The organism is uncultured Agrobacterium sp., from assembly GCA_913777615.1.
GTDB lineage: Bacteria > Pseudomonadota > Alphaproteobacteria > Rhizobiales > Rhizobiaceae > Agrobacterium.
Genome location: CAJYTK010000019.1, coordinates 1 through 57,215, shown reverse-complemented (window position 1 = coordinate 57,215; position 57,215 = coordinate 1). Strand labels below are relative to the sequence as shown.

General features: G+C 57.4%; 49 protein-coding genes and 2 pseudogenes (1 of these 51 running past the window's edge). 30 read left to right on the top strand and 21 right to left on the bottom strand.

Annotated elements, in window-relative coordinates:
• From QZ862_RS17350 to QZ862_RS17300, 11 genes and pseudogenes are all read left to right on the top strand, one after another.
• Positions 1-415 (top strand): annotated as a pseudogene (locus QZ862_RS17350) (potassium transporter Kup) (its annotated part extends 1,421 nt beyond the left edge of the window); the annotation flags it as partial.
• Positions 416-855: 440 nt separating this feature from the next.
• Positions 856-1,680, top strand: coding sequence for a hypothetical protein (locus QZ862_RS17345; RefSeq protein WP_296101149.1), 825 nt, complete (start codon positions 856-858; stop codon positions 1,678-1,680).
• On the top strand, positions 1,677-2,273 hold the full coding sequence (locus tag QZ862_RS17340) for a TadE/TadG family type IV pilus assembly protein (protein ID WP_296101173.1): 597 nt from the start codon (positions 1,677-1,679) through the stop codon (positions 2,271-2,273). Before QZ862_RS17345 ends, QZ862_RS17340 begins: the two co-directional genes overlap by 4 nt.
• On the top strand, positions 2,270-2,707 hold the full coding sequence (locus tag QZ862_RS17335; protein WP_296101148.1) for a TadE/TadG family type IV pilus assembly protein: 438 nt from the start codon (positions 2,270-2,272) through the stop codon (positions 2,705-2,707). The genes QZ862_RS17340 and QZ862_RS17335 overlap by 4 nt, the downstream gene beginning before the upstream one ends.
• 168 nt (positions 2,708-2,875) lie before the next feature.
• Complete coding sequence (locus QZ862_RS17330; protein ID WP_296016798.1) at positions 2,876-4,051, top strand: cell wall hydrolase; 1,176 nt, start codon at positions 2,876-2,878, stop codon at positions 4,049-4,051.
• A 301-nt stretch (positions 4,052-4,352) separates the two neighbouring features.
• Complete coding sequence (locus tag QZ862_RS17325; RefSeq protein WP_296041431.1) at positions 4,353-4,718, top strand: AtpZ/AtpI family protein; 366 nt, start codon at positions 4,353-4,355, stop codon at positions 4,716-4,718.
• Between the two features lie 70 nt (positions 4,719-4,788).
• On the top strand, positions 4,789-5,538 hold the full coding sequence (locus QZ862_RS17320) for a F0F1 ATP synthase subunit A (protein ID WP_296016793.1): 750 nt from the start codon (positions 4,789-4,791) through the stop codon (positions 5,536-5,538).
• Between the two features lie 70 nt (positions 5,539-5,608).
• Complete coding sequence (locus QZ862_RS17315; RefSeq protein WP_027673924.1) at positions 5,609-5,836, top strand: F0F1 ATP synthase subunit C; 228 nt, start codon at positions 5,609-5,611, stop codon at positions 5,834-5,836.
• 79 nt (positions 5,837-5,915) lie between these two features.
• Positions 5,916-6,554 (top strand): F0F1 ATP synthase subunit B, encoded by a 639-nt coding sequence (locus QZ862_RS17310; RefSeq protein ID WP_296101147.1) that lies wholly within the window; start codon positions 5,916-5,918, stop codon positions 6,552-6,554.
• A 1-nt stretch (position 6,555) separates the two neighbouring features.
• Entirely contained in the window at positions 6,556-7,041 is a 486-nt protein-coding gene (locus QZ862_RS17305) for a F0F1 ATP synthase subunit B (RefSeq protein ID WP_296016773.1), read from the top strand.
• 401 nt (positions 7,042-7,442) lie between these two features.
• On the top strand, positions 7,443-9,272 hold the full coding sequence (locus tag QZ862_RS17300) for a methyl-accepting chemotaxis protein (protein ID WP_296101146.1): 1,830 nt from the start codon (positions 7,443-7,445) through the stop codon (positions 9,270-9,272).
• Positions 9,273-9,318: 46 nt separating this feature from the next.
• On the opposite strand, the gene QZ862_RS17295 is transcribed toward QZ862_RS17300, so the two are convergent.
• Together QZ862_RS17295 and QZ862_RS17290 are read right to left on the bottom strand one after the other, a co-directional pair.
• Positions 9,319-9,993: a ribonuclease HII gene (locus QZ862_RS17295; RefSeq protein ID WP_296041421.1), complete on the bottom strand. Its 675-nt coding sequence runs from the start codon at positions 9,991-9,993 to the stop codon at positions 9,319-9,321.
• A 300-nt stretch (positions 9,994-10,293) separates the two neighbouring features.
• Entirely contained in the window at positions 10,294-11,451 is a 1,158-nt protein-coding gene (locus QZ862_RS17290) for a PA0069 family radical SAM protein (protein ID WP_296101145.1), read from the bottom strand.
• A gap of 341 nt (positions 11,452-11,792) precedes the next feature.
• On the opposite strand from QZ862_RS17290, the gene QZ862_RS17285 reads away from it, so the two are divergent.
• Entirely contained in the window at positions 11,793-12,311 is a 519-nt protein-coding gene (locus tag QZ862_RS17285) for a glycosyltransferase family A protein (RefSeq protein WP_296101144.1), read from the top strand.
• Between the two features lie 120 nt (positions 12,312-12,431).
• Here QZ862_RS17285 and moaB read toward each other — a convergent pair whose 3' ends face one another.
• From moaB to QZ862_RS17265, 4 genes are all read right to left on the bottom strand, one after another.
• Positions 12,432-12,986, bottom strand: a complete 555-nt coding sequence (gene moaB, locus QZ862_RS17280) for a molybdenum cofactor biosynthesis protein B (RefSeq protein ID WP_296016761.1) — start codon at positions 12,984-12,986, stop codon at positions 12,432-12,434.
• Positions 12,983-13,891: a 4-(cytidine 5'-diphospho)-2-C-methyl-D-erythritol kinase gene (locus QZ862_RS17275; protein ID WP_296101143.1), complete on the bottom strand. Its 909-nt coding sequence runs from the start codon at positions 13,889-13,891 to the stop codon at positions 12,983-12,985. The genes moaB and QZ862_RS17275 overlap by 4 nt, the downstream gene beginning before the upstream one ends.
• Positions 13,892-13,898: 7 nt before the next feature.
• Positions 13,899-15,737 carry a tetratricopeptide repeat protein gene (locus tag QZ862_RS17270; protein ID WP_296041406.1) on the bottom strand — a complete coding sequence of 613 codons (1,839 nt, stop codon included), beginning with the start codon at positions 15,735-15,737 and terminating at the stop codon, positions 13,899-13,901.
• Between the two features lie 241 nt (positions 15,738-15,978).
• Positions 15,979-16,995 carry a polyprenyl synthetase family protein gene (locus QZ862_RS17265; protein ID WP_296016754.1) on the bottom strand — a complete coding sequence of 339 codons (1,017 nt, stop codon included), beginning with the start codon at positions 16,993-16,995 and terminating at the stop codon, positions 15,979-15,981.
• A gap of 111 nt (positions 16,996-17,106) precedes the next feature.
• Between QZ862_RS17265 and QZ862_RS17260 the strand changes: the two genes are divergently transcribed.
• From QZ862_RS17260 to QZ862_RS17245, 4 genes are all read left to right on the top strand, one after another.
• Positions 17,107-17,334, top strand: a complete 228-nt coding sequence (locus tag QZ862_RS17260; protein ID WP_112358867.1) for a DUF2007 domain-containing protein — start codon at positions 17,107-17,109, stop codon at positions 17,332-17,334.
• Between the two features lie 6 nt (positions 17,335-17,340).
• Positions 17,341-18,132: a tRNA1(Val) (adenine(37)-N6)-methyltransferase gene (locus QZ862_RS17255; RefSeq protein WP_296101141.1), complete on the top strand. Its 792-nt coding sequence runs from the start codon at positions 17,341-17,343 to the stop codon at positions 18,130-18,132.
• Between the two features lie 106 nt (positions 18,133-18,238).
• On the top strand, positions 18,239-19,096 hold the full coding sequence (locus QZ862_RS17250; RefSeq protein WP_296101172.1) for a S49 family peptidase: 858 nt from the start codon (positions 18,239-18,241) through the stop codon (positions 19,094-19,096).
• A 14-nt stretch (positions 19,097-19,110) separates the two neighbouring features.
• Positions 19,111-19,305 (top strand): hypothetical protein, encoded by a 195-nt coding sequence (locus tag QZ862_RS17245; protein WP_062425942.1) that lies wholly within the window; start codon positions 19,111-19,113, stop codon positions 19,303-19,305.
• A 111-nt stretch (positions 19,306-19,416) separates the two neighbouring features.
• Here QZ862_RS17245 and QZ862_RS17240 read toward each other — a convergent pair whose 3' ends face one another.
• The 5 genes from QZ862_RS17240 to QZ862_RS17220 form a co-directional block, all read right to left on the bottom strand.
• Positions 19,417-21,282, bottom strand: coding sequence for a DUF2207 domain-containing protein (locus QZ862_RS17240; RefSeq protein WP_296101140.1), 1,866 nt, complete (start codon positions 21,280-21,282; stop codon positions 19,417-19,419).
• Between the two features lie 185 nt (positions 21,283-21,467).
• Positions 21,468-23,390, bottom strand: coding sequence for a DUF2207 domain-containing protein (locus tag QZ862_RS17235; RefSeq protein WP_296101139.1), 1,923 nt, complete (start codon positions 23,388-23,390; stop codon positions 21,468-21,470).
• 58 nt (positions 23,391-23,448) lie between these two features.
• Entirely contained in the window at positions 23,449-24,714 is a 1,266-nt protein-coding gene (locus tag QZ862_RS17230; RefSeq protein ID WP_296101138.1) for a 3-phosphoshikimate 1-carboxyvinyltransferase, read from the bottom strand.
• 40 nt (positions 24,715-24,754) lie between these two features.
• A complete protein-coding gene (locus QZ862_RS17225) occupies positions 24,755-25,306 on the bottom strand; it encodes a LemA family protein (RefSeq protein WP_296101137.1) in 552 nt (183 codons plus the stop codon).
• 126 nt (positions 25,307-25,432) lie between these two features.
• Positions 25,433-26,395, bottom strand: a complete 963-nt coding sequence (locus tag QZ862_RS17220) for a glycine--tRNA ligase subunit alpha (RefSeq protein WP_162686424.1) — start codon at positions 26,393-26,395, stop codon at positions 25,433-25,435.
• Positions 26,396-26,615: 220 nt separating this feature from the next.
• Between QZ862_RS17220 and glyS the strand changes: the two genes are divergently transcribed.
• Both glyS and QZ862_RS17210 read left to right on the top strand, forming a co-directional pair.
• Positions 26,616-28,769, top strand: coding sequence for a glycine--tRNA ligase subunit beta (gene glyS / locus QZ862_RS17215; protein ID WP_296101136.1), 2,154 nt, complete (start codon positions 26,616-26,618; stop codon positions 28,767-28,769).
• Between the two features lie 15 nt (positions 28,770-28,784).
• Positions 28,785-29,270: a DUF523 domain-containing protein gene (locus QZ862_RS17210; protein ID WP_296101135.1), complete on the top strand. Its 486-nt coding sequence runs from the start codon at positions 28,785-28,787 to the stop codon at positions 29,268-29,270.
• Positions 29,271-29,324: 54 nt separating this feature from the next.
• On the opposite strand, the gene QZ862_RS17205 is transcribed toward QZ862_RS17210, so the two are convergent.
• The 3 genes from QZ862_RS17205 to purD all read right to left on the bottom strand — a co-directional run bounded on the left by QZ862_RS17205 (position 29,325) and on the right by purD (position 33,235).
• A complete protein-coding gene (locus tag QZ862_RS17205) occupies positions 29,325-31,154 on the bottom strand; it encodes a methyl-accepting chemotaxis protein (protein ID WP_296101134.1) in 1,830 nt (609 codons plus the stop codon).
• 234 nt (positions 31,155-31,388) lie between these two features.
• Positions 31,389-31,850, bottom strand: coding sequence for a plant virulence effector HPE1-like domain-containing protein (locus QZ862_RS17200; RefSeq protein WP_296101133.1), 462 nt, complete (start codon positions 31,848-31,850; stop codon positions 31,389-31,391).
• A gap of 113 nt (positions 31,851-31,963) precedes the next feature.
• Positions 31,964-33,235, bottom strand: a complete 1,272-nt coding sequence (purD, locus tag QZ862_RS17195; RefSeq protein WP_296101132.1) for a phosphoribosylamine--glycine ligase — start codon at positions 33,233-33,235, stop codon at positions 31,964-31,966.
• 174 nt (positions 33,236-33,409) lie between these two features.
• Here purD and QZ862_RS17190 point away from each other — a divergent pair, with 174 nt between their 5' ends.
• The 3 genes from QZ862_RS17190 to ubiA all read left to right on the top strand — a co-directional run bounded on the left by QZ862_RS17190 (position 33,410) and on the right by ubiA (position 38,178).
• Positions 33,410-35,722: a Tex family protein gene (locus QZ862_RS17190; RefSeq protein WP_296101131.1), complete on the top strand. Its 2,313-nt coding sequence runs from the start codon at positions 33,410-33,412 to the stop codon at positions 35,720-35,722.
• 152 nt (positions 35,723-35,874) lie between these two features.
• Positions 35,875-37,131 (top strand): cyclopropane-fatty-acyl-phospholipid synthase family protein, encoded by a 1,257-nt coding sequence (locus QZ862_RS17185; protein ID WP_296101129.1) that lies wholly within the window; start codon positions 35,875-35,877, stop codon positions 37,129-37,131.
• 93 nt (positions 37,132-37,224) lie between these two features.
• Positions 37,225-38,178, top strand: a complete 954-nt coding sequence (gene ubiA, locus QZ862_RS17180; RefSeq protein ID WP_296101128.1) for a 4-hydroxybenzoate octaprenyltransferase — start codon at positions 37,225-37,227, stop codon at positions 38,176-38,178.
• Between the two features lie 84 nt (positions 38,179-38,262).
• On the opposite strand, the gene QZ862_RS17175 is transcribed toward ubiA, so the two are convergent.
• From QZ862_RS17175 to QZ862_RS17160, 4 genes are all read right to left on the bottom strand, one after another.
• Positions 38,263-38,829, bottom strand: a complete 567-nt coding sequence (locus QZ862_RS17175) for a DUF6101 family protein (protein ID WP_296016712.1) — start codon at positions 38,827-38,829, stop codon at positions 38,263-38,265.
• Between the two features lie 525 nt (positions 38,830-39,354).
• The gene (locus QZ862_RS17170; protein WP_296101127.1) at positions 39,355-40,785 is read right to left on the bottom strand and encodes an FAD-binding oxidoreductase; all 1,431 of its coding nucleotides are present in this window, start codon (positions 40,783-40,785) and stop codon (positions 39,355-39,357) included.
• A 33-nt stretch (positions 40,786-40,818) separates the two neighbouring features.
• Positions 40,819-41,796, bottom strand: a complete 978-nt coding sequence (locus QZ862_RS17165; RefSeq protein WP_296101126.1) for an L-threonylcarbamoyladenylate synthase — start codon at positions 41,794-41,796, stop codon at positions 40,819-40,821.
• A gap of 189 nt (positions 41,797-41,985) precedes the next feature.
• Complete coding sequence (locus QZ862_RS17160; protein WP_296101125.1) at positions 41,986-42,597, bottom strand: DUF6656 family protein; 612 nt, start codon at positions 42,595-42,597, stop codon at positions 41,986-41,988.
• Positions 42,598-42,922: 325 nt separating this feature from the next.
• Here QZ862_RS17160 and QZ862_RS17155 point away from each other — a divergent pair, with 325 nt between their 5' ends.
• The 4 genes from QZ862_RS17155 (at position 42,923) to QZ862_RS17140 (ending at position 46,629) form a co-directional block, all read left to right on the top strand.
• The gene (locus QZ862_RS17155; protein ID WP_296101124.1) at positions 42,923-44,167 is read left to right on the top strand and encodes an aromatic ring-hydroxylating dioxygenase subunit alpha; all 1,245 of its coding nucleotides are present in this window, start codon (positions 42,923-42,925) and stop codon (positions 44,165-44,167) included.
• A 5-nt stretch (positions 44,168-44,172) separates the two neighbouring features.
• A complete protein-coding gene (locus tag QZ862_RS17150) occupies positions 44,173-45,255 on the top strand; it encodes a hybrid-cluster NAD(P)-dependent oxidoreductase (protein WP_296016937.1) in 1,083 nt (360 codons plus the stop codon).
• A gap of 181 nt (positions 45,256-45,436) precedes the next feature.
• The gene (locus QZ862_RS17145) at positions 45,437-45,907 is read left to right on the top strand and encodes a BA14K family protein (protein ID WP_296016703.1); all 471 of its coding nucleotides are present in this window, start codon (positions 45,437-45,439) and stop codon (positions 45,905-45,907) included.
• A 218-nt stretch (positions 45,908-46,125) separates the two neighbouring features.
• A complete protein-coding gene (locus tag QZ862_RS17140; protein ID WP_296016702.1) occupies positions 46,126-46,629 on the top strand; it encodes a BA14K family protein in 504 nt (167 codons plus the stop codon).
• Positions 46,630-46,687: 58 nt separating this feature from the next.
• On the opposite strand, the gene QZ862_RS17135 is transcribed toward QZ862_RS17140, so the two are convergent.
• Positions 46,688-47,683: a transporter gene (locus QZ862_RS17135; RefSeq protein WP_296041335.1), complete on the bottom strand. Its 996-nt coding sequence runs from the start codon at positions 47,681-47,683 to the stop codon at positions 46,688-46,690.
• Positions 47,684-47,899: 216 nt separating this feature from the next.
• On the opposite strand from QZ862_RS17135, the gene QZ862_RS17130 reads away from it, so the two are divergent.
• The 3 genes from QZ862_RS17130 (at position 47,900) to QZ862_RS17120 (ending at position 50,873) form a co-directional block, all read left to right on the top strand.
• The gene (locus QZ862_RS17130; protein WP_296101123.1) at positions 47,900-49,684 is read left to right on the top strand and encodes an acyl-CoA dehydrogenase; all 1,785 of its coding nucleotides are present in this window, start codon (positions 47,900-47,902) and stop codon (positions 49,682-49,684) included.
• Between the two features lie 11 nt (positions 49,685-49,695).
• Positions 49,696-50,454, top strand: a complete 759-nt coding sequence (locus QZ862_RS17125) for a crotonase/enoyl-CoA hydratase family protein (RefSeq protein ID WP_296101122.1) — start codon at positions 49,696-49,698, stop codon at positions 50,452-50,454.
• Positions 50,455-50,543: 89 nt separating this feature from the next.
• Positions 50,544-50,873 (top strand): hypothetical protein, encoded by a 330-nt coding sequence (locus QZ862_RS17120; RefSeq protein WP_296101121.1) that lies wholly within the window; start codon positions 50,544-50,546, stop codon positions 50,871-50,873.
• A 6-nt stretch (positions 50,874-50,879) separates the two neighbouring features.
• On the opposite strand, the gene QZ862_RS17115 is transcribed toward QZ862_RS17120, so the two are convergent.
• Positions 50,880-52,130 carry a class I SAM-dependent RNA methyltransferase gene (locus QZ862_RS17115; protein ID WP_296101120.1) on the bottom strand — a complete coding sequence of 417 codons (1,251 nt, stop codon included), beginning with the start codon at positions 52,128-52,130 and terminating at the stop codon, positions 50,880-50,882.
• Positions 52,127-52,879 carry a TlyA family RNA methyltransferase gene (locus QZ862_RS17110; RefSeq protein WP_296101119.1) on the bottom strand — a complete coding sequence of 251 codons (753 nt, stop codon included), beginning with the start codon at positions 52,877-52,879 and terminating at the stop codon, positions 52,127-52,129. Before QZ862_RS17110 ends, QZ862_RS17115 begins: the two co-directional genes overlap by 4 nt.
• A 257-nt stretch (positions 52,880-53,136) precedes the next feature.
• Here QZ862_RS17110 and QZ862_RS17105 point away from each other — a divergent pair, with 257 nt between their 5' ends.
• Both QZ862_RS17105 and QZ862_RS17100 read left to right on the top strand, forming a co-directional pair.
• Positions 53,137-55,170 carry a methyl-accepting chemotaxis protein gene (locus tag QZ862_RS17105; RefSeq protein ID WP_296101118.1) on the top strand — a complete coding sequence of 678 codons (2,034 nt, stop codon included), beginning with the start codon at positions 53,137-53,139 and terminating at the stop codon, positions 55,168-55,170.
• A 1,340-nt stretch (positions 55,171-56,510) separates the two neighbouring features.
• Positions 56,511-57,215, top strand: a pseudogene (locus QZ862_RS17100) (ice nucleation-like protein); the annotation flags it as partial.

The following is a 57,215-nucleotide window of genomic DNA, read 5'->3' as shown; positions in this document are numbered from 1 at the left end:
AACTGCGCCCGCCGCATTGCTCCACAACCTCAAGCACAATCACGTTCTGCACGACAAGAACGTGATCCTGACGATCCGAACCGAAGATACGCCGCGCGTTCATCCGGACAAACGTTACACCATGACCAAGGTCAGCGAACGCTTCGTCGTGGTGGAATTGCATTTCGGCTTCATGGAAACCCAGAACGTCACCCAGGCACTCGGCTATCTGCGTCGTACGGGCTACAAGTTCGACATCATGTCGACCTCGTTTTATCTCGGTCGTCGCAAACTTGTGCCCGATCCGAAGTCTGGCATGCCGGGCTGGCAGAACAGGCTTTTCATCGCTCTCGCAGAAAACGCTGCTGATCCATCGGATTACTTCCGCCTTCCCGCAAACCGGGTCGTCGAACTGGGATCGCATGTGGTGATCTAAAGCGTGTCGCGATCTTTCAGATTCGCTCGTACGCTTTAGATCCTAACCTATATTCTGGATTGTCGCATGAATTGGATTTTATTATAAGTTGTATTTTCAAGGGCGAGTTCGAGGCATATTTGTCGTATTAAGTTTGTTTCGTGTTTAGCTGTCCTGCTGTTAATAAATAATACGTATCTTTCCGCGCAAATATCTGCACGTGTCGACTCGACTACGATGCCATTTCTTGTTGTTTCAATCCGCACTTATATTCGTCAATATTCAACGATTATGAGAGTGAAAAATAATTTTCTTTAACTCAGCGATCTGAGTTTATTCCCAGATGGCATGAGGCCGAAGCCGCCATAACGCTGCCTTTACTGAACCTCTTTTTGAATACGAAAGATTTTCTACATTGAGGTGCTGATCTCACGTTCGGAGCAGGCGCCTTCTATTTCGGTATGGGAGACGAAAAATGCGACGACGCGCGCTATAGCCTCTGCTCCTCCGGAAAAATAACGATAGGCGGCCCAAGTAAATTTGTGCTGGACGCGGGTTTCTATGTCGGTGGTGGGGCATCACTCAAACTTGGCCTCGGCACCTCCAATAGTTACACGATTGGAAAATCGAGCGGCCGCAATGCCGTTGCGCTGGGCGGCGGCGCTGTCGCGGTGATGGCGGATGCCAACACCGGCAAAGGTATTTTCAGATTGAACGGGGATTTAAATGGCGGCGGGGGTGGCAGCTGCATTACGCTTCCCGCAAGTGCCGAGCACGACATATCCGGAAACGTCAATCTGGCTGGCGGTGCCAAGCTTGGTTCCGGCACCTACACGATCGACGGCTATTTTTCCGTCAATACCGGTGGCGCATCGTGCAGCGACAATGTCGCGGTGTCCGGCAAAGACGTCACGATCATTGTCTCAGGCGTCGACACACCATCAGGCTCGGATTGTAACAAGAAGTCTTTTTGTCTGACGGGGGGCAATGCAATCACGCTAAATGCGCCCAAGGCCGGCGCTTATGCCGATTTGGCGATTATAGGCCCGCAGTCTTCCACTAAGAAGGGAGGTGCGGTGATCACGTCCGGCGGCCAGGCAAAAATCTCCGGGGCATTTTATTTTCCGAACGGCACGGTTGAGTTCGGAGGCGGGGGACAGATCGGCGATGCCAGCAGTGGCTGCCTCCAACTGATTGGAACGAGCATTTCCCTTTCAGGCGGTTTCCAGGCTATTTCCCCATGCACACAACTGAGCAAGGCCGGAAAGGTGGCGTGGCTGCAATGATCGCGTTTTCGAAAACAAGGATCGGCCGATGGTTCGCGACACTCGGTCGCGCACGCGCTGCTTTGAAAGATAAAAGCGGCAATGCGGCAATCGAATTTGCGCTGGTTATACCGCTTTTTGCTGTCATCGTTGTCGGAAGTGCGGATATCGGAATGCTGATATTTTCGCGCTTCAAACTCGAAGGAGCGGTGTCGGCAAGTGCGAGCTATGCGGTCGCCCATGTCGATCAGGTCGATAGTGCCAATGGTGGCGCGCTGGCCAAAAATCTCGTCTCTATCGTCGCCAACAACTCATCGGACGACGTTGACGTCCTTGTCGATATCAATAACGGCCCGCAGGCGGTCAATGATGGAGCGAAGGTGACGCTCGACGGTCAGCCGGCCAGAGCTGATGCCTGCTATTGTCCCAAAGGCACGCCGTCGTCTTTAGAATGGGGTGCTCAGTATAGCTGTAACGCGGCCTGCCCGAATGGCGGACGCGCCGGAAAGTATGTCGCCATCATCGTAAAGCGGGATTACGCGCCTTTCTCCTCGATGCTGGGTGCTTTGAACGGTAGCACTATCGCAGCCAGTGCAATGGTGCAGGCACAGTGAGCAAGGCCATTCGCAGATTTTTCGTCGAACGTCATGGTGCAAGCGCCGTGGAATTCGCTCTGGTTGCGCCTGTATTTCTTCTTCTGTTGTTGGGCATCATCGAGTTGTCACGACTGGTCTGGACGAGCCATGCCCTCTACGAGACGGCGATCGCGACAGCACGGTGCATGGCTATTCCCCAGTTGGAATGCGAAGATGGCGGCGTTTATGATCAAAAGCGCTCGATGTCTTTCGCGCACGCCCAGGCGGCCGTCTGGATCATCGACCTCGATTCGGCGGACATCACTCTGGCTCGCAATGTCAGTTGCAGCGGTCTCGAAGGGTTTTCCAAAGCAACTATCGAATACCGGTTCGAAACCGTCATACCAGAACTACTGACATCACTTGCAGGTGGAAGCAGGCTTAAAGCGGAAGCATGTCACGCCGATAACTGAGATTCGAAGCCTCCTCCCCATCGATCCCATATACAATGATCCTTCAATATCCGGGCAGGTTTGATCGCCTGAATGCAAGAAACCTTTCCGCGTGTCCGTTAACCAAGCATCAAGGTTAATGAGAGATTATCCGGTTGTGTAGCAAGTTGTTTGCGTGTGTCCGGAGTCATGGTTTTGCGTTCAAGAAAAGTATCGCGTCGCGGGCCCCTCATTGCCTATGAGAAGTGGACCTCGCCTGTTGTTTTTGGCCTCGTGGCCTGGCTTGCCTTTCCCTCTCTCGCGGCACGCGCCGATCTCGCATCTCTTCTTGCTGGTCTGGATGCTGGCGGCGAGCAGTGGCGCATGGTGCTGACGAACTCTCCCGCAGGTTCCGTCCACAACGCTTCACTGGCCTTCAATGATGCAAGCGATACCGCCGCGATCGCCGGGGCGGGGATGACGCTTCCGGACGGTCGCAAGGTTGCTTTCGTCACCAATAAGAGCGGACGCGAAACGACACCTGATAGCGAACGCGTCAACCGTGCTGCGAAGAAGGGCAGGGTGATGGCGACCGAAGTCATGCAGCCCCCCAAAGCTTTTACTGCAGGCTCGGTTTTGCAGCGCACCAGCATGATTGATGTAGAGCCGCTGAAGCGTAAGGACCGAACCGCCTTCGTTAAGCCGAAGAAGAGCAAAGACATCGAGCTTGCGTCTTTCTATTTCCGTCGCGATGAGAAAAAAGCGGACAAGTCGATGTCGCCCATGCTCGCGGATCTCGTGACCAATCGCACCCCGGATATTCTGGCAACCGCCTATGCGCCCGCAGAACCCGATTTCGCCCGCGAATCTCCCTTTGACGCGATCTTGAGAAAGCCGGACACGGGCCGTTTCATTCCACCGGTCTCTTCCGATGACCATGCCTGGGCCGCGACCCCGCTTCCCGCCGAAGCCTTTTCAGCCGCAGAACAGCAATGCTTGGCTTCCGGCATCTATTTCGAGGCGCGCGGCGAGTCCGTAAAAGGGCAGGCCGCCGTTGCCCAGGTCATTCTCAACCGCGTGCGCAATCCCGCCTATCCGAAGACGATCTGTGGTGTGGTCTATCAGAACAAGGACTGGCGCAATCGCTGCCAGTTCTCCTTTGCCTGTGACAACATCAAGGACCGCGTTAACTCCGAACGCCATTGGAAGATGGCGCGTGAAGTCGCCATGGCAACCACCGCCGGCAAGATCTGGCTGAAGGAAGTGGGCTCCGCAACCCATTACCATGCCGTATACGTGCGTCCGGCCTGGGGGAGGTCCATGAAGAAGGTCGGCAGAATCGGGTTGCACGTCTTCTACCGTACCTATGGTGGCGGTTGGAGCTAGAGCCTATCCATTAACGAGGAAGCGCTCTCACGATCACGTGGATTTTCCTGCAAAACTCGCGTCAAAAATGCCGATTCTGGCATCAAACAGCGCGAAGATTCCGTGTTTGTCAGGTAAGCTATTGATTTTAATTCATTAATTTGTGCTGAAACAAGCGCCGACGGTGCCTTGACTAGAGAAGTCCCTAAAACTATGTTGCGCGCGACTTCAGAGCGGGCTGGAACAGGCTGAAAGCCCTGCCGTTTACAACTCCAAAGGGTTCTGGCGCAGCTGGAACGGAGCGAAAAGGGCGGGATTTGAAATGACCGGCAACCGTAACGATAGTCTGGATGAGCGGCGCAAGCGTCTTGCCGAGGGACTGGCAAAGGTGCATGCGGAGGACGCAGCGGAGAGGCGGACGGAGCAGAACGCACAGGAGAGCCGAAAAGGCTTTGCACTGGCGATCAAGCTTTCTTCCGAGTTCATCTCCGCAGTAATCGTCGGCGCGATGCTAGGTTATCTTCTGGACCATTTTGCCGGCACATCGCCGTGGGGGATGATCATTCTTCTCCTTCTCGGTTTTTGCGCGGGTGTATTGAATGTTCTGCGGTCCGCAGGGGTAGTGGCCAAGCCGCCGCTGCTTGAGGACGGGCTGGGGAAAGATCAGGGTGGGGAGAAAAACGGCTGAGGCCGTTCTTTCCATTAAATATAGATACGAGGTGCCGCCTTTGTGCGGCAACAGGTAAAGAGGGCAGCCGGTGGCAAACGATCCGACTCATCAGTTCTTGGTGCAGCCGATTATCCCGATCAACATCGGTGGCGTCGATTTTTCGTTCACAAATGCGTCGCTTTTCATGGTTGCTACCGTCGCAGCGGCGTCCGGCTTCCTCTACTTCGCAACGTCGAACCGTGGTTTGATCCCGGGTCGCATGCAGTCCGTTGCGGAAATGTCCTACGAATTTATCGCGTCCATGTTGCGTGAAGGTGCGGGTAAGAAAGGGATGGTTTTCTTCCCCTTCGTGTTCTCGCTGTTCATGTTCGTTCTGACGGCTAACCTTCTCGGAATGTTCCCGTATTTCTTCACGGTCACGAGCCAGATCATCGTCACCTTCGCACTGTCGTGCCTCGTCATCGGTACCGTCGTCGTCTACGGCTTTTACAAGCATGGTCTGCATTTCCTCGGCATCTTCGCGCCATCGGGTGTTCCAGCTGTGCTTCTGCCGCTGGTTTCATCCATTGAAATCATTTCCTTCCTGTCGCGTCCAATCAGCCTTTCGGTTCGTCTTTTTGCGAACATGCTGGCCGGTCACATCACGCTAAAGGTCTTCGCAGGCTTTGTCGCCTCCATGAGCGCGCTTGGCGCTCTGGGTGTTGGCGGCGCGATCCTGCCTCTCCTCATGACGGTCGCCATGACCGCTCTCGAATTTCTCGTAGCCTTCCTGCAGGCATATGTCTTCGCGGTACTGACGTGCATGTACCTGAATGACGCCGTGCATGGTGGTCACTGAGAAGTAAAGTCGCTGGCCCCGAAACCGGGTGTCAAAAAACAGCCGCAACAACCATTTCAAGGAGCTTAATATGGAAGCGGAAGCAGCAAAGTACATCGGCGCAGGTCTCGCATGCCTCGGCATGGCTGGTACGTCCCTCGCTCTCGGCCGTATCTTCGGCGATTTCCTCTCCGGCGCACTGCGCAACCCGTCTGCCGCTGACAGCCAGTTCGGCCGTCTGGTATTCGGCTTCGCCGTTACGGAAGCTCTGGGCATCTTCTCGCTGCTCGTTGCTCTCCTTCTCCTGTTCGCTGTCTGATAGCAGCATCAGGTTTGGATCACGGCTCGCGAACGGCGTGCCGTGATCCTTCGCATTTGCAGTACCCCTGGAGGTGAGCATGTTCGTGACCGAGGCTCTTGCCCAGTCAGCAGTGCCGTCAACCGGAACGACGACGGAAACACCCGCTGTCGGCCAGACGGCCCCGGAAGCAACGCATACGGAAACCGGAGTGGCGCATGACGCCGGTCACGGATCCGGCGTATTTCCGCCATTCGATTCGTCGACCTACGCGTCCCAGCTGCTCTGGCTGGCGATTTCGTTCGGTCTTTTCTACGTGCTCATGAAGAAGGTCATCGTGCCACGTGTCGGTGGCATCCTTGAGGATCGTCATGGCCGCATCGCGCAGGACCTTGATGAAGCCTCCCGGCTGAAGTCTGAGGCTGACGCCGCGATCGAAACCTACGAAAGAGAACTTGCCGCAGCGCGTGCGAAGGCTGGATCGATCGCTTCCGCCGCTCGTGATGCCGCAAAAGCTAAGGCTGATGCGGACCGCGCGACAGTCGAAGCGGAACTGGCTGAAAAGCTCTCCGCTGCCGAAGCGCGTATCGCGTCCATCAAGCAGCAGGCTCTGGCCGATGTCGGTACGATCGCAGAAGAAACAGCGACCGCGGTTGTCGATCAACTGATTGGCGCCAAGGTCAAGGAAACCGATGCCAAGGCAGCCGTTGCCGCGGTATCCGACGTGAAGGGGGCTTGAGATGGCGTTTGATGCAACATTCTACGCACTCGTAGGTCTTATTCTCTTCTTCGTCCTGATCGCATACCTCAAGGTTCCGGGCATGTTGGCAGGTTCGCTTGACGAGCGCGCCAAGAACATCACTGAGGAATTGGCAGAAGCCAAGCGCCTGCGCGAAGAGGCTCAGCACCTGCTGGCCGAATACCAGCGCAAGCGCAAGGAAGCCGAAGCGGACGCGGCCAACATCGTTGCAGCCGCTGAACGCGAAGCTGCGGCACTGACCGCAGAAGCCAAGGCAAAGACGGAAGAGTTCGTCGCTCGCCGCACAGCTCTATCTGAGCAGAAGATCAAGCAGGCTGAAGCAGACGCGATTGGCGCTGTGCGCTCCGCCGCTGTCGATATCGCCATTGCAGCATCGGAAAAGCTGATCGCAGAAAAGACCACCGCTGCCGCCAAAGGCAAGCTGTTCAAGTCTGCTGTCGGTGAGGTCAAGTCGCGGCTGAACTAGGTCGGACGAAAACGTCGTTCATCTAAACGTCAAAACCCTTCCGGCCATGGCCGGGAGGGTTTTTTGTTTTGCTTTTTAAGGTGTTGCGATCTTCCGGCTTTACTCCCAGCTATCTTGCTGAAATGTCCTTCGATAGCGAAGCTAAGCCAATTTAGCTTTATATAGTTGTGCCTAAAGTATATGGACAGTTACGAGCGTTGGATAGAAAGGGTGTGTACTAAATTATTCGAAATTATGAGCTTAATTAAATGTAAATACTATTAGATGATCTTAACACTATGCATTGCGGGCAAGTTGGACGGATAAGTTCTGTCCACTTCACTTGACGTGATATGTGGTGACGTCTCGGCCATTAGGAAGACGGGTCCGCTATTACATCCGATATTATATGAGGGGATGTTATGAAGTTATCGATCGGCAAGGTTTTGGCTGCTCTGTCAGGCATCATGATTCTTGTGGCAGGGATACAGGGCATCTCCTCGATTATATCCATGTCGCAGATCGAGCAGGGCATCAATGTCATCGTCCGGGAACGCGTCTCCGCCTTCATTGTGATTGGCGCAATCAATGCCGACATTGGAAGCATTCGAAACGCACAGGGCGCCATCGTTATCGCCGATCCCGATGCCCGAGCCGATTTTCAGGCAGAACTCTCCAAAGCCGAGAGTGTTCTGGCCGCCCGGCTTAAGGAGTACGGGGAGCATCTCGTCGATGATGCGGATAAACAGAACTTTCAGAGCTTCAATGCACGATGGGCCGTCGCCAAAAGCGAGTGGGACCAAGTGCAGGCTCTTGTCGACACCAACAAGATGGATGAGGCAAGGTGGTTGTTTGCTGGCGGTGCGTTGAACGCGTACAACCAGGCTAAAATGAGCCTTCAGGAAGCGGTCGACGATATCGAAATGGACGTTCGCGGTGAGGGCGATCACACCGTTGCGGCGGCTGGCACGGCCATTACGCTCAACTATATTGCGCTGGCCGTTGCGCTCACGATCGGCGCTGGCGCGGCGGTCTTTGGCAATCGTTACATCGCAAGGCCGCTGCTACGGATGACGGGAGTGATGCGCAAGCTTTCTTCAGGCGATACCGAAATTGATATTCCTGGCCGTAGCCGCAAGGATGAAATCGGCTCTATGGCTGACGCGGTGGAGGTCTTCCGTCGAAGTGCCATTGAGAACAAGCGGCTTGAAACAGAAGCGGAAGTCAATCGCAAGCGTGCCGAAACGGAGCGGCTTGAGGCGCAGATCAAGGCTGAGGCTGAGGCCGAAGAGCGGCTGCGCGTGGCGACATCTGGTCTGGCCACGGGACTTCGCCGGCTTGCTTCCGGCGACTTGGCTTTCCGCCTTAATGAGACCTTTGCGCCTGATTTTGAACCTCTGCGAACCGACTTCAATCAATCCATTCAGCAGCTTGGCAATACGCTCATTGAGATCTCGCACGCGATCGACGCGATGAACAGCGGAACACGGGAAATCGCCGAAGGCTCCGCAGATCTCTCCCGACGGACTGAGCAGCAAGCAGCGACCCTTGAACAGACAGCGGCGGCGCTGGATGAGATCACCGTCAATGTTGCCAACTCGACAAAGCGAGCACAGGAGGCGACGGGTGCCGCGAGCGAAGCCAACCGGGCAGCAAAAATCTCCGGCAATGTCGTGGCAGCTGCAGTCGACGCCATGCAGCGCATCGAACAGTCTTCGGGCCAGATCTCCAACATCATCGTTGTGATCGACGAGATCGCCTTCCAAACCAATCTACTGGCGCTGAACGCGGGTGTCGAAGCAGCACGCGCTGGCGAAGCCGGCAAAGGCTTCGCGGTTGTCGCTCAAGAGGTGCGCGAACTCGCGCAGCGCTCTGCTCAGGCTGCCAAGGAAATCAAGGAGCTGATCGGCAAGTCGTCGGATGAAGTTGAAAACGGCGTAAAGCTGGTGCAGCAGACTGGCGAAGCGCTCAAGACGATCAGCCATCACGTCGAAGCCGTCAATGCTCATATGGGCGCGATCGCGACTTCGTCTCAGGAGCAGGCGACAGGTCTTTCGGAGGTCAATACGGCCGTCAATCAGATGGACCAGACGACACAGCAGAATGCAGCATTGGTGGAGGAAACCACAACCGCAACTTCTGCCCTGGCAGCAGAGAGCGACAGGCTGCGTATGCTGCTGGAGCAGTTCAAGCTGGCCGATCAAGCCCAGCAGGGCGCGGGCCGCGACGATTACATGCGTATGGCCGGCTGACGCGGAAAACGGCTCCCCTCTGAGACGCAGGGGAGTTCAGGACACATCAAGCGACATCCGCTTCGGCAAGATCTTGCCGAAGCGGTCTAAAGCTCATTCGATGCAGTGGGCAAGCACCATGGACCTCTATGGCGCGAAGATGCACAGGCGTCCCATAGCCTGCATGAAGCTCAAAACCGTAGGCGGCATGCACTGTGCCCGCCCGCTCCATCATCCGGTCTCTGGTAACTTTGGCAACGATCGAAGCGGCAGCGATTGAAAGGGATCGGGCATCTCCCTTGATCACAGCCTTTGCCTCGCAGGACACGCCGGGCGGCTGGTCGCGCCCATCGGCAAGAACCAGACGCGGCGCAAGCTCGAGTCCAAGGACGGCGCGACGCATGGCGTCAAGACTTGCTCTGAGGATGTTGATCCGATCGATCAGTACCGGGCCAGATGACGCCACGGAGACCACGGATGTCTCCAGGATCTTCGTGAACAGTGCTTCCCGCTTGGCCTTTGTCAGCTTCTTGGAGTCATTGAGACCGTCGGGAATGTTGTCGGGATCAAGAATAACTGCAGCGGCTACGACCGGACCGGCCAGAGGTCCGCGGCCAGCCTCATCCGTTCCTGCCACGGGCCACAGGCCGCGCTGGCGCGCTTCAAGCTCCATGCTGAAATCCGGGCTTGGCGGAACAAACTCGAACAGGGCAGGAGAATCGGATGCTGTGCGTCGCTTCATGCGGCGGAAACTTGCACAAACATCCGATCTCCCGCAAGCCCCCGGTGCGGCGATCAAGACAACCCGTGGGGCGTGGTTGTCATCCTTGCCTCATGAAGGCAGGATCGTTTTCTCAAGTGGCGGAAAACGAGAAATCGCACGCGAGGCGGCGGAACCGGGGGCAATGCCGGTACGTCAGGGACGCGCACCGAACATTTCTTCGAAGAGCGGTTTCATGGCGGACACTTCGGTGATCTTATGGAGATACGCCGCGAGCCCATGGCATGCTCGAACATTGATGTGGTCGAGGGTTTTCCTCCATCAAAGCAGGGACAGCTGCACGCCGGCGCCGCCTGGCGGGGCAAACAGATCGTCGCGCAATTGGATGCCCCTGCGAATGAGACCAAGCCTTTTGGTGGCCATCTCGAAGCGGCGACCGATCTGCCAGGCATAGGGCCCGGCACCCTTCATGCGCTTGCCGAACTCAGCATCGTAATCCTTGCCATCGCGCATGGAGCGCACCAACGACATGACGTGGCGATAGCGATCAGGATAGTTGCGCAGCAACCAGTCTCGAAATAGCGGGCTGACCTCCAGAGGAAGCCGTAACAACACATAAGACGCTTCCGTCGCACCTGCGGCTTTACCAGCCTCCAGAACGCGTTCGATTTCATGATCGTTCAACGCAGGAATGACGGGTGCCATCATCACGGCCACCGGAATGCCGGCTTCCGTCAACGCCTTGATCGCCTCCAGACGCTTAGATGGCGTCGATGCCCTGGGTTCCATACTGCGGGCCAACTTGCGGTCGAGCGTCGTGATGGAAATACCGACCTTGATCAGCCCCTTCTTCGCCATGGGTGCGAGGATATCGATGTCGCGCGTGATCAGAGCTGATTTCGTGACGATGGCAACCGGATGCTCTGCCTTCGCCAGAACTTCCAGAATCTGGCGCATGATTCGCCATTCCTTCTCGATCGGCTGATAAGGATCGGTATTGGTACCGATCGCGATCACTCGCGCCTTGTAGCCAGGTTTGGACAACTCCCGTTCCAGAAGCTTGGCCGCGTCGGGTTTTGCAAAGAGCTTTGCTTCGAAGTCCAGCCCAGCTGAAAGGCCCATATAGCTGTGCGTCGGCCGAGCGAAGCAATAGATGCATCCATGCTCGCAGCCGCGATAGGGGTTGATCGAGCGGTCGAATGGAATATCGGGGGAATCGTTGCGGCTGATGATGGTGCGCGGTTTTTCCACCTGCACGTCTGTTTTGAACTCCGGCAGTTCCTCGATGATATCCCATCCATCATTGAAAGCTTCGTGTTGCAGGGCCTCAAATCGACCACCGGGATTGATGCCTGCGCCTCTGCCGCGACGGCGATCAATCTCGATCCTGAGGCCGGAGTCATCTGCCAGCGCATTGGCAATATCGGGCGTATGGCCAGGCTGATAGGCAGCCTGCCCCGAAAGAACATGGTGTCTCATCTGATGCTCCTGACCGGCCTCAGCCAGCGAATTGGATAGAGCAGTCATATCGCACGTACGAGAACAATACAAGAACAAATTCGAGTTGAGGCCGTCTCGGATCTCTGCGCATGGGGTGAGAAGAATGATGCGCGTGCGTTGGATGCATCGATTGATGCTCCTACTTAGCCGTTGTCCGCTGAACAGGCGGCAGAACCCGAAACGATTTTCGAAAGCGATGTAAAGGCTCAAGGCAAAGAGGGTGTGCTCCCACAACAGTGTTTCAATAGATTCGATTTGGGTTTGCAGCGACGATGCTATAGGAGCTTTAGGGGTGGTAAGGGATCGCAAGCGACAAGATTATGCTGACAGTCATCATGGAATGCCGAAACCAGGAGCCTGAGCTTGCGCACACACTGTCTGCGCTGGTCACGGGTGCTGTCGAGGGGTTGGTCAGTGATGTCATTATTCTCGATCATGCCTCGCAGGACGGCTCGGCCCGTGTAGCGGAGGCGGCTGGTTGCCGTTTTCACCAGAGCTGGGAGATGGACGCTGTCGTTCAGTCGATCCGTGGCGAGTGGATATTGGTCATCGAACCAGGTAGTCGTCCGCAAAGCGGCTGGATAGAGGATATCCTCGAATACGTGGCGTTGAACGAAGGCCCGGCCCGGTTTTCACCCTCCCGATACCATAAGCGACCCCTGATCGAGCGGTTGTTGCGCCGTCGCCCGCCGCTCGAGTTCGGTCTTTTGCTAAGCAAACGAGACGCCGCTCGTCTGGCAAAATCCGGACTCCCGCTTGCACAGTTCCCTGTATCGCAAAAAAACCGACAATTGAGGGCAGAACTCGTACCAGCTTGGGCGCTCCGCAGGACGCGTTAGCTCGACCAAGGTAGGCGCAGAATTACGCGGGGGTCATGCGATGACGATAAGCGGTGAAACAAGCAATTGAGGCGTGTAAGCAAATTTGAAAGATCGCCCCGCATCGCTAAGCGTTCGCTTTCAGCCCTTCGAACGGCGTAGATGCTCATCTAGGCGCGGCATGATTTCCACGAAATTGCACGGCATGTGGCGGTAATCCAGCTGCGCCTTCAAGATCCCGTCCCAGGCATCCTTGCAAGCACCGGGCGAGCCCGGCAGAACGAAGATGAAAGTGGTATTGGAAAGCCCCGCTGTTGCCCGTGATTGGATGGTCGACGTGCCGATCTTGTCGTATGAGATACGGTGAAAGACTTCGGAGAAGCCGTCCATTCGCTTGTCGAATAGCGGCTCCAGCGCTTCCGGTGTCACGTCACGCCCCGTGAACCCCGTGCCGCCCGTCGTGATGATGACGTCGATCTCGTCCGACAGCGTCCAAGCCTGTACCTTGCCGCGTATGGCTTGACTGTCGTCCGGGACGATAGCGCGATCCACAAGCCGGTGCCCGGCCTCCTCGATGCGCGCGACAAGCGTATCGCCGGATTTGTCGTCAGCAATCGTGCGCGTGTCCGAGACGGTAAGGACGGCAATGCCCACAGGGATGAACTGTCTCTCGTTAGGCACCTTGTTCTGGCTCATAATGTCCTTCCCGCAATCGTCATTGTCTCCTGAACATACCACCCAGGCTGCGTTTGTCGAAGTGCCGCAGCCGCAGCTTTTGCCTTCTGGATGGTGGGAAAAATCCCGAAGCAGGTGGCACCGGAGCCCGACATGCGGGCAAGCTCTGCCCCCTCTGAGCTCAGCATGGACAAGATAGTATCGATCTCAGGCAGGAGGCTGATAGCGGATGGCTGGAGATCGTTTCTAAGCCTGCCAAGCATTTGCAGTCCACCGGCCTCGTTTTCATCGACTATTGGAGGGAGTGATGGATTGTTCTTTTCCGTCAGAAGGCGAAATATGTGCGGTGTCGAAACGCCCTTTAGCGGGTTTGCGAGCACCATTGACAAGTTTGGAAACCGGGACAGCTGCTCGATTTTCTCACCAATGCCGCGTGCAATCAGTGGTGTGCTGGTCAGACACATGGGCACGTCGGCTCCAAGTGCCAAGGCCATCTCTTGCAGGGTGAGATCGCCAATTTCCAACTTCCAGTGCCGCCTCAGTCCCCTAAGAGCCGCGGCAGCATCCGCCGAACCGCCACCAATGCCGGACGCAATCGGCAGATTCTTTTCAAGATGGATCGCGACTGGTCGCGTGGCTGACCCATTCTTTACCGCGAAGTTGCGGAAAAGATCGCGGGCCTTCAGTACCAGATTTTCACTGGAACCGCTCGCCATCAGTTCCGGGGCAAACCGGCCGGATATGGAAAACCCGTCTTCTTCCGCTTCGCGGAAGTGGAGCACATCGCCCGCCAGCGTAAATGTCACCAGCGTTTCTAGAAGATGATAACCGTCTTCCCGCTGACCCGTCACGTGCAGGGCGAGATTGATTTTTGCCGGAGCGGCCTCGATGGTTTCGACCGCTCCATGTCCGTCAGCCGAAGCCATTCGGACGTCAGGATTTCTTGTCCGGGGCAGGCGCCGGTGGTGCGGGAGGCGGCAAAGCCTGATCTTTCTTTGCGGTATTTTGCGCGTCCTTCTCCAGCGGCGGCAGGCCGTTGGCGATCTTTTCCTTCACCTTTGCCTTGTCCACGTCGTCGCTGTCTCCAATCAGCGCGCGGTTCCACTGATAGACGGCTTCAAGCTTGCGCCCGACGCGCCAATAGGCATCTCCGAGGTGATCGTTGATCGTTGGGTCGCCAGCGCGAAGCTCGACAGCGCGCTCGAGTTCGGTCACTGCCTCGTCGAAGGCGCCAAGGCGGTAATGCGCCCAGCCGAGCGAATCGACGATGTAGCCGTCATTTGGCCGAAGCTCCACTGCGCGGCGGATCATCTCAATGCCTTGGTCGAGGTTCATATTCTTGTCGACCCAGGAATAGCCAAGATAGTTCAAAACCTGTGGCTGGTCAGGGTTCAGTTCCAATGCACGCTTGAAATTCGGCTCGGCCTTGTCCCACTGTTTCAGGCGCTCATAGGCAATGCCACGCTGGAAGAAGATGGTCCAGTCGGTCTTTTTCGGAACAGCTCCGATGACCTCCACCGCCTTGTCGTAGTTGGCTGCCATCGCGGCGTAGTCTTTTGCATCCGAAAGGACGGCGCCGTAGGCAAGGTAGGAGCGAATATCGTCAGGATCGGATTCGAGCAGCGCCTTCAGATGCTGACGCGCCTCGTCCATCTTGCCGGTCTGCGACAGCGTCAAGCCAAGCTGAAGCTCCGAAATCCGGTGCATGGGCGAATCGGCGGGCACTTCGCGGTAGAACTCGATTGCACGCTCCGGCATCTTCTGTGCCTCGGCCAGGCCGCCAAGCAGAATGAGCGTGTCGGCGCTTTTCGGGTCCAGTGCGCGCGAAGCCTGAAGATAAAGTGTGACAATCTCTTCCGCACCGTCTCGATTCAGCGCGCCGGCAATCGAGAACATTACCGAGGCAGCACCTTCTACAGGGGTCTGAACCTGCTGATCCGGCTTTTCGCCTTTTTCGATGCTCTGCCTGAGTGCCTTCAAGGGCGCGTAATTCGGTGCAAACCCGTCGCCGACAGCAATCGTATCCAGCGCCTTCTGCTTGTTGCCAGCTTTCGCTTCCAGCCGGGCCAGCGCCATGACGGCGCGCATATAGGTGTCCGTCGCCGTGGCGCCGCCTTCACGGTCGGCCACCGCTTCGCTGAGGCTTTTGCGTGCCGCCTCCGTATTGCCTGTAACAAGCGCGATGGACCCTGCATTGTACTTCTGGAAGATAGAGAACCAACCGGGACCCTTCATGCCATTGACCATGGCAAGCGCTTCCTTGCTTTTTCCAGAGCCAGCGCGAGCCCAGGCGGCTAGAAGCGTGTTGACCATCCGGTCCAGATCGTTCGGTCCGCTATATTTCAGAATCTTCTCCGCGGAGGAAAATTCCTTGTGCTTGATGGCAGCGAGCGCACGCACGATCGTCGTCACGCGCTCTACGGAGCTGTCATCCTTCAAGCTGTCGGCGATTTTCGCACCGGCCTCGAAGTCACCGCTCAGCAGCTGCGCAATCATCAGACGTTGACGGATTTCAGTGTTGGCCGTGTCGAAATCGAGAGCCTTCTCGTAAAGCGTAATCGCTGTCTTGTAATCCTGATCGACATCGGCGGTGCGGGCGGCCAGAAACGCACCCGAGAAGGTGTTGACCTTCGCCGGATCGAACTTGACGGCCTCTTCGGTCTTGCTATCGGCGGGCTTCGTCTCTGCCAGCGCAACAGTGCCTGCGCCCATTGTGAGGGCGGCGATGAAAGCCGCGCTGCAGAGAAGACGAAATGCTGGTTTGCGCCGCATGAAGGAACCTTTGCTCTTGTGCTTACGTACCGAAAAATCAGCTTTAAGCTCTACAGCCTCAAGGCTTAGAAATGCCCACGCACACTGCATCGCTTCAGATAGGTCATGGCTTTCGAGATCGAAATCGAGTCAGGAAGCCGCCAAACTACCGCATGATAGAATGGCTTTTTTGAAGCAGCCCTGCAAGAAATTCCGCCGCTCATCTGAGCTCTTTAACATGGTTTCGCGGTGACGATGTCCGTCAGTTGACGCGCTGGATGCAGAAGTCGATGACTTCCATGAGCGCGTCCTTCCATGGGCTTTTCGGCAGCGGCGCCAAGGCGTCGCGTGCAATTGTGCCGTAGTGATTGGCGCGAGAGATCGTGTCCGTCAGCCCGTTATATTTCTTGATCAGGCCAAGTGCTACGTCGAGATTCTCATCCGTGCTTTCGCCGTTTTCAATCGCTCGCTTCCAGAACGCCCGCTCATCGGCCGTGCCACGGCGATAGGACAGGATGACCGGCAGGGTGATCTTGCCCTCGCGGAAATCGTCGCCCGTGTTTTTGCCGAGATCGGCGGAATGGCCGCCATAATCCAGAACATCGTCCACAAGCTGGAAAGCCAGACCGAGATTCATTCCGTAGGACTTCAGTGCGCCGCGGGTGGCCTTGTCGGTCTTGGCAACGATAGGTCCCACTTCCGCTGCCGCCGCAAAGAGAGCGGCCGTCTTGGCACGGATAACCTGGAGATAGTCGTCTTCCGTCGTTTCCATGTTCTTGGCGACAGAAAGCTGCAGCACCTCGCCTTCGGCAATGACGGAAGCGGCTGTCGAGAGAACGTCCAGCGCGTCCAGCGATCCGACATCCACCATCATGCGGAAGGCCTGACCTAGCAGGAAGTCGCCGACGAGAACGCTCGCCTGGTTGCCCCAAATGGTACGCGCCGTGGATTTGCCGCGACGTAAATCGCTCTCATCCACCACGTCGTCGTGGAGGAGGGTGGCCGTGTGCATGAATTCGACGCTGGTGGCAAGCTTGATATGATGGTCGCCGTCGTAACCGAACATGGATGCCGATGCGAGCGTGAGCATCGGGCGCAGACGCTTGCCGCCGGACGAGATCAGGTGGTTTGCCACTTCCGGGATCATCTGCACATCCGACCCGGCTTTGGACAGGATAAGCTGATTGACGCGTTCCATATCTGGACGCGTCAGGTCGACAAGCGGCTTGACGGATGCGAGTTTGTTTTTGCTTTCTTCAAGCGGTATGACGACGCCCAACGGACCGGACTCCTATTCGATTTCGGTTTCGACAATAGAAAGCGACGATGGTGGCGGCAAGTGTGGAATTGCCTCAGAACCTTCAAAAATACGGGATGTGGAAACTCATTGATGCGTGAATTGATCCGAACGAATGATGCCGTCCTGCTTTCTTTTGCGGAAAGCCTGATGAAGGATGCCGGCATCCATTGTCTGATTGCCGATCAGGGCATGAGCATTCTGGAGGGATCGCTCGGCCTTCTGCCCCGCCGGTTCCTCGTGGAGGATGACAGATCCGAGCAGGCGCGTCGGATCCTGATCGATGCGGGGCTTGCCGACGAATTGCGGGACGAGGCCTGATCAACGATGACGTCGCAGACCGTCGACGCTTTTCACCGGGGCCGGTTTCACCTGGTTCAGCCGAAGGGCAGGGGGCACCGGGCTGGCATGGATGCCATGTTGCTTGCCTCGCTCGTGGCCGATGACATGCGGTGCCGTGTGGCGGATCTCGGTGCTGGCGCAGGCGCTGCGGGATTTGCCGTCGCTGCCCGTCTGGAAAAAGCGGAGGTCACGCTTTTCGAATATGTGCCCGAGATGGTCGATTTCGCCACCCGTAGCATTGCTCTGCCGGAAAATGCGCATCTCGCGAGCCGGCTGACCGTTCGTCAGGCAGATGTGACGCTGCGCGCTAAAGCCCGTGCCGAGGCGGGTCTCATCGACGATCACTTCGATCATGTCATCATGAACCCGCCCTATAATGATTCGGGCGATCGCAAGACGCCGGATGAGCTGAAGGCGCGGGCGCATGCCATGACGGATGATCTTTTCGAGCACTGGATCAGAACGGCAGGCGCCATCGTGGTTCCGGGCGGGCAATTATCCCTTATCGCCCGACCGCAATCGGTGGCCGATATCATCGCCGCATGCGGGCGTCGTTTCGGTGGTCTGGAAATCACCCTCATTCACCCAAGGCCTGGTGAAGACGCCGTGCGGATGCTCGTCACCGCCATCAAGGGTTCACGCGCGCGTCTGACATTTCGCGCCCCGCTCATCATGCATGAACAGGAAAGCCACGCATTCTCCCCCTTCGTTGACGAACTGAACAATGGCCGTGCCGCCTATCGGCGCAATGACAAAAGCCTCCATTCTCGAGCCTAGGTGTATCGTCCGCTCTGCACACAGCAAACGAATTTCCGTGACCACCATTGCGTTTATCCCGACGATACATACATCCCTCTTCACGATGAACGACCAAGAGGATGAGATGGCCGGGTTTTTGAAGCGCATTGTGCCGAAGCGGTTTCGCAAGCAGGAATTGGTCGTGCCAGTGGTGCGCATGCATGGTGCGATCATGGCGGGTGGCAGCCAGCTTCGCCCGGCTCTCAACCTTGCAGGCTATGCGCCGCTGCTCGACAAAGCCTTCGGCATGAAAGATGCGCCGGTCGTCGCCATCTCTTTGAATTCTCCCGGTGGCTCACCGGTTCAGTCGCGCATGATCTACAACCGAATTCGCCAGCTGGCCGAAGAGAAGGACAAGAAGGTTCTGATCTTCGTCGAGGATGTCGCAGCCTCCGGTGGCTACATGATTGCGCTGGCAGGCGACGAGATCATCGCCGATCCCACCTCCATCGTAGGCTCCATCGGCGTCGTTTCCGGCGGCTTTGGTTTTCCCGAAATGCTGCGCAAGATCGGCGTGGAACGCCGCGTCTATACGTCCGGCAAGAACAAGGCGATCCTCGATCCCTTCCAGCCGGAGAAGGAAGGCGACATCGAGTATCTGAAGTCGCTTCAGTCCGAAATCCACAATGTCTTCATCGACATGGTCAAGCTTCGCCGTGGCGCGAAATTGAAGGACGATCCCGCTCTCTTCTCGGGCCTGTTCTGGACGGGCATGCGTGGCGTCGATCTCGGCCTCGTCGATGGGCTCGGCGACATGAAGGACGTGCTGCGCCGACGCTATGGCGAGAAGGTCAAACTACAGTTGATCAGCGGTGCAAGAAACCTGTTCGGCAAGAAAGTGCCAGGCGTCGATCTTTCCGCCCAGGCGATTGCCGCTTCCGCGGCTTCGGGACTTGCGGAGGTCGCGCAAGAAAAGGCATTGTGGGCCAGATACGGATTGTGATGGACGCGATTTAAATGGCCCAATTGATAACGCTCGCCCTGCTCGTGATCGGGGCGATCATCCTCTACCGGCGCTTTGTGACGGATGCCGAGAAGCTGTCCGCCAAGTCGAAGCGGCAGGAGAAGGAGCGCCAGACGGGCGCGACCGGCACCTTGGTCAAGGACCCGACGACGGGCGAATATCGCGTCAAGAGAGAAGACGAGGTTTAAGCGTGGCGCGGTTCGCTGGCCGCGATGATTGCTATGCTTGCTCATCGCCAGAAGTACTTCGCGACGAACCGACGAACCGACGAACCGACGAGCGTGAGGGCGCAACGGCGGCTACCAGCCGCCACCACCACAGCCGCCGCCACCAGAGCCGGAAAAGCCGCCTCCTGAGAAACTCGATGATGACGACTGCGGAATCGTCGTCGAAATGGTTGACGCCACGGAGGACGAGAACGCACCGATCCAGTCGCTAGGGCCTTTCACGAGACCGTAGTACCAGCCCGGCACATAGTTTTCGGAATCCTCTGTCGCTTTTGAAAACCACCTCTCGAATGCCTCGGTCCAAGGTTCCTCGACATTGAGCGCCACTGCATAAGGCAGCAGCGTTTCAAAATGCCGCGGCGACATTGTCGGCGCCCCTTGTATGTTCATGCGGTCTTTTTCCGCGACACGCAGATAGAGACGCAGACCTTCAATCTCATCCATGACTTTGCGACCGAGCGGTGTCGGTGCGTCCATCAGAGAGAAGAAGAGTATGTTGATCAGGGTGATGAGTCCGGCGGCCCCAAGGCCAATCAAGTTCGGCTCGCGTGTGATCTCGAACCAGACTAGGCCGACGATGTATGCGCCGTATGCGATCATTCCGTATGCGAGAAGAGATAACAGCGCAATCCCGCCGAGCTTGTCCTTGAGCGATGCCTTAGGGTGCAGGAGGTCCCCGATCCAAATCGTTAATAGCGCGATCATTACTGGCACACATACGTAAGCGACGAGCATGAACTCCCACATGTTGTCTTTGTGTTGAGAGAAATACACCGTTCCAATTACAAAGGCGGCGCTGACAAGGAAGCCTACCGCGCTGTAGATGATGTTACTCTTGAAGTACCTGCCTTTATGTTCCTTTTCGACAGCAGCGAAAAAACGCTTTCCCATTTTCTCAACGGCCCTGCCGGTATCCTCATTAATGGTGAAGCTATGACTGGGTGGCCCGATGGTCGTGAGCAGTGTTTTTTGTCCGACAGGCAGGCTGTCGTCCATTTGCTTGGGCGTGCGGTGCATAATGATGGCGTCGTCCAGATTCTCGATCTCGACATAGCCTTTGACGGCAAGATCGAGCGCGCTGGCGGAAACGGCCGTCCATCCATCTTCTTCAAAACCCTGATGGTCGATATAGTTCATCAGCCCGGGTGAAACACCCTCAGGCGGGTCCCAGCGCGGTACGATGATGCCCGCGGCAGGATCGCGGCCAACCGCGTGCCACGCCTTGAAGTAGTAGGCCAGCACGACCAGTAGACCGACGCATCCTATGATCATCGTGTTATGATCTCGTATCCACCATTTAAGTTGCAGCACAGTCGAGGGCCGATCTAGCACACCTTTCGGCAGCTTCACCGCCACTGTCATACCTTCGCCCTTGCTGAAGGGGCGGGTCGATAGGAACGATGTCCTGTCGCCTTCGATCACGACGCGTGCGTCCTTGCCTACTGCGCCAGGTGGGCCGGTGAAAACTATGGTTTCGCTCGGGCGTGCTCCGTTCGGCAGGAAGATGGTGGCAGAGATATCTCTCATAGGAAATTCCCAGCCATTGCCTGTCACGTTCCAGGTCAATTCGTGATAAGTCTCGAAGTGGCGGATCTGTCTGTCTGTCGTATAGGTGATCTGAAAGACATGATCGCCCTTCGTCAGCACATGATCGGCGTCACCAACATAAATGCGAATACCGCCATCGATCCATTTCGTATCCCAGTACTCCACCGCACCGTCACGCTTCACCGAAACGATATTGAATCCGACTTTGGTGATTTTGCCGTCAGCATCCAAGGTGTAGAGCGGAAAATCCCGATAGATACCGTGTTTGATGCGATCCCCTTCCGCCCGGGCCTTGATGGTTTCGGTCACCGTCAACTCGCCATTTTTGGCGATGGTGATCGTGGAATCGTAGGAGAGGATGAATTCTTCGGCGGAGGCCGGCAGCACCATGGCGAGAAAGAAAAACAGCGCAAGAAATCTGGCAAAAGTGGTCGTCACGTAAAATCTTCTCCAGATGTCAGGCTGTCGTCAAGTCGTATAGAAAAGATGGATGGCGCCAGGCTTTCTCAGCGTTCGGGGCAGTTCGTGCCCAAGAGAATGCTGCCACGAATACGGCATGTCGAGGCCTTGGCGTCTTACCAGCCGCCGCCGCCGCCACCGCCGCCGCCAGAGCCGGAAGACCCTCCGCCGCCTGAAAAGCTCGATGACGAGGAACTGGGCGGTGCCGGAATGGTCGAGGCAATCGTGGAGGCCATGGAGGAGGAAAATCCGCCGATCCGGTCGCCAAAGCTGTTGTAGTTGCCATTATACCAAGTCGGCGCATAGGCCGCAGCACCGGCAGAAGCGGCGGCAAGCCACGTCTCGAACGCTTTGCTCCAGGGCTTCTCCACACCGAGCGCCACTGCATAGGGCAACAAAGTCTCGAAATGCTGCGGCGACATCTGCGGCGCGCCCTGCATGTTCATGCGGTCTTTCTCAGCCACGGTAAGGTAAAGCCGTAAGCCCTCGATCGCATCCATCAACTGCCGGCCAAGCGGTGTCGGCGCGCCCATCACGAGAACGAAGAGCACATTCAAAAGCACGATGAGCGCCAGCGCAACGACCGCCAACGTGTTGGCATCATGGACGTGATCGAAAAAGATGCGGCCAACGACGCCGGCGATCAGCGAAAAGATCAGAAAGCCGGAGATGGCCATAAAAACGATGCCGCCAAGGCGTGAGAGGACGCCGCGTCCGCGACGGCGCTGTTTGCCGTAGATGGTGGCGCTGACGGCAAAGAACACCGCCGCCATCGACAGCGAAATGATGGTACCGATATCGCCTTCATCGAAACTGCCAAAGATCAAGGCGGCGACGATGACGCCAAAGCTGAGGACAAGTCCGCCGACGATATAGCCGCTATTGCTCCTGTAATATTTCCCGCGATGCTCTTTCTCGATGGACGAGCGGAAATCCAACCCGACTTTCTGTACCGTCTCGCCATTCGCCTTGTCGATCGTCAAGCTATTGCCGGGAGCACCGATGGAGGACAGCAGTGTCCGTTGACCGACCGGCAAACTGTTCTCGATCTTCTTCTCCGTGCGGCGAATGATCAGGCCGTTCTTGAGATCTTCGATCGTGACGAAGCCTTTGACCGCCAGATCGAGTGCCGTGGCAGACAGCGCAGTCCAGCCACCGTCTGCAAAGCCGCGGCCATCGACGTAATTGACAAGCGCAGGCGACAGGCCCTCTGGCGGATGCCAGCGCGGCACGATCACGCCCGCTGCCGGGTCGCGACCAACGGCCCCCCATGCTCTATAGTAATAGGCAAGAACGATCAGCAGACCGAGACCGGCGATGATAAGGGCGAGGCGATCGCGCAGCCACCATTCCCGCTGCTGCGAGGCGGAGGGTGCATCCAGCACACCCTTCGGCAGCTTCACGGCCACCGTCATGCCTTCGCCCGGATAGAAGGGGCGGGTGGAGGCGAAAAACACATCGTTGCCTTCGGTCAGGATGCGCGCGTCCTTGCCCGTGGCACCGAACTGGCCGGTGAAGACGGCCGTATCGCTGGGTCTTGCGCCTTCCGGCAAAGAGATTGTGGCGGAGATTTCGCGCATCGGAAACTGCCAGCCATTGCCGGTGACGTTCCAGGTCAGCTCGTCGTAGCTATCGAAATAGCGGATTTGCCGATCGGTGGTGTAGGTGATCTGGAAGATGTGCTCGCCCGTGGGAAGAGTGCGGTCGGCATTTCCGGTGTAGATGCGAATGCCGCCGTCGATGTTCTCTGTGTGCCAGTCTTCCGGCGCGCCGTCGCGCTCCACCGAGAGAACCTTGAAGCCGACCTTCGTCCGCTTGCCGTCCTTGTCGAGCGCATAAAGCGGAAAGTCGCGAAAAATGCCGCGCTTGATGCGGTCACCTTCAGCCCGTGCCGTGATGGCTTCCGTCACCGTCAGTGTCCCGTCTTTGGCGACATCGACGATGGAATGATAGGAGCTGATGAATTCTTCTGCGGAGGCAGGCAGTACCCATGCGAGCAAGAGGCAAAGCCCGAGAAGTCTGGCGAACATGGTCTTCACGTGCGATCTCTCCAGATGGTGTGTGCTTCTCGAGCCGATCCGTTGCGCCAAGCGCGTTTTAAACCGGCTTTTCCACTTCCCGATAGGTGACGCCAAGTGACGCCAGCGCCTTCCAATATCCCGGATAGGTCTTGCCGACGCAGGCCGGGTTCTGGATCGCGATACCGCTCGTCTTCAAGCCGGCCAGCGCAAAGCTCATCGCGATGCGATGGTCGTGGAACGTGTCGATTGAGGCATGAACCGTCTGTCCGGCAAGCGCCGGATCGGCATGAACGATCAAGTCGTCTCCCTCTTCATGCGCGAGGCCGTCCCTGATCTGATTAAGACCAAGAGAGAGCGCCCGGATCCGATCGCATTCCTTGACGCGCAGATTGGCAATGCCGACGAAGCGCACCGGCGTGTTGTTATAGGCGGCCAGCACGGCAATGGTGGGAATGGCGTCCTGCATCTGGCTGCCGTCGATTTCGGCGGGCAGGTTGGGGAACTGCGCCATCACCGCATGCGCTTTGGCATCCGGCTGGGTGAAAGCTTCGGCCGGCGTTCCGATATCGATCTTGCCGCCGGTCAGTAGCTCCGCCCCCCAGAGATAGGTCGCAGCAGATGCGTCGGGCTCGATGTGAAAATCCGTCGCCTTGTAGCCGGTCGGGTATACGCGCCATAAGGCATTGCTGACGCGCTCAACCTTGGCGCCGAAGGCTTCCATGGCGGCAACCGTCAGATCGATATAGCCTTTCGCGCCGATATCTTCTCCGGCCAGAATGATGTCGAGCGGCTGCGCGCCGCAAGGGGCGGCCATCAGAAGCGCCGAGACATATTGGCTGGAAAGATTGCCGTCGATCGTGACACTGTCCCTGGTGAAGCCTCGGCCATTGCCGTTGACCGTGACAGGCGGGCAGCCGGTCTCTGCTTCCGCCTCGATCCCCAAGGCTGTCAGTGCGTCCACCAGTGGCTTGATCGGACGCTTGCGCATATACTCGTCGCCATCGACGACGACCGTGCCGTTTACCGATGCGACCGCCGCTGTCAGGAAGCGCGTCGCCGTGCCGGCATTGCCCAAGAAGAGCGGCTTTTCCGGTGCGGTGAGAACGCCTGAGCTCTCAACCACGAAGCTTGTCGCGTCCGGCTCCGTCACTATCACACCCATCGCCCGCAAGGCTTCCGCCATGTAGAGCGTGTCGTCGCTTTTCAGCGCGCCCGTCAGTCTGCTCGTACCTTTGGCAAGGCCTGCCAGAAGCAGCACACGATTGGTGATGGATTTGGAGCCGGGCGGCTCAACCTTGCCGAAAAGCGGTTGGCCGGGCGGGGTGATGGTCAGTTCGATCATGTCTTTATCGTCTTCTCGCCAGCAGACTGGCTTTCAAGTCTCAGAATTTCACGGTGGGAACGGCGCGATCCGCCTCGTTGGTGATTTCGAAATAGGGCGCTTTCGAAAATCCGAATTGGCCGGCGATCAGGTTGGAAGGAAAGCTTTCCACCTTGACGTTGAGGTCACGCGCAGCACCGTTGTAATAACGGCGCGACATCTGGATTTCGCTTTCCAGCGTCTCAAGCGAGCGCTGCAATTCGACGAAATTCTGATTGGCCTTGAGGTCAGGATAGGCTTCTGCCAGAGCAAAGAGCTTTCCGAGAGCCTGACCGAGCAGGCCTTCCGCCTTGGCGCGCCCCTCAACGTCACGGGCAGGCACAGCCTGCGCCTGGTTGCGCAGGGAGACGACCTCTTCAAAGGTGCTTTTCTCGTGGGCAGCATAGCCCTTCACCGTTTCGATGAGATTGGGGATAAGGTCGGCGCGGCGCTTCAACTGCACGTCGATGCCGGACCACGCCTCTTCCTTCATCTGCCGCGCTTTGACGAGGCCGTTATAGGTGAAGACGACATAGAGCGCGACAAGCGCAACGATGGCCAATGCGGTGAACATGCAAGCTTCCCCCTCACGAAATCCGGCGAGCCGCACCCATCAGACGCGCCCCGCTTCACCACCTGACTGTTCAGCGCAAGAACAAGAAGACCTGGATCGATCTTCGTCACGTCGCGCTTAAAGGCGTCAGGCCGCCTTGTTCCAGTTCAAACCACCGGCATCCGTCATCAGGAAGGCTTCACCGCAGGCCTTTGCCAAGGTGCGTACCCTCAGAATATAGCTCTGACGCTCGGTCACCGAGATTACGCCGCGCGCATCCAGAAGGTTAAAGACGTGCGATGCCTTGATGCACTGATCATAGGCGGGAAACACACATTTGTGCAGCATCTGGTTGGCGTTGTCGCCGGGTGCACCGGCGGCCAGAAGCGCTTGGCACTCCTTCTCGGCATCGATGAAATGGCGATGCAGCATGGCGGTGTCGGCATATTCGAAGTTATGGCGGGAATATTCCTGTTCAGCCTGTAGGAAGACGTCGCCGTAGGAAATCTTGTCCTCGCCTTCGCGGCCATTGAAGTTCAGGTCGTAGACATTGTCGACGCCCTGGACATACATGGCGAGGCGCTCGAGGCCATAGGTTAACTCACCCGCAACCGGCGAGCATTCGATGCCGCAGACCTGCTGGAAATAGGTGAACTGCGACACTTCCATGCCGTCGCACCAGCATTCCCAACCGAGACCCCAGGCACCCAGCGTCGGGCTTTCCCAGTCGTCCTCGACGAAGCGCACGTCATGAAGCAGCGGATCGAGACCGATCGCCTTCAGCGAGCCGAGGTAAAGCTCCTGGAGGTTGGAAGGGTTCGGCTTCAGAATGACCTGATATTGATAGTAATGCTGCAAGCGGTTGGGGTTCTCGCCATAGCGTCCATCAGACGGACGCCGGGATGGCTGCACATAAGCCGCTTTCCATGGCTTCGGACCAAGCGCACGCAGTGTCGTTGCCGGATGAAACGTACCCGCACCCACTTCCATATCATATGGCTGCAATACGGCGCAGCCCTTGTCCGCCCAGTAATTATGCAGCGTCAGGATCAGCGCCTGAAAGGAACGCTTGGGGTTCATATGGTCTGGAACGTCGGTCATTGCGGTCATCTTGGGTCAAGAGAGGATAAGTAAGGACTTACTTCGATTGCGGACAGGTGCCATGGCAAGGGTTGCGGGTCAAGAACTTCCGTCACGCTGTAGCGGGAGAGCAGAGTACCGTCTCGCGACGCTCGTTCCGATATTTACATTGTGCATCTGTCGCAAATTTTGCTAGCAGAGGCCAACCGAAAAATCCGAACCCGAATATCTCTGACACCGGAAAACCAATATGCCCGATCTTCTGCTTGAACTCCGCTCCGAGGAAATCCCTGCCCGTATGCAGCGGAAAGCGGCTGGCGATCTGAAGAAGCTCGTCACCGATGCACTGGTGGAAGCGGGCCTGACCTATGAGGGTGCACGCGAATACTGGACGCCGCGCCGCTCGACGCTGGATATCCGTGGTCTGACCGCACGCTCTGCCGATGTGCGCGAGGAGAAGAAGGGACCGCGCACCGATGCCAATGAAAAGGCCATCGAAGGCTTTCTGCGCGGCGCGGGCCTGAGCGATATTTCTGAGGCGCAGGTCGTCTCCGATTCGAAGAAGGGCGACTTTTACGTCGCGATCATCAACAAGCCGGGTCGCGCCGCCGAAGAGATCATCGCCGATGTGATGCCCGGCATCATCCGTACCTTCCCCTGGCCGAAATCCATGCGCTCCGGTGCTGCGTCCATGCCGAAGGGTTCGCGCTATGCCGGGATCGAAGGCAAGGGCTCGGAAAGCCTTCGCTGGGTGCGCCCGCTGCAATCCATCGTCTGCCTGTTCGGACCCGAGCACGACGAAACGCAAGTCATTGCCTTCGAGATCGATGGCATCGTTGCTGGTAATGTCACCTATGGCCATCGCTTCCACGCGCCAGACGCCATCACCGTGCGCCGCTTTGATGATTATGTCGCGAGCCTTGAAAAGGCGAAGGTCATTCTCGATGCGGAACGCCGCAAGGATATCATCCTGCATGATGCAAAAGACCTAGCTTTCGCCAATGGTCTCGACCTCGTGGAAGACGAAGGCCTGCTGGAAGAGGTCTCCGGCCTGGTCGAATGGCCGCAGGTATTGATCGGCACCTTCGAAGAAGACTATCTGCAGATTCCGGCCGAGATCATCCGTCTGACGATCAAGACCAACCAGAAATGCTTCGTCACCCGTCCGCAAGGCGCGGAGGAAGGTCTGTCGAACCGCTTCATCCTGGTGTCCAACATCCAGGCGAGCGATGGCGGCAAGGAAATCGTTCACGGCAACGGCAAGGTCGTGCGTGCACGCCTGTCGGACGCCAAGCACTTCTGGACGCGCGACCAGGGCGATCTGCCGGACCTCGAAACCTTGACGGACTCCGCGAAGAAATTCGACCTCGATCTCAGCAAGCCACTCGACCAGCGCATGGCAAAGCTCGACGCGCTGAACGTCACCTTCCACGCCAAGATTGGCACGCAGGGCGAGCGCGTCACGCGTATCCGCGAACTGGCAAAGCAACTCGCGCCCGTCATCGGCGCCGATGCCGCCCTTGTCGACCGCGCCGTGGTTTTGGCGAAGGCCGATCTGCGCACGGAAGCCGTCGGCGAATTCCCGGAACTGCAGGGTCTGATGGGACGCAAATATGCGCTCCTGCAGGGCGAAAACGAAAGCGTCGCTGCGGCAATCGAGGATCATTACAAGCCGCAAGGCCCGTCCGATCGCGTGCCGTCCGACAAGGTGGCCATCACCGTGGCGCTTGCTGACAAGCTGGATACACTTGCTGGCTTCTGGGCGATCGATGAAAAGCCAACAGGTTCGAAGGACCCGTTTGCACTGCGTCGCGCCGCACTCGGCGTCGTGCGCATTCTGCTGGAGCGCAGCGTTCGATTGCCGCTGTTGACGGTCATCAAAGACGCCGATCTTCTCTCCTTCTTCCATGATCGTCTGAAGGTCTATCTGCGCGATCTTGGCGCCCGCTACGATCTGATCGAAGCGGTGCTGACGCCGGACTCCGATGACCTGCTGATGGTCGCCCGCCGTGTGGAGGCGCTGACCGCCTTCATCACCGGTGAGGATGGCAAGAACCTGCTGGCCGGCACCAAGCGCGCGACGCAACTTCTGGCCGCCGAAGAAAAGAAGGGCACCGTCGTTGCCGATGGCGTAGCGGACGAACTCCTCAAGCTCGACGCCGAGAAGGCGCTTCATGCTGCAATTAAGACCGCCTCCGCCAATGCGGCCAAGGCTGTCGCGGCGGAAGATTTCCGCTCTGCCATGCAAGCGCTTTCCACACTGCGCGCACCGGTCGATACCTTCTTCAACGATGTTCTTGTCAATGATGAAGACGTCGCCATCCGCGCCAACCGTCTGGCGTTGCTCAAAGCCATCCGTGAAGCCACCGGCACGGTAGCAGATTTCTCCAAGATCACGGGATAAGAGGGTTCTGCGCTGATGACCTCCAACATCCTCATCAGCGCCTGTCTTCTCGGCCACGCCGTCCGATATGACGGCAAGGGCAAGCCGCTCCATCATCCCGCCATCGAGCGATGGCGGGATGATGGCCGTCTCGTGACGATCTGTCCGGAGATGGCAGGCGGCATGCCTGTTCCACGCCCTCCTGCGGAAATCGAAAACGGCGCGTCCGGTGTGGATGTGCTGGAGGGCAGGGCGCGCGTGCTGGAGATCACCGGTGCAGATGTAACAGACGCGTTTATTGCTGGGGCAAACAGAACTCTCGCCTTTGCCAAACAGCACGGCTGCGCCTATGCGCTGCTGATCGATGGAAGCCCGTCCTGCGGCTCGATCGCCATCTATGACGGGACGTTTTCAGGCGTCAAACATGCGGGGCATGGCGTGACAGCGGCCCTGCTGTTACGAGCTGGGATCAAGGTATTCTCGCATACGGATATCGACCGTCTCGACACCATCACCCAATAAAAAACGCCGGAGAAATCTCTCCAGCGTCTTTCAAATCAACCGTGCTTATCGCGATCAGCTTGCCATGCGCATCTGGTGCGCCATGCCGTGTAGCGAACCGGACTGATGCTGGGATACGCGGAAAGTACGGATCAGCGTCAGCAATTCCTCAGTATCATGCGCCAGTGCCTCGGCAGACGCCGTCGTTTCTTCGGCCATGGCAGCGTTGTGCTGCGTGGCGGCGTCCAACTGGTTGAGCGAAGAGGAGATGGAGCGCAGCGTCGTATCCTGTTCGGCAGCAGAGTGCGCAATCTTGCTCACGATGTCGCTCGCCGACTTGATCTGATCGGAGATACGCTTCAGCGCATCGCCAGCTTCACCGACCAGATGGACACCGTTCTGAACTTGATCGGATGAACGAGCGATCTGGGTTTTGATCTCCTTGGCGGCAGCGGCGGATTTTTGCGCAAGTTCACGTACTTCCTGAGCGACAACCGCAAAGCCCTTACCGGCTTCGCCTGCCCGCGCTGCTTCAACGCCCGCATTGAGGGCGAGAAGATTGGTCTGAAACGCGATATCGTCGATGACGCCGATAATCTTGGAGATCTCGCCTGCGGACTGCTCGATGCCGCTCATAGCGCCGATGGCTTGCTCCACGATCGTGTCGCTGCGGTTTGCATCACTGCTGATGGACATCACCCGCGTGGCCGCTTCAGTGGCGCCATCGGCGGTCTGGCGAACCGCGACGGTCAATTCGTCCAGCGCTGCGGATGTTTCCTCAAGATTGGCGGCCTGGCGCTCGGTGCGCTGCGACAGTTCATTTGAAGCCTTGCGAATTTCTTCTTTTGAACCGCCGATGTCGATGCTCTTGGCATTGACCTTTGCCATTGCCGCATCGAGATGCGAGATAGCCTCGTTGAAGTTCTTACGCAGGTCGGCATAGCGTGAACCCAGATCGCCGCAGCGCACCGTCAGGTCACCCGCTGCAAGCTTTTCCAGGGCTTCACCGATCGTCGACACAACCCGAGCCTGGAGCGCTGCTTCATCCCTCTGCATGTCAATATTGGTCTGGCGTTCGGCATCCAGTTGCAGTTGTTGTTCTTCCTGGTGCCTTTGCATGGCCTGGCGTTCACGCACCTTCTGCTGCAGCGCCTCAATCGCTTTTGCCATCATGCCCACCTCGTTTCGCATTTCGGTGTGGGGAATAGGCATTGAGACATTCTCGTTTGCCACCTCGCCCAAAGCCTGATGGATCTTTGTAAGCGGGCCCGTAATGCCCTTGATGACGTAGAAGGCAAGCGCGATGCCGAGACAGAAGACGATAAGACCGACGGAAACGGCGCCGACCACCGTGGCTCGAACCTGTGCCTGAAGGTCATCCACATAAACGCCCGTGACCACAACGACCTGCCATGGCTCGAACGCCATTGCGTAGGAGCTCTTGAGGAAGCCGTCGCCCTCCTGGCCGGGCTTCGGCCCGTAAAAGCTGGTTTCCCCACCGCCCGCGCGAGCCAGACGCACCAACTCGTCACGATAGTTGAAGCCCTGGGAATCCGGCTTGCCTTTGAAGCTTTGGCCTACACGGTTGGGATCGGGATGAAAAAGCATTTTGACATCGTAGTCATAGCCGAACATGTATCCGTCCGGTACGTATTTCATCGATGAGACGATCGTGTAAGCCTGACGTTGTGCATCTTCGCGGCTCAGCGATCCAGCTTTTTCCTTGTCGTAGAAGGACTGAAGAATTGCAATCGAAGACTGAACCTGTGTCCTCAACATATTATAACGCTCTTCGTAAATCGCGTTCACTGAGGATTTGATCTGGAAATAGGTCGCAAGGGTAAAAGCCGCCATCAGTGCAATGACAAGCAAGATCAGTTGCCGTGAAATTGGAATGTTCTTCATCGTCGCTCTCAATAAAGGGCGTTCCGTATCATCTGCCCTGAGACTAAATGTTCGTCATAGGGAAGCACGCGATCCAATTTCGCGGCTTCTTACATGAAGGAAATCTCACAAACAGCTTTAGAATTGATGAATGTTTAAATATACGCGCCGGATAAACGGGTTTTCCGGCGTTCAGACGTCAACTGTATCTTCTGGCCACAAGGCCGGCCACGACACAAGGTCACCATGGCGAAATCAATGCGAGGGACGTATCGACATCAAAGTGATGTTATCCAGTCCATCGGCACCTGCCAAAACAGGCTGGCGATTCTGGGTGAGCGAGGTATTCCCCTCGAGCGCGGTCTGGTCTTCTGCCACGTGAGGTGTGTACTCGGCAACAACCGCTTGGGAATGGTCTTGGGGAAGCCACACAGGATTGCTGCTGACGAAGGTGACTGGCGAGCCGCCGAGCCACGCTTCGGTCCGAACTGTCTCCTTGCGGCCAGCGACATCACGCGTGGAGATGCTTTGCGTTCCGCGCTTCAGAACAGCCTTCGTCACAACCCTGCCCGTCGATGGGATGGAAGAGCATGTGTCACAGGTGATGATCACCACGCTTCCATTCGAAGTCCTGGCGCCATGTAGAACCTCGATCGAGGATGCCATCGCCGTCCCGCCGATGAACATCATGCCCGCCGTCAAAAGAATTCTAAACATGTGCAACCCCGTAGCCCGCGGTCTGATCGCCGCTTTAAACAACGGCGATCCTACGGATTCTTCCTTTCCATCCGGTCACGATGTTTGGTAAAAATTGAACGAAAGGCCTGTTTCTAATTATTCTCACGCGCCACAGCCTGCCAACCGATATCGCGGCGGTAGAAGCCGTTTTCCCATTTGACCGCATCGGCTAACTCGTAGGCGCGGATATGGGCTTCGCTGACCGTGCTGCCGAGAGCCGTGACGTTGAGCACGCGCCCACCGGTGGCGACGAGTTGTCCGTCGTTGAGGGCGGTACCGGCGTGGAAGACCTTCGCGCTCGTGCTTTCGTTCGGAATGAGGGCGATCGGTGTGTTCTTGTCGTAAGGCCCAGGATAGCCTTTCGATGCCAGAACCACAGTAAGCGCTGGTTCGTCGCGCCATTCGGCGCTGACTTTATCCAACGTGCCGGTGGCAGTGGCATGGAGGATCGGCAACAGATCGCTCTTCAGCCGCATCATCAGCACCTGACATTCCGGATCGCCGAAGCGCACATTGTATTCGATGAGTTCCGGGCCCTTTTTGGTGATCATCAAGCCTGCGAAGAAGACGCCGGAGAAGGGGTTTCCGTCCTTTGCCATGCCCTCGATCGTCGGATCGATGATGTCGCGCATCGTGCGCTCAACCATCTCTTCGGTCATGACCGGGGCAGGGGAGTAGGCGCCCATGCCACCGGTATTCGGCCCAGTATCGCCATCGCCAACGCGCTTGTGGTCCTGGGCGGTGGCAAGCGCAAGCGCGGTCTTTCCGTCGGAAAGACAAAAGAAGCTTGCTTCCTCGCCATCCAGAAAGGCTTCGACCACCACTTCAGCACCGGCTGCGCCGAAGGCGCCGTCGAAGCAATCGTCAACTGCGGCGAGCGCTTCCGCTTCCGTCATAGCGACCGTCACACCCTTGCCCGCGGCTAGCCCATCGGCCTTGATGACGATCGGCGCACCTTGCTCGCGGATATAGGCCTTTGCGGGTTCGGCAGATCTGAAACGCTGATAGGCCCCCGTGGGAATGTTGTAGCGGGCACAAAGATCCTTGGTGAAGCCCTTGGAGCCTTCCAATTGGGCAGCGCCCTTTGAGGGGCCGAAGGTGGCGAAGCCTGCCGCGCGAAGATCGTCGGCAAGGCCTGCGACGAGAGGTGCTTCTGGGCCGACGACCACGAAGTCAATGGACTGTTCACGGCAGAACGCCACCACGGCATCATGGTCTTCGACACTGAGCGACACAATTTCAGCATGTTCGGCAATACCAGGATTGCCGGGGGCGGCGTAAAGCTTGGTCAGCTTGGGTGATTGAGCGATTTTCCAGGCCAGTGCATGCTCGCGTCCACCGGAACCGATCAACAGAACTTTCATGCTTGACACCCCTGTTTCCAATTTCCTGCGGCGTTAAGGGCAGGGGGCCCAAAGGTCAAGGCAAAAGGCGCCCCTTATGCGCTGCTTTTCTGTGGAGCCGTCTTGTGTCCATGTTGTCACGCCACAATCTGCCTCTATGGTCGGCCAGATTTCAAGAACAGTTTAGAGCCCCATATGTCCGTAGATAACGCCCGTCTCTCATCCCTTATCGCCTCCGAGATCAACGCCCGCGCCGAGCAGGTGAAGGCGGCGATCCAGCTTCTGGATGAGGGCGCGACCGTTCCCTTCATCGCGCGCTACCGCAAGGAAGTTACGGGCGGTCTGGACGACACCCAACTTCGCACTCTGGCAGAGCGACTGTCCTACCTACGTGAGTTCAACACCCGCCGCGCGACGATTGTCGAATCTATCAATGGTCAGGGCAAGATGACCGGTGACTTGATGCTGAAAATCATGCAGGCTGTGACCAAGGCTGAACTGGAAGATCTCTATCTCCCCTATAAGCCAAAGCGCCGAACTAGAGCGGAAATTGCCCGAGAGCGTGGCCTTGGCCCTCTGGCTGAAGCGATATGGGACAATCGCGCGGCCAATCCGACAGAGCTCGCTAAAGACTATGTGGTGGGAGAGGTCGCCGATGTTAAGGCAGCACTCGAGGGCGCGCGCGATATCGTCGCCGAGACCATGACGGAGAATGCTGAGCTCTTGAAACGGCTGCGCGAGTATATGCGCCAGAATGCCATGCTGCGTGCCAAAGTGGTAGAGGGCAAGCAGGCAACCGGTGAGAAGTTTTCCGACTATTTCGACCATGTCGAAAAATGGGCGACGGCGCCGGGGCACCGGGCGCTCGCCATGCTGCGCGGCTGGAATGAGGAGGTGCTGACGCTGACAATCGATGTGGACGCCGACGATCCGTCTCCCATCAAGCCGGCACACCGCAGCATTGCTTCCGCCTTCGATATCCGCAACGCCGGAGCTGCCGATCAATGGCTGATGGAGGTTGCGGGCTGGACCTGGCGCGTCAAGCTGTCCATGTCGCTGTCGCTGGATTTGATGCGAGAATTGCGCGAGCGAGCCGAAGAGGAAGCAATTCATGTTTTCGCGCGCAACCTGAAAGACCTTCTTCTAGCAGCGCCGGCCGGATCTCGTCCGACGATGGGGCTCGATCCAGGCATCCGTACTGGCGTCAAGGTTGCTGTCGTGGATGGCACGGGCAAGCTCGTCGAGACAACCACGGTCTACCCGTTCCCGCCAAAGAACGACATTCGCGGCGCACAGGCCGAACTCGCCTCGCTCATCCGCAAGCACGGCGTCGAACTGATCTCCATCGGAAACGGTACTGGCAGCCGCGAAACCGAAAAGCTCGTGGCCGATATGCTGACGCAGATCACTGGGCCGAAACCGACCAAAGTGATCGTATCGGAGGCAGGCGCTTCGATCTACTCGGCGTCCGAGCGCGCGGCGGCAGAGTTCCCTAACCTCGATGTTTCACTGCGCGGTGCCGTTTCGATTGCCCGTCGTCTGCAGGATCCACTCGCCGAACTCGTCAAGATCGAGCCGAAGTCCATCGGCGTCGGGCAGTATCAGCACGACGTCGATCAGGGCAAACTGTCGCGCTCTCTCGATGCGGTGGTGGAAGACGCGGTGAATGCGGTCGGGGTCGATCTTAATACCGCGTCGGCGCCGCTGCTTGCGCGCGTCTCTGGTCTTGGGAGCTCGATTGCCGATGCCATCGTGCTGCATCGGGATCAGGTCGGGCCGTTCGCCAGCCGCAAGGAGTTGTTGAAGGTGCCGCGTCTCGGCCAGCGCACCTTCGAGCAATGCGCAGGTTTCCTGCGCATTCCAAATGGCAAGGAGCCGCTCGACGCTTCATCCGTTCACCCGGAAGCTTATGATGTGGCAAAGAAGATCGTCGCCGCCTGCGGGCGCGACCTTAGAACCGTCATGGGTGACAGCGCTACTTTGAAGGCGCTCGACCCCAAGCGTTTCGTTGATGACCGCTTCGGCCTACCGACCGTCAAGGACATCATCGCGGAGCTGGAAAAACCTGGCCGCGACCCACGCCCGAGCTTCAAGACCGCGACCTTTGCAGAAGGTGTCGACGAGATCACTGACCTAAAGCCTGGAATGCTGTTGGAAGGCACTGTCACCAACGTGGCTGGCTTTGGCGCCTTCGTCGATATTGGCGTTCACCAGGATGGCCTGGTGCATGTCAGCCAGTTGGCGGACCGTTTCATTAAGGATCCACATGAGGTGGTGAAGGCCGGAGACGTCGTCAAAGTTCGTGTGGTTGAAGTCGATGTAAAGCGCAAGCGGATCGGTCTCACGATGCGAAAGGACGGTGGCGAGGCAGCGCCTCAGCCGATGCGCGAAAAGGGCAATGCCAACGCCATGCGCCACGCCAGCGCAAAGCCGAAGGACCGTGCGGAGCCTGCGCAATCCGGAGGCGCGTTGGCAGCGGCTTTGGTGGAGGCCATGAAGCGCCGCTGATTTACATAAAATGGCTCTTACCCACTGAGTAAGGGCCGTTTTGTTTCACGAAATCAATCAGTATTTTTGAAACTACCCCGTCTTGCAACTCTGGCGGAAAGAGATACGGTAACAGGCACTTGATAAGTGAGACTTAGCTTATTGGGGGTGATATGGCCTCGTCTCTGCATGCCTTGCTTGAGAAAATCGTCAAGACCGGCAACCTGCTCGTCACGGGTCCTGCCGGCCTCCAGTCCTTCGGAGACGGGCGCGGAGAACGCGTCGCGCTGAGTTTCACGGATGAGCAGGCGATGGAGGAGATAGCCGCCGATCCAGCGCTGAAACTCGCCGAAATCTATATGGAAGGCCGGATGTCGGTCGTCGAAGGCGACATCTACGACTTCCTGGCGCTTGTCAAAAGCAATACGCTCTCTGAAGCCTTGACGTTCGGCATGGTCTGGCGTGGTATGGCGCGCATCATCGCCTCGCGCATCAAGATGCATTTGCCCGTCAATCACAACAAGCAGAATGTCGCCCACCATTATGATTTAAGCGCCAAGCTCTTCGATCTCTTTCTCGATCAGGACTGGCAATATTCCTGTGCCTATTTCAATCCCCCTGACATCACCCTTGATGAGGCGCAGCTTGCCAAAAAGCGTCACATCGTTGCCAAGCTCATGCCGGAGCCGGGACACCGCGTTCTGGAGATCGGCTCCGGCTGGGGCGGAATGGCAATGTATCTGGCTGAAAGCTCGGGCGTTGACGTAACGGGTATTACGCTCAGTGAAGAGCAACTGCGCGTCTCACGGGATCGGGCAGAAAAACGGGGGCTGACCGATATCGTGCGTTTCCAGCTGCAGGATTATCGCTACCTCCCGCCCGATACGAAATATGACCGCATCGTTTCCGTTGGCATGTTCGAACATGTCGGACCCACCCATTACCGGGAGTATTTTCAGAAGGCGGCGGAGGTGCTGGAAAACGACGGCGTCATGCTTTTGCACTCCATCGGTCAACCATATCCGGCGCTCGCTACCAACCCCTTCATCGAAAAATATATTTTCCCTGGCGGATACATTCCCTCCCTGGCGGAAGTTCTGCCGGCCATCGAAAAGGCAGGCTTACTGGTCAAGGATATTGAAATCCTGCCGATGCACTACGCCCACACTCTACGCCACTGGCGTGAACGTTTCGTCGCTCGAAAGACCGATGCTCTCGCCCTTTACGATGAGCGTTTCTTCCGTATGTGGGAATTCTATCTGGCAGGCTCGGAAATGGCGTTCACGCACGAGAATTTCCACATCTTCCAGATCCAGCTTGCCAAACGTGGCGGTCTCGTGCCGGATAATCGTGATTACATCGCGCGCAACGAAGCGCTGCTGATGGAGTTCGAAAAGACGAGGGCACCGCTCGAGAAAGTCGTTTTCTGATCCCTGTCGGTAACAAGTCGCAGGTGATGATAGCCTTAACAAAAGCTTAAATCCGAGCTACCGCTTCACTTGCCCATGGGGTAGAAGGCTGGCATGGTTCACCATAGCGATCTTTCCGGCCGCGTTTCGGACGCGCCTTCCAACAATTGGGTCTATCGGATGTTGCCGAAGGCTCTCTGGCCCTATGCTCAGCTTGCCCGTTGGGATCGCCCCATCGGTTGGCAGCTTTTAATGTGGCCTTGTTTCTGGTCCGCCGCTCTGGCTGCCAATGCGGCAAAGCAGGTCGGTTCGTTCTCCTGGGGCACGCTGCTCTTCCATCTCTTCTTATTTTTCGCGGGCTCGGTGGCCATGCGCGGCGCGGGGTGTACCTATAATGATCTGGTCGATCACAAGATCGATATGGCGGTAACCCGCACCCGCTCCAGACCGCTGCCGTCGGGTCGCGTGACGCGAACCCAGGCCAAGATATTCATCGTGGCCCAGGCGCTTGCCGGGCTGATTGTTCTGCTTTGCTTCAACAGCTTTGCGATCCTGCTCGGCCTCTCGTCTATGATTTTCGTGGCGATTTATCCCTTCGCCAAGCGCTTTACCGACTGGCCGCAGTTTTTCTTAGGCCTTGCCTTCTCGTGGGGCGGGCTGATGGGTTGGGCCGCACAATTCGGCTCGCTAAACGCCGCGCCTGTATTGATTTATATCGCAGCCATTGCCTGGACCGTAGGATATGACACAATCTACGCTCACATGGACAAAGATGATGACGTAGCCGTTGGCATCGGCTCCACGGCTCTCCTGTTCGGAGATTGGACACATGGCGCACTGGTGGCGCTTTATGGCACAGCCCTTATATGTCTCGTTCTGGCGTTTGCGGTCGCGAATATTAACGCGCTTGGGTATGTCGGGCTCATAGCTGCCGCCGCTATGCTGTTTTATCAGGTGAGGGCTCTGGATATCGGCAACGTGGAAAAGTGCCTGGCTCTCTTCAAGTCCAATAACCGCGTCGGCTTGCTCGTCTTCGCAGGTCTGATACTGCCGCTAATTTTCTCATGACGAAAAGCCCGGACGCGGTGCGCGCGTGCCGGGCCTGCTTTCGTCCGCACTCGTAACGCCGGCTGAACAGCGGCGTTACGTGGATCAGGTGCGGGCGATGATTTCTTTGCCTTCGATCCGCATCGTCAGGCCGAGCGAACCGGTGCTACGACGTACGAGAAAGCGCGGACGTCGATCGGCGAAATAGGAGTGGCGACGGCGCGGACGCGTAGACTTCGTGCGCACATGGCCGAGATGATCTTCGAGAGGGCGGGCAACACCGTCGGCTTCTACCATCAGCATAGGGATATTGTACTTTTCCGACCAGCTGCGCCAATCAGCGGCGATGTCGCACAGATCGTGCGCCACCAAGAGCGGAATGCACAGGTCTGGATCGTCGTGATGAAGTTCGAGCGTGACCGTTACACCGCCATCGCCATGGTCGATCGCGCGGGCGGCAACACCCTTGAAAGCGCGTGCAGGCAGGGCGAAGGACAGCGGTAGACCGCTGGAATGAAGAACCTTGCGTAGAACGGCGCCGCGCTCATCGAGCGTGATGGCGACATCCGACGAACCATTGCTGTTGCCATAGGTCAGCTGCTGCGGGAACCGCGTCGGATCGAGCCGGAGAGTTGCGCCTGCCCATTCGGGCTTCAGAACGGTGTTGTTCATATCATGCTATCCTTGTTTTACCTGAGAGCCGTTTCATGGCCTCGTCCGGGACTTTTCGTCCTCTGATAGGTGGAAGATAGCCAGCGCATCTTCGAAACAGCTTAAAAATCGAGGTTAAGAAAACTTTGCATTCCCAAATGGTTAGCAAAACCCAGCCGCGTAAGGTTTCGGATTCCTGAATTGGGACGATCGTGCATTATCCGGCGCACGGACCGCACGGATCGACGAAGTGTTTGGAAAAACACCAGGGATCGGCCTGAGCGCATTTCCGCAAATGCACTTCAACAGGTGTGAAGGAAGGGGGCAATAGCCAAAGCTGGCGCGGCCAAAAATGAGCGTGGAGACGCACTCCACAGCATCAAAATACAATGCTCAGCTTGAGGGTGATAGAAAGTACGACATGCGAGAAGGATGCGGCTTCATCTGAAGCGTTTCAGGTTATGCGTCGCCGCTTCGACGCCGGTCAATGCGGCAACAACAAAGACACAGAGCATTATAGACGATCGCGTGATCGCTGCACATGCCCTAGGAAACGACAACCTTGCCGGGATTCATGATGCCTGCCGGATCGAAGGCTGTTTTGATGCGGCGCATCAGCTCCATCTCGATTGCCGGGCGGATGGCCGCCAGCTCGTCTCGCTTCAATTGCCCGATGCCGTGTTCCGCTGAAATCGAGCCACCGAAAGACAGAACAATGCCGTGGACGATCTCGTTGATCTCTCTCCAGCGGGCGAGGAAGGCGCTCTTGTCGGCACCGACCGGTTGGGAGATGTTGTAATGGATGTTGCCATCGCCCATGTGCCCGAATGCGCAGATACGCGCATCTGGAATGGCGCGTAAGACGGCGCTTTCCGCTTCGTCCATGAAGGCCGGAACATGCGAAACCGGAACCGACACGTCATGCTTGATGGAACCGCCTTCCGGCTTCTGGGCGTCCGACATGCTCTCGCGCATGTGCCACAGCGCCTGACGCTGGCTCTCGGACGAGGCGATGACGGCATCCTGAACGATGCCTGCCTCAAAACCCTGTTCCAATAGGGTTTCCACCATCGTCTGCGCGGTGCCTGCCGAGTCGGAGCTTGAGATGTCGATCAGCGCATACCAGGGATGCGGCGTTTCGAGCGGATCGCGCACGCCGGGAATGTGTTTTGCGGTGAATTCGACGCCGATGCGAGGCATGAGTTCGAAGCCGGTTAATGCAGAGCCGCAAAGAGTGGATGCGCGCTCGAACAGTTTGAGCGCATCCGCTGGCGACTTGAGACCGGCAAAGGCGACCTGATGGCCAAGCGGTTTTGGAAAGAGCTTTAGCACCGCGCCAGTGATGATGCCGAGCGTGCCTTCGGAGCCGATGAAAAGATCACGCAGATCGTAACCCGTATTGTCCTTCTTCAGGCGGCGCAGGCCGTCCCAGATCTCGCCGGTGGGCAGAACGACTTCCAGCCCCAGGCATAGTTGGCGCATATTGCCATAGGCCAGCACCGCAGTGCCCCCCGCATTGGTGGCAAGGTTGCCGCCGATGCGGCACGAACCTTGCGAACCGAGTGAAAGCGGAAACATCCGCTCAACCTTCTCGGCTGCCTTATGAACCTCGTCCAGGATGCAACCACCATCAACAACGATGACATTGGCGACGGGATCGATATCGCGAACCCTGTTCATGCGGTCGAGAGACAAAATGACGTCGCTAGCGCCACTGCGGGGCGTCTGACCTCCGACCAAACCGGTATTGCCGGTCTGGGGTACGATAGCCGTGCGGCTCTCGCTGGCGAGCTTCATGATGGCTGCGACCTCCTGCGTCGTGGAGGGGCGCAACAGAAGTGGAGAGGTGCCGTGATACAGCCCGCGGTTCTCGACAAGGTGGGGCGCGAGATCGGAAGCCTCACGTAGCGCATCTTTTTCACCGACGATGGCTGCAAAGCGAGACATCAGTGCGTCGGGCAAGCTTACAGGCGTCATGATCACTTCTCCGGATGTAATCGTCAGATGGGGTCAGGATCGGGGCGCGGCAGCGCGCTCCAGCCTGTCGTTGATCGCTTCGCCAAGGCCTGTCGATGGAATGGGTGTTATGGCAATCGTGTTCGCGCCACTGGCATCGGCCAGTTTAAGGTAGTCGAAAAGATTGGCGGCAGCCTCGGTAAGGTTCCTCGAGGGACTGAGATCGAAGACGGCGACCGCATTGGCCTCTCCCTCCACCGCCTGTCTGCCGAAGCGGATCAACGCCTCGCCCTTCTGGACCGAGGACGCCTTCAACCGAACCGATGCGCCCGGTGCGTAATGGGAGGCGAGCATGCCGGGGGCCTCTATCGCGGCTGATGCCGCCGCCGGGCGTATCAGCTTGACGCCAATGACACGCTCTATTTCATCTGCTACCAATCCGCCTGGACGCAGGAGGCGTACCGAGCTGTCGCTCTCTACCTTGATGATAGTGGATTCGACGCCGACCGGTGCGGAACCACCATCTAGAATTAGATCTATCTTCTGTCCGAGATCCGCCTCCACATGCGCCGCACTGGTGGAACTGATCTTGCCGGAACTATTGGCGCTCGGCGCAGCAAGTGGTTTGCCGAGCTTTTCGATCAGCACGCTGGCAAAACCCTTCGGCAGGCGGATGCCGACCGTTTCGAGACCGGCCGTCGCTAGCGAATGAATGGGGCTGTCTTGTCTCAAGGGCAGGATAAGGGTCATTGGCCCAGGCCAAAAGGCCGCCGCCAGCCTGCGGGATATCGGATCAAAGACCGCATGTTGCTCTGCCATGGCGACGCTGGCCATATGGCAGATCAGCGGATTGAACTGTGGGCGCCCCTTGGTTTCGTAGATGCGGGCAATGGCTGCGGGATTGGTTGCGTCTGCCGCAAGGCCGTAAACCGTTTCTGTCGGTATGGCGACGGGAAGCCCGGCCTTGAGGATGCGGACCGCCTCTTCCAGTGCTTCGCCGGGTTGCTCCTCGATATCGATATGTCGCGCCATTCCTGAAGGCCCCTTGCTTGGAAACAGCGTCTTAAAGCATCCCGCCCAGATGTGTGAAGCTGTTTTGTAAAGAAGACTTTGCAAAAACCGGCAGGCGCATACTTGCACGAAGGATAGGAGCGATCGAGGCACGCACACGGGTTTTCATGTGTATGAAGCGCGTTCAAAACAGGGCTGGACGATAGCGCTTCACATGTGGCGAATGAAATCGCGCATCTTCTCCGAGCGCGTTCCCAGCATCAATACGTTTTTCAAGGCTTCTTTCGGATCTTGCGTCTGGAACAGCAAGCCGCCGCGATGAACCGATTTGTCGATCGTCACGTTCTTACCGCCGTTGTCGGCCTGCATGGCGACGGCGAAATACATGCGGGAGCGACTCTGGTCGATCTTGCCGAAGAACTGGTCTTCGCCACACAATTCGGCAAAGAAATTGGCAAGGTAGAATGACCAGAGCACCGGCTTGCGCGTATCGAAACTGGTTCTCGATGCAGTTACATGGCAATAGCCCAGATGTGGACTGTCTTCGATCAGCCTGTGAAAAATCATGTCGGGGAAGTGGATCGTATGGTGAAAGCTGTTCAGCCGCGAGTAGGTCGTGGAGCCTGCCTCCTGCAAGCGACGGCCGGTGATCTCCGCCACCTTCTCATGGGAGAGCAGGCGTCGCTCCTGCGAGAACGGCATGTCTTTGTAACGGGCGATGCGTCCGGTGCGCAGGAATTCGGAATGCGCCGTCTTCGTACGTTCAGCAGCCGTGTGAGGCCTTTTTACATCGACATATCGGATCCGGTTTCCCTTTTCCAAAACCATATCCCCCTTGAAACATAAGAACTTTTTGCCAGATCTGGGTTAACGCCCGGTTTCCGATGAAAACAAGGAATAGAATTGGGTCGCAGACACAGGCGGTCGTAATGCGACGCAGTCGGCTTCAAGATGTGTCGCAAGTCGCTGTTTTATATAGTGAAATTATTAGATAACACTTTTGCGCACGATGTCGCAATTTGTCGTCAATGCGGGATTGAATGTCGCGCAATGTGGTGCTGGAAAAAGACGTCAATGATTAGATCAATCCACACCATGCGGCCGGATTCATCGGGTGGGGCCGCAGTATATATTCGAGGACATGGCCATGGAACTGCGTGAAACCGTATTGCGCCAATTGAAGAATCGCCGCGAAGGCTTCAGCCTTGAGCAGCCATTTTATACCGATCAGGATTACTTCCAGCTCGACATGGAAACCATCTGGTATCGCGATTGGCTGTTTGTGGGTCATGACTGCGAAGTGCCGAAGTCCGGCATGTATTTCACAGTTCAGGTCGGCAACTATGCTGTGGTGATCGTTCGCGGCAAAGACGGCACCGTGCGCGCATTCCACAATTCTTGCCGCCATCGCGGTTCGCGCGTTTGCACGAGTGAGAAGGGCCAGTCCGCCCGTTTGGTCTGTCCTTACCATCAGTGGACATACGATCTCGATGGTAAGCTGCTTTTTGCCCGCCATATGGCAGAAAACTTCAACAAGGATGATTATGGCCTGAAGCCGATCGCGTGCGAAACGGTTGCCGGTTACGTCTTCATCTGCCTGGCTGATCAGCCCATGGATTTCGCGCCAGTGCGTGCCGAAGTGGAGGCTTACATGAAGCCGCACCGCGCCTGGGAAGCCAAGGTAGCCCATGAAAGCACCATCATCGAAAAGGGCAACTGGAAGCTCGTCTGGGAAAACAATCGCGAGTGCTACCACTGCGCGGCCAACCATCCTGAGCTTTGCCGCACCTATCCGGAAAACCCGAGCGTTACCGGCACAGACGGTGGCGCCAGCGATCCCGAAATCGGCGGCCATTGGGCGCGCTGCGAAGCGGCAGGGCTGCCGAGCCGTTTCAAGATCGACCCGAAGGGCCAGTTCCGCGTGGCCCGCATGCCGCTGATCGGTGAGGCCGAAAGCTATACCATGTCCGGTAAGCCTGCAGTTCGTCGCCCGTTGTCTGACGATGTGACCATCAGCCACATCGGCGCGCTGCTGCTCTTCCATTATCCGACGACCTGGAACCACTTCCTCGGCGACCACATGATTTCCTTCCGCGTGCTGCCGCTCGGTCCGCAGGAAACCATGGTGACGACCAAGTGGCTCGTTCACAAGGACGCCGTGGAAGGCGTCGACTACAATCTCGAAGACCTGACCCATGTCTGGAACGAAACCAACGATCAGGATCGCCGGATCGTCGAAGAAAATGCCTTCGGTATTCGCTCGCCGGCGTATGAGCCAGGTCCTTATTCCATGGAAGACGAAGGCGGCGTCATGCAGTTCGTCAATTGGTATGCCGACTTCATGATCGACCGGTTGTCGGGCGACAAGAAGAAGCTTTCCGCAGTAGCTTGATGCAGATGACCATGGCTGTGACCTATAAGCATATCGATGAGATGAAGCCCTGGAGCGACAAGCTTCACATGCTGGAATGCATTTCGGTAACCCCCGAAACGCCCGATGTGATGACGTTCCTGTTTCGCTCCAATGACACGAACTGGTTTCGCTACATTCCGGGACAGTTCGTGACGCTGGAACTGCCAGTCGGGCCGGAGCCGCTGTTCCGGACCTATACGCTGTCATCGACACCGTCTCGTCCCTATGCCGTGGCGGTCACGGTCAAGGCACAGAAGAACTCGATCGGCACCCGGTGGATGTTCGACAACCTTAAGCCGGGGATGAAGATCCGCGCGCTTGGTCCTCTGGGTGACTTCTCCTACGTTAAGCACCCGGGCGACAAATACCTGTTCATCTCGGCAGGCTCTGGCGTCACACCAATGATGTCGATGGTGCGCGACATGTGCGATCGCGCGCCCCAGAGCGACATCTCCTTTATCAATTGCTCTCGCACGCCCGCTGACATCGTTTTTCGCCATGAGCTCGAATATCTCGCGCGCTACATGCCGAACCTGTCGCTGGGGTTCATCGTCGAGTCCTGTGGTCGTACTGATCTCTGGTCAGGTCTGAAGGGCTTCGTCGACAAGGCGAAGATTGCGCTCCTGTCTCCTGACTTCATGGATCGCACGGTGTTTTGCTGTGGGCCTGAACCATTCATGGCTGCGGTCAGCTCCATGCTCGAAGCCTCAGGCTTCGACATGACACGCTACCATCAGGAAAGCTTCGCGCCTGCCGCACCGCCGGTTGCCGTTGGAGAAACGGCACTAGAAGCCGATGGTGAGGCGATGACGACCGTCGGCTTCACGCTCTCCGGCAAGGAAGTGCCTTGTCAGCCCGGACAAACGGTTTTGATGACTGCAAGATCGGCCGGCGTTCGCATCGGTGCGGCTTGCGAATCCGGCATCTGCGGCACCTGCCGCGTCCTGAAGCTGTCGGGAGAGGTCGAGATGAACCACAATGGCGGCATCCTCGACGAAGATATTGCTGAAGGCTATATCCTGGCCTGCTGCTCAAGGCCGCTTACTGACGTCAAGGTGGAGGCGTAACGCCTCTACCCACCTTATCGCTTCTGGAAATTGGCATTCGCTGCCAAGTCTATGGAACGAGTTCCTAGTTCTTCCGTTTCTAAAATGTCTAAGGCTGTGTCACTGCGGGCGTTTTTCCGCGTTTCTGCCGAAGGATATAAAAACAGCACAACATCAATGTGCAAAGAAACGGAGGAAATTCATGCTGAATTTGCGGAAGACGAGCCTCGCCACCGCTTTTGTCATGGTCCTGACGAGCTTTACGCCATCGCAGGCCTTTCAGGTCCCAACACCTATTCCGGCACCCGTTGCTGCCCAGGATCACGTCGTAGACGTGCAATATCGCGATTGGCGTGACCGTCGTGACTGGCGTCAGCGGCACGGTCGCGACTGGCGTAACCATCGCGAGTACCGTCGCCAGGGCTTCTATAACGGTCACCGTGGCTATCGCGAACGCCGTCCAGGCTATCGTTACCATAACGGTTACTGGTTCCCGCTCGCAGCCTTTGCCGCTGGCGCGATCATCGGCGGCGCAACGAATCAGGCGCGCCCTTCCTACGGCAGCAGCCATCAACAGTGGTGCGCGAACCGGTGGCGCTCTTATCGCGCTTATGACAACAGCTATCAGCCCAATAACGGGCCACGCCGTCAGTGCGTTTCGCCCTATAGCTGAAACCGTTGATTTGGAAGGCCCGGCTTGTCCGGGCCTTCTGCCGTCTAGCAGCAATCCGTTCAAGTATCTGTGATCGTCTCGTTAATGCTGCATTCAGGCTGAGTTTCCTAACGTGAGTATAAGGCGAGTCCACGCCGTTAAAAATGGATAAACAGGAGAATAATCGTCGTAGTTCACCCCGTTCGGTTGAGTATCCGGACGCGAATGGAGAAGGTCAGATGAAGAATTACATGAAAGCTATTTTGGCTGCCGGCCTTTCTGCAGTTGTGGCTGCTGGATCTATTGTGCCAGCACAGGCCATGCCGATTGTGCCCGCAGCACCTTCAGCGCCCCAGGCCGACAACAACATCGTCAACGTCCAGTACTGGCGCGATCGTGGCTATTACCGCGACTATGGCCCAGGCTACTATCGGGGCCATCGTGGCTACCGCGATTACCGTCCTGGCTATCGTCGCCACAATGGCTACTGGTTCCCGTTGGCAGCCTTTGCGACAGGCGCTATCGTCGGCGGCGCACTGGCGCAGCCACGCGAGGTGTATCGCCCTGTTCCGGAATATCGTCCTCGCCCGGTCTACCGTGAGTATCGTCCGGTTGTGCGCGGTGGCGTGAGCCAGGCCCACGTGAACTGGTGCTACGGTCGCTACCGTTCGTACGACGCCCGTAGCAACACGTTCCAGCCTTACCACGGTCCGCGCCAGACCTGCTACTCGCCGTACGGCTGATCGGACAAGGGTATATTATTGATAAGAGCCGTCTCGCATTCGCGGGGCGGCTTCTTTGTTAAATGATGCCGACACGTCGCAGCAGGAACCATGCCAGAAGACTGGACGCTATGATGAATCCGCCCGCGTAAAGCGTACCGTTCCCACCATCGATAAACGGCAGTGCGCTGGTGTTCATGCCGAAGAAGCCGGTGACGAGCGTGGGTGGCAATAGAAACGCCGTCATGATCGAGAGGATGTAGAGATGGCGGTTGGTTTCCGAAGACAGTTTAGAGTCGATTTCTTCATGCAGCAGACGCGCTCGCTCCTGCAGCGCATAGACATCGTAATCGACAGACTCCAGCCGGCTCGTCAGTCGCCCGGCAATTTCTTCAAAACCGACAGGCATGTCATCTTCATCGGCCGCTGATGCGCGCCGCATCAGGGTCAGCACCGTGCGCAGATGCCGATGCAGTCGCACGACGGTGCGTCGCACAGGCGCAAGCCTGCGCCTCTCATCCCGCGGCGTGGTGTCATAGACATAGTCTTCGATTGCGTTGAGTTCTTCGGTCGTCTCCATGACTAGGTTGATCAGGCTGCGCTGGAACTCCGCCACCAGCGCTTCGAAAATATGAGACGGCGTGGAGTAGCGCTTTGAGTTCTTGTCGATGGCGGCGCGCAGTCGGTCAACGGATCGTAGCGGCTGAAGCCTCGTCGTAATGATGAAGCGATCCGTAAGGGCAAAATGCAGCCAGCCAAGATCGCGTGTTTCCTGATCGAACTCACGCTGAAAGTCGACAAGCGTGCCGTAAAGCGCGCCTTCATCGACGGTGATCGAAGGGTGCGTCTCATGGGTGGTCAGGCTGGCGCGGAGATTCTCATCCAACCCCTGGATGGCTTCAAGAAAGGTCGCCACCCGCGTGTCTGCTAGGTTGAGGTGCAGCCAGAAAAATCCGTCGTGGCTCTGTAAGTCTTCCCAACGGGCGCTGGGCGCCAGTCGGGTACAAGACAGATTTCCCGGCTGGAAGCGGTAGGCCCAGACAAGGCCGGGAATGGCGGGGTACTGTATATCCATATGTCAGTCCTGAAAGCCGGAATCTTGGACGGCGAGATCGAGCAGAGGCAAGGGGCTATTGCTGCTCTGAAGGCTGGTGATGCTGCGCAGAGTTTTATGACAGTTTCATAACAAGCGCGATCCCATTGGCGGCAAATTTAAAATTGACGTTTACGTAAAAATCAATTAGCCCGTAGAGACATTGCATTGTAGGCAGACGCTTCGGGAGGAGGCAGGATGTATACCGCGCCGGTAGACGATATCGCTTTTACGTTGAAACACGTTGCAGGGCTGGGCGATGCTCTTCAGAGCGGTGCGCTCGGTGATCTCGATGAAGATCTCGTCGACGCCATTCTCCAGGAAGCAGGGCGTTTCGCGACGGAAGAGGTCGCTCCGCTCGCGGAAGTTGGCGATCGTCAGGGTTCACGCATGGTGGATGGTGAGGTTCGCACGCCGGATGGGTGGGCTGGGCTATATCATCGCTGGGCGGAAGGTGGCTGGAACGGCCTGACGGCCCCTGAGGAATTTGGCGGGCAGGGCCTGCCTCACATGCTCAATGTCGCAGCACTGGAGATGTGGAACTCGGGCTCTATGGCGTTCGCTCTTTGCCCGACGCTCACCATGGGCGCGGTCGAAGCCATTTCTGCTCATGGCAGCGAGGAGCTGAAAGCCGCCTATCTCGAAAACCTCGTTAGCGGCAAATGGACGGGCACCATGAACCTGACGGAGCCGCAAGCCGGCTCCGATCTCGCGGCGCTCAAGGCCAGAGCAGAACGTGCCCAAGACGGTACATACCGCATTTTTGGCCAGAAGATTTACATCACATGGGGTGAACACGACGCTGCCGAGAACATCATTCATCTGGTGCTTGCCCGCCTTCCGGATGCACCTGCCGGCACGCGCGGCATCTCGCTCTTCCTCGTGCCGAAATTCTTGCCCGATGCGGCCGGCAATCCGGGTGAACGCAACGATCTGTTCTGCCATGCGCTGGAGCATAAACTCGGAATTCACGGTTCGCCCACCTGCACGATGATCTTCGGCGATGGCCGTTTCGGTCAGGAGAAAGGTGCGATCGGCTGGCTGGTCGGTGAGGAGAACAAGGGTCTGGCCTGCATGTTCACCATGATGAACAATGCGCGCCTTGCGGTCGGTATGCAGGGTGTGGCGATTTGCGAAGCCGCCACGCAGAAGGCGATTCAATACGCCAATGAGCGGACCCAAGGCAAAGCGCCGGGAACGAAGGCCACGGGCATGAGCCCGATCATCGAGCATCCGGATATCGCCAGAACGCTGCTCACGATGAAGGCGCTGACGCAAGGTTCTCGCGCCATCAGCTTCGCCTGCGCTCACGCGATCGACATGAGCCATGCGGAAAGCGATGCTGGAACGCAGAAGTTGTGGCAGGAGCGTGCAGCCCTTCTAACGCCGATTGCCAAGTCCTTCTCCACCGATGCCGGTGTGGATGTGGCGTCCCTCGGTATTCAGGTACACGGTGGCATGGGCTTCATCGAGGAGACCGGTGCGGCCCGCTATCTGCGCGACGCTCGTATCGCTCCGATCTATGAAGGCACAAATGGCATCCAGGCTATCGACCTCGTCATGCGCAAGCTGCCGCTTTCCGAGGGTCATCACGTTCGGGGCTTCATCAACGAGTTGAAGGAAATCGCCGAAGCCGTTCGTGCATCGAACAAGCCGGAACTGGGCGACACCGCACGCTATCTGGACCAGAGCATCGCCGACCTCGAAGCTGCCACCGACTGGCTACTTGAGGCCCAGGCCAAGGGAGAGGCAGCATCAGCACTTGCCGGTGCCACGCCCTACCAGCGGCTCTTTGGTCTTACCCTGACGGGCGTCTATCTCGCCAAGGGCGCGCTGGCTTCTGTTGATGACGGTAATGGTGCCAAGCGAGCATCGCTTTGCCGCTTTGCCGCTGAAAATCTCTTGGCGGAGACGGTTGCCTTGAGGGACCGCGTGGTGTCGGGTGCTGCGAGCCTCGAAGCCGCACGCGCTGTGCTTGCCTGAGGAGGTTGCTGATGTCTGAAGACCATATCCTTCTCGAGCGTCCGCAGGCCGCACCCGGTGTGCAGGTTATCCGGTTCAACCGTCCGGACAAGAAGAACGCCATCACAGATGCGATGTATCGCAGCCTGATCGATGCCTTGACGGCGGCCAACGCCGACGCTGATATTCGCGTCATCGCCTTTCTCGGTACGCCGGGATGTTTCTCGGCTGGCAACGACATGGCCGATTTTCTCGGCTTTGCCATGTCCGGCGGCAAGGGCAGGCTCGCTGCCGCAGACTTTCTGCACACGCTCGTTGGCGTCGAAAAGCCTATTGTCTCCGGCGTCGATGGCCTTGCTATCGGCATCGGCACGACACTGAACCTGCACTGCGATCTGACGCTTGCCTCCAGCCGCAGCCTGTTCAAGACACCCTTCGTCGATCTGGCGCTGGTGCCGGAAGCCGCGTCCAGTCTTCTGGTACCGCGCATCGCTGGCCATCAGCGGGCATTCGCGCTGCTGGCTGCAGGTGAGGGTTTCACCGCCGAACAGGCGCTTGCGGCGGGCTTGATCTGGAAGATTGTCCATGAGGCGGAGTTGGAGGCGGAAACGCTCAAAACTGCCGCTCATCTTGCATCCAAGCCACCGCAGGCGCTGAAGATCGCTCGTGATCTGGTGCGTGGCGATATCGACGGTATCCGAAAGAGGATCGACGAGGAAATCGTCCACTTTGCAGCCCAGCTTCAGAGCGCGGAGGCGAGAGCTGCGTTCGAAGCATTCATGCGTCGTTAAGGCTTAGCGAAGAAAGGCGGCGACCTTTACGGAACGGGAAGTGTTTCCGGTTATTCGATCAGCATCTTTACTGTTGGGAGAAGGCCGTCATGATGCGTAAAACCGCTCTTGCAATGATCGCACTACTGTCCGTATCCGGTGTTGCGGAGGCGGCCCTGCTTCAGTCTTTTAAAACGCCGTTGCCTGCACAGAGCGATGTGGTGCTGGTGCAGGACTTTAACAGTAGCTCGCAACGCAGCAACCAGAACCAGAACAATGGTTGGGACCGCCGCCAGCCGCGTTTCGTCTGCGTCATCACCCCGCCGGACAGTGCTGAGCGCTCGCGCCCCTATGTCTGCCCCGTCCAACAGGGCAGGGTTGGCGGTCGTTGCCGCTGCTCCGGCGTTGTCGGCAGCGGCAATATCGATACCGCCTGGTAAAAAGCCTTATTTTTCCAGCGTCACGACCGCCTCGACATGCGGCGACCAGAGGAACTGGTCGATCGGCGTAACGTTCGTAATGCGATAACCGCCCTCGACCAGGATAGAAAGATCGCGTGCCAGAGACAGCGGATTGCAGCTGACGGCAACGATCTTCTTCACTGTGCTGCGAGCGAGCTCCTTGCACTGCGCTTCAGCACCGGCTCTCGGCGGATCAAAGACGACGGCGTCGTACACCTTCAGTTCCTTGGCAATCAGCGGATGTCGGAAAAGATCGCGCCGTTCGATCGTGACCGGCTTCAGGCCGGGGGTGTTGCGTGCGGCAAAATCCAGCGCCTTCAATGGCTTGTCTTCGGCTTCCACACCATGCACCTTGCCGATGCGCGCCAGCCGTAGCGTAAAGGTTCCGGTACCGCAGAACAGATCGGCGATCCGCTTCGATTTGCCGATATGCTCCAGCACACGTTCGGCCATTGCGTCTTCCGCCACCTTGGTTGCCTGAAGGAAACTGCCAGCGGGAGGAGCGACCTTGACGCTGCCAAACTCGATGACCGGCTTTTGCGGCTCGATGAGAATTTCTCCTGACAGCGATACGCGGGCGATACCGCGCATGGAAAGAACCGTTTCGGTCAGTGCCCGACGCTGCTTGTCATTGACTGATTTGATGCCGTCCACGGCAATATCGAGCCCAGATAGCGTCTCCAGCACTGTCATGCGGAAAGGTTCGGCATTGGATGCCAGCGGCAGGCCGATTGCGCGGATTGCATCCAGCCTCGATACGATGGCAGGTGACGCGATGGGACATTCTTCGATCGCAACAATATGGTGGCTATTGGCCTGGCTGAAGCCGAGAAGAAGTCCTTTCTCCGTTTTGCGTGCGGTGAAGACGACGCGACGGCGCTCACCGGGCCGACAGATCACCAGTGGCGCGACCTCGGCATCCAACCCTTTGGAGCGCAGCGCGGAGACGACGAGGTTGCGTTTGAAGGCGTGATAGGTTTCGTCCGCCACATGTTGAAGCGAACAGCCCCCGCAAGTGCCGTTCTTGCCATCCGGCCCGAAATGACGGCAGGCGGGCTCACGTCTCTGCTCCGACGCCTCGGTGATCGACATGATCGTTCCCTGGTCTTTCACTCGGGCGATCGCGACTGTTTCCCCCGGAAGGGAGAAGGGCACATAGACAGTGCCTTCAGGGCAATGTGCGATGCCGTCGCCCTGGGCTCCCAGACTCTGGATCTTGACGGTCTGCGTGCTCATGGCTTTCTGCCTCCGAGAAGGAATTCTACATTGCCATCCCCACCCGCAATCGGGGAAGGGATAAGACCAAGGCTTTCCCAGCCCATATCTTCGGTCAGCCAGCGTTCCAGCTCTGCGGCGACTTGCGGCGCTGTCTCCGGCTCTTTCAAAAGACCAGCCTTGCTGATCGCATCACGGCCTGCCTCGAATTGCGGCTTGACGAGAAGCACGGCGAGCGCGCCCTCGACTGCGAGATCGAGTGCGGGCGCCAGCGCAAGCTTCAGCGAGATGAAGGAGACATCCGACACGATGAAGCTGATCTCGCGACCGTCGATATCGTCCTGTGTCAGGAACCGCGCATTCAGCCCCTCGATGCTGGTCACGCGTGGATTGTTCTCCACCCGTGGATGGATCTGCCCATGACCCACGTCGATCGCCGTCACGTGGCCAGCGCCGCGCTCCAGCAAAACCTCCGTAAAACCGCCGGTGGAGGCACCCACATCCAGGCACTCTTGGCCTTTCGGGTCCAGCTCGAAATGATCGAGTGCGGCAACGAGCTTCAAGGCGGCGCGCGAGACATAATCCTGCGCCGGATCGTCAATGGCGATCACTGCGCTCTCAGCGAAGCAGAGGCTTGGCTTGGTCACGATCTTGCCATTCACGCTGACGGTGCCGCGCGATACGGCATCGCGCGCGCGGGAGCGGCTTGCAAACAGGCCCTTGGCGACCAGGAGCTGGTCCAGGCGTTGGTTTTCAGATGTTTTGGTCATGGAGAGTGTCAATGACGGCCAATCGGGCGCAGCGCAAGCGGTTTGTGTCCGAGGGCTCTTGAAGACTTCGTTTACCCTGCCCGGCACTACTCAGCTTTGTTTTTTTAGTACCTTCAGATTTAAGCAAAAATCAACCGCTTTGCAGCAGTTTGCGAAGCTGAAAAAAGAGCCGTCGCTGACATGAAGGTTAGGCCGGAAAACTTGCGGTTCGCGGTCTGATGACTGATGCGCGGTCCTGCGTCGAAGAAGAGTTGTCGATGTCTTTGAAAAATTTACCTATCAATATCAAACTGATGATGACCTTCGTCGCCTTGATGGGTGTGTGTCTAGTCGCCTCGGCATTCGTCTTTCTTCAAACGCTAGACGCGCAGCATCTGTCTGAAACGCAAACTCGCACAGCTCAACTGATGCAGACGGTCGACGAAGCGAAAGCCGCCATGCTGGAGCAGGTGGTCAATCAGCGCGGCTTTCTTCTGTTCCGAAGCGACAGCACCTACAAAGACGTCTTCGCCCAGCGCGACGTGATGCTCGCGAAACTGAAGGAGGCACGTGGGTACGCCGCAGACCAACCGGATATTCTGAAATCCATCGACGAGATGGAAGCCACTGCGACTGTCTTCTTCAAACAACTGGCCGAGCCGCAGATCGCCGCTCGCAAGACGACGGAAGCCCCAATTTCCGAAATCATCGAGATCGGCCGCAACCAGGCCAAGGGCCAGGTCGATGGCTTCCGCGCCGCTGCCGACAAGATCAAAGAACAGCTCAACACGTTGACCAGGTTGGAGGTCGCTGCGCAGCAAGGCGCTCAGGCCAATCTTCAATATGCGCTGCTCGGTGGTGGTGCTGCAGCTGGCCTCGTTTCGGTTCTGTTGATCTGGGCGTTGTCGCGCGCCATCGTCACGCCCATCGTCGGCATGACGGATGCCATGAGCCGTCTTGCCAATGGCGATAACAATGTCGATGTCCCTGCGGTTGATCGCGGCGACGAAGTTGGGAAAATGGCCAAGGCCGTTCTGGTCTTCAAGGACAGCGCGATCGAGAAGCAGCGTCTTGCAGGTGAGACGGACCGCATGCGCTCCGCGACCGAAGCTGATCGTCGGCGCAACGAGGCTGAAAAAGAGCGCGCCGAAGCTGAACAGGCTTTTGCCCGCGAAGAACTTGCCAAGGGTCTCCAGGCACTGGCCGACGGCAATCTCGACTATCGCATCGAAAAGCCGTTCACCCCGTTCGTCGAGCCGCTTCGTCTGAACTTCAACACCTCGCTCGATAGCCTGCAGCAGACATTGCGTAAGGTGGGCGAGAACGCTGCTGCAATTCATGCCGGCGCCGCCGAAATGCTGTCCGCAGCCGATGATCTGTCGCGCCGCACGGAACAGCAGGCAGCTTCCGTCGAACAAACCGCTGCTGCCCTGGAAGAAGTGACCACCACCGTTCGCGATAGCGCCAAGGGTGCTGAAGAAGCAGGAGCTCTGGTGCAGCGCGCCCGTGCCGGTGCCGAACAATCCGGTGCGGTCGTGCGTCGCGCCGTGGCCGCAATGCAGGAAATCGAAAAGTCTTCCGGCGAAATCACCAACATCATCGGTGTGATCGATGATATTGCCTTCCAGACAAACCTGCTCGCGCTGAATGCTGGTGTTGAGGCTGCCCGTGCCGGTGAGGCCGGTAAAGGTTTTGCCGTCGTGGCACAGGAGGTTCGCGAGCTTGCTCAGCGTTCCGCCAATGCCGCGAAGGAAATCAAGGCGCTGATCAGCAACTCAAGCAGATACGTTGAAAATGGCGTAGGCCTCGTCGATGAGACCGGCAAGGCGCTACAGATGATCGTCGCTGAGGTGGAAGAGATCAACGCTCATGTCAGCGCCATCGTCACGGCATCACGCGAACAAGCGACGGGCCTGCAGGAGATCAGTACTGCCGTCAACAGCATGGACCAGGGAACGCAGAAGAACGCCGCCATGGTCGAACAACAGACCGCAGCCAGCCATTCGCTGGCTCGCGAGGCTGAGGCGTTGAACGGACTGATCGGCCAGTTCAACCTCGGGGCAGGGGCAGAACAGCGCATCGCGTCCTACATACCGCCCGCCACTCCCGTTGTCCCGCGTTCCGCCCCAGCGGCTTCCGCCAAGCCGCTCTATTCGACGAAGCCGAGCTTCACGCCCGCTGCTGTTAAGCCAACCGCACGCCCTGTAGCCTCGCCCGCGCGTGCGCTGGGCAATACGCTCGCCAAAGCCTTTGGAGCGTCGGCAGAAGCGGTGCAGCCGAAAGCAAGCGAACAGAACTGGGAAGAGTTCTGAGAGCAGGCTCATCGCGAGCTCGCTGAACTGCCAAACCATGAGAACATATGGCAAGGCAGATATTAAAACCGTTACGGCGGATACAACAAAATGGTCCCAGATCTAAAGGACCTTTGAGCCCGCCGTACAACTCATGAAGTCTCTTTGAGCCGGAGATAATTTCCGGCTCTCGTGTCGCAGCATGCGCTGCGACCGACGGCGTTATGCCGGTGTCTGCGCGAAAAGCCGTCACACACGAAGGTATTGCACCTCTCGAAGTGTCTCGACACGCATAGCATTCCCTTATTAGGCTCCCCCAATTCGCAACCTGATCCCGGTCCGTTCTTGTTTTCATTTCAAGACGTTCCGAGAACCTGATCTCGTCGCGCATCTAACGTGGAGCGGTCAAAATCAATGAAGGATGAGTTTTACCGAATCAGCACCCCACGCTCGCCCTCCATCAAGATTCAATGCCAGCCGCTTCATCGAAAGCTGACGGGATGCACTGTCAGACGATTGCACGTGAAAGTTTAGCCAGTAGTATCGTGATGATCTGCTGATGCGACGGTGAGACGCAGTATATCTCGTAACGATATTGCTGGAAGAGTGATGATTACTGCCAGTATCAAGCCCGCGAGGGCATTCGATTGAATGTCCTAAACGGCGAATCATGCAGAAGAAAAACAACTTTACCGGGTTTTCTCCGTTAACTCACGCCGGGTGTCGGAACGGAAACCAAGGCCCCAGAAACCGTATTCATCGCAATTACACTTCGATAAAGTCGATATTATATCTTAAAATCGATGTATTGTAATTCATTTATGTCAATATAATAAAAAATATGCTTGTGTTTAACCCTTTTTTTTATGTCGTTATCTCTGCTGGCGGTTTACCTATTTATTTTCCGACGGGGTTTTCCTTGGAAAGGAAAAAGACTGCGTGAATGATTGAGAATCTGAGTCCGAATTAAAATTTTTCGCTCTTGATAGATGGTTAAAATGATGTAGGTGGCATAGTTTTCCTTTGAAATTTAGCGTTTGATTCGGCGAGATACATGTGTCTCAAGAATAATCAGATGCGTCACCAATATTAACTTGGCTTTAAATGTTTGCCTGATAAGACACCCTTACAGTTAGGTTACTCAAGCAACCAAATTTATTAGCGTCATTCGCAATAACTAGCGTGGAAAATCCGGGCTTCCCTCTCAGGCTCGAATTGCATGAAGCGGTTCCTACGCAGGTTCACATGAGCCATGTTCTCAACAATTTCGCTTCATTTGCGCGTGTCGGATTCATGTCTATTTGGGCGATGTCTGACGGCAGATAGGCGTGACCAGTCGCCATCCGGTAAGGGACACGTTCATGACTTCCATTATTTCTTCGCTGTCTGCTGCGCAGATTTCAAAGCTTTCCACATCGACTATTGCGAGCTTGACCTCCGCGGACGTGAACGCTCTTGATAATACAAAAATCAAGGCCCTTAGTTCTTCGCAGATCGCAGCCCTTAGTACCGCGAATATCGCTTTGCTCGACTCTGAAGACATGCGCGCCATTTCGCCGAGCGCCGTCAAGGGTCTGACGCTGAATCAGCTGGAGGTGCTCAGCAGCGGCCAAGTCAGCAGCCTGAGTGCGGCGCAGGTCGTTGCTCTTTACACCAGTCAATTCGAGGCTCTTGGGACAAGCCAGATCGAGGCGCTCACCTCGGCGCAGGTTGCTGGCCTCACAGCAGCTCAGGTCGGTACACTGGACAGTGCCGAGCTCGCGCTCTTCTCCACCAGTGAAATTAAAGCATTCAGCGTCACCGCACTGTCAGGCCTGTCCCCCGCGGCTCTGGCAAACCTAGCTACCGCGAGCGCAGAAGCACTGACCAAGGCGCAGATCACCGTTCTGTCTTCTGGACAGCTGAATGCCCTGTCGTCGGACGCTCTGGCAACCTTTTCCTCCGATGAGATCAAGGCAATCAGCGCCAAGGCACTGTCTGGGCTGAATGTCTCCAATCTCAGCACCGACAACATCGCCGCTCTGACCAAGGCTCAGGTTGGCTCGCTTTCCTCGGCGCAGTTTGCA

Excerpts from the sequence above, each read along its gene's own strand:
- QZ862_RS17345 (WP_296101149.1), top strand. The coding sequence starts at position 856 with ATGGGAGACGAAAAATGCGACGACGCGCGCTATAGCCTCTGCTCCTCC.
- QZ862_RS17340 (WP_296101173.1), top strand. The coding sequence starts at position 1,677 with ATGATCGCGTTTTCGAAAACAAGGATCGGCCGATGGTTCGCGACACTC.
- QZ862_RS17330 (WP_296016798.1), top strand. The coding sequence starts at position 2,876 with ATGGTTTTGCGTTCAAGAAAAGTATCGCGTCGCGGGCCCCTCATTGCC.
- QZ862_RS17325 (WP_296041431.1), top strand. The coding sequence starts at position 4,353 with ATGACCGGCAACCGTAACGATAGTCTGGATGAGCGGCGCAAGCGTCTT.
- QZ862_RS17315 (WP_027673924.1), top strand. The coding sequence starts at position 5,609 with ATGGAAGCGGAAGCAGCAAAGTACATCGGCGCAGGTCTCGCATGCCTC.
- QZ862_RS17310 (WP_296101147.1), top strand. The coding sequence starts at position 5,916 with ATGTTCGTGACCGAGGCTCTTGCCCAGTCAGCAGTGCCGTCAACCGGA.
- QZ862_RS17305 (WP_296016773.1), top strand. The coding sequence starts at position 6,556 with ATGGCGTTTGATGCAACATTCTACGCACTCGTAGGTCTTATTCTCTTC.
- QZ862_RS17300 (WP_296101146.1), top strand. The coding sequence starts at position 7,443 with ATGAAGTTATCGATCGGCAAGGTTTTGGCTGCTCTGTCAGGCATCATG.
- QZ862_RS17295 (WP_296041421.1), bottom strand. The coding sequence starts at position 9,993 with ATGAAGCGACGCACAGCATCCGATTCTCCTGCCCTGTTCGAGTTTGTT.
- QZ862_RS17290 (WP_296101145.1), bottom strand. The coding sequence starts at position 11,451 with ATGAGACACCATGTTCTTTCGGGGCAGGCTGCCTATCAGCCTGGCCAT.
- QZ862_RS17285 (WP_296101144.1), top strand. The coding sequence starts at position 11,793 with ATGCTGACAGTCATCATGGAATGCCGAAACCAGGAGCCTGAGCTTGCG.
- moaB (WP_296016761.1), bottom strand. The coding sequence starts at position 12,986 with ATGAGCCAGAACAAGGTGCCTAACGAGAGACAGTTCATCCCTGTGGGC.
- QZ862_RS17275 (WP_296101143.1), bottom strand. The coding sequence starts at position 13,891 with ATGGCTTCGGCTGACGGACATGGAGCGGTCGAAACCATCGAGGCCGCT.
- QZ862_RS17270 (WP_296041406.1), bottom strand. The coding sequence starts at position 15,737 with ATGCGGCGCAAACCAGCATTTCGTCTTCTCTGCAGCGCGGCTTTCATC.
- QZ862_RS17260 (WP_112358867.1), top strand. The coding sequence starts at position 17,107 with ATGCGTGAATTGATCCGAACGAATGATGCCGTCCTGCTTTCTTTTGCG.
- QZ862_RS17255 (WP_296101141.1), top strand. The coding sequence starts at position 17,341 with ATGACGTCGCAGACCGTCGACGCTTTTCACCGGGGCCGGTTTCACCTG.
- QZ862_RS17250 (WP_296101172.1), top strand. The coding sequence starts at position 18,239 with ATGGCCGGGTTTTTGAAGCGCATTGTGCCGAAGCGGTTTCGCAAGCAG.
- QZ862_RS17245 (WP_062425942.1), top strand. The coding sequence starts at position 19,111 with ATGGCCCAATTGATAACGCTCGCCCTGCTCGTGATCGGGGCGATCATC.
- QZ862_RS17240 (WP_296101140.1), bottom strand. The coding sequence starts at position 21,282 with ATGGTGCTGCCGGCCTCCGCCGAAGAATTCATCCTCTCCTACGATTCC.
- QZ862_RS17230 (WP_296101138.1), bottom strand. The coding sequence starts at position 24,714 with ATGATCGAACTGACCATCACCCCGCCCGGCCAACCGCTTTTCGGCAAG.
- QZ862_RS17225 (WP_296101137.1), bottom strand. The coding sequence starts at position 25,306 with ATGTTCACCGCATTGGCCATCGTTGCGCTTGTCGCGCTCTATGTCGTC.
- QZ862_RS17220 (WP_162686424.1), bottom strand. The coding sequence starts at position 26,395 with ATGACCGCAATGACCGACGTTCCAGACCATATGAACCCCAAGCGTTCC.
- glyS (WP_296101136.1), top strand. The coding sequence starts at position 26,616 with ATGCCCGATCTTCTGCTTGAACTCCGCTCCGAGGAAATCCCTGCCCGT.
- QZ862_RS17210 (WP_296101135.1), top strand. The coding sequence starts at position 28,785 with ATGACCTCCAACATCCTCATCAGCGCCTGTCTTCTCGGCCACGCCGTC.
- QZ862_RS17205 (WP_296101134.1), bottom strand. The coding sequence starts at position 31,154 with ATGAAGAACATTCCAATTTCACGGCAACTGATCTTGCTTGTCATTGCA.
- QZ862_RS17200 (WP_296101133.1), bottom strand. The coding sequence starts at position 31,850 with ATGTTTAGAATTCTTTTGACGGCGGGCATGATGTTCATCGGCGGGACG.
- purD (WP_296101132.1), bottom strand. The coding sequence starts at position 33,235 with ATGAAAGTTCTGTTGATCGGTTCCGGTGGACGCGAGCATGCACTGGCC.
- QZ862_RS17190 (WP_296101131.1), top strand. The coding sequence starts at position 33,410 with ATGTCCGTAGATAACGCCCGTCTCTCATCCCTTATCGCCTCCGAGATC.
- QZ862_RS17185 (WP_296101129.1), top strand. The coding sequence starts at position 35,875 with ATGGCCTCGTCTCTGCATGCCTTGCTTGAGAAAATCGTCAAGACCGGC.
- ubiA (WP_296101128.1), top strand. The coding sequence starts at position 37,225 with ATGGTTCACCATAGCGATCTTTCCGGCCGCGTTTCGGACGCGCCTTCC.
- QZ862_RS17175 (WP_296016712.1), bottom strand. The coding sequence starts at position 38,829 with ATGAACAACACCGTTCTGAAGCCCGAATGGGCAGGCGCAACTCTCCGG.
- QZ862_RS17170 (WP_296101127.1), bottom strand. The coding sequence starts at position 40,785 with ATGACGCCTGTAAGCTTGCCCGACGCACTGATGTCTCGCTTTGCAGCC.
- QZ862_RS17165 (WP_296101126.1), bottom strand. The coding sequence starts at position 41,796 with ATGGCGCGACATATCGATATCGAGGAGCAACCCGGCGAAGCACTGGAA.
- QZ862_RS17155 (WP_296101124.1), top strand. The coding sequence starts at position 42,923 with ATGGAACTGCGTGAAACCGTATTGCGCCAATTGAAGAATCGCCGCGAA.
- QZ862_RS17150 (WP_296016937.1), top strand. The coding sequence starts at position 44,173 with ATGACCATGGCTGTGACCTATAAGCATATCGATGAGATGAAGCCCTGG.
- QZ862_RS17145 (WP_296016703.1), top strand. The coding sequence starts at position 45,437 with ATGCTGAATTTGCGGAAGACGAGCCTCGCCACCGCTTTTGTCATGGTC.
- QZ862_RS17140 (WP_296016702.1), top strand. The coding sequence starts at position 46,126 with ATGAAGAATTACATGAAAGCTATTTTGGCTGCCGGCCTTTCTGCAGTT.
- QZ862_RS17135 (WP_296041335.1), bottom strand. The coding sequence starts at position 47,683 with ATGGATATACAGTACCCCGCCATTCCCGGCCTTGTCTGGGCCTACCGC.
- QZ862_RS17130 (WP_296101123.1), top strand. The coding sequence starts at position 47,900 with ATGTATACCGCGCCGGTAGACGATATCGCTTTTACGTTGAAACACGTT.
- QZ862_RS17125 (WP_296101122.1), top strand. The coding sequence starts at position 49,696 with ATGTCTGAAGACCATATCCTTCTCGAGCGTCCGCAGGCCGCACCCGGT.
- QZ862_RS17120 (WP_296101121.1), top strand. The coding sequence starts at position 50,544 with ATGATGCGTAAAACCGCTCTTGCAATGATCGCACTACTGTCCGTATCC.
- QZ862_RS17115 (WP_296101120.1), bottom strand. The coding sequence starts at position 52,130 with ATGAGCACGCAGACCGTCAAGATCCAGAGTCTGGGAGCCCAGGGCGAC.
- QZ862_RS17110 (WP_296101119.1), bottom strand. The coding sequence starts at position 52,879 with ATGACCAAAACATCTGAAAACCAACGCCTGGACCAGCTCCTGGTCGCC.
- QZ862_RS17105 (WP_296101118.1), top strand. The coding sequence starts at position 53,137 with ATGTCTTTGAAAAATTTACCTATCAATATCAAACTGATGATGACCTTC.